The following is a 40,625-nucleotide window of genomic DNA, read 5'->3' as shown; positions in this document are numbered from 1 at the left end:
GATGGACAGGGCACGGAACTCGCTACGTGAATTGATGGAGCTCTCGCCGGACGAGGCCACGGTCCGTCGGGATGGCGATGAGGTGACCGTGCCGGCTGAAGACGTAGAAGTGGGTGAGACCGTCATCGTCCGTCCCGGTGACAAGATTCCGCTCGATGGATCGGTTGTCGAAGGTGAGAGCGCAGTTGATGAATCTCCGATCACCGGCGAGAGCGTCCCCGTCGACAAGTCTCTAGGCGAGGAAGTCTACGCCGGGAGCATCAATGAGGAAGGCTATCTCGAAGTGGAAGTCACTTCGACGGCGGGGGATTCGACGCTCTCGCAGATCATCGAGATGGTGCAGGGCGCTCAGGAGAAGAAAACCGAACAGGAGCGGTTCGTCGACCGATTCTCTGGCTACTACACACCCGCAGTCGTCGTGCTGGCGATCCTCACGGCNGGAGACGTGGTTCATCCGCGGGCTTACCTTGCTCGTCATCGCGTGTCCGTGCGCGTTCGTTATCTCGACACCTGTCTCGGTCGTTTCCGGGATCACGAGCGCTGCGAAAAACGGCGTACTGATCAAAGGCGGCAACCACCTCGAAACGATGGGTGAGGTCGACGTCGTCGCGATGGACAAAACCGGGACTCTCACCAAGGGCGAACTGACGGTCACNGGCGGCAACCACCTCGAAACGATGGGTGAGGTCGACGTCGTCGCGATGGACAAAACCGGGACTCTCACCAAGGGCGAACTGACGGTCACCGACATCGTTCCGCTCGGAGAGCACAGCGAGACGGATGTCCTTCGATATGGCGCAGGGTTGGAACAGCGTAGTGAACATCCGATTGCTGAGGCGATTCTCACTCGCACGGACGAGGCTANGAGCACAGCGAGACGGATGTCCTTCGATATGGCGCAGGGTTGGAACAGCGTAGTGAACATCCGATTGCTGAGGCGATTCTCACTCGCACGGACGAGGCTACCGTGACCGATCTCCCTTCCCCGTCTGATTTCGAAAGTTTGACTGGAAAGGGCATTCGAGCCGAAATCGACGGCGAGACATACTATGCAGGCAAGCCAGCGCTGTTCGAGGAACTCGGCTTCGATCTCTCACAAACTCGTGGTGTGACCGACGGAGGGACTGTCTCAGACGGTGTTTCTCGAAACCCTTCGCCAGAGCAGGAAGAATTCACCGGGAGCGTATTCACCGAGCTTCAACAAGACGGACGAACAGTCGTCCTCGTTGGAACGGAAGCCGAGTTGGTCGGTGGGATCGCAATCGCTGATGAAGTACGTTCGACCTCGCAGCGTGCAGTCGAGCGTCTCCATGACCGTGGTGTCGGCCACGTGGTGATGTTGACTGGCGACAACGAGGGGACAGCGNGTACGTTCGACCTCGCAGCGTGCAGTCGAGCGTCTCCATGACCGTGGTGTCGGCCACGTGGTGATGTTGACTGGCGACAACGAGGGGACAGCGCGGGCTATCGCCGAGCAGGTCGGTGTCGACGAGTACCGTGCAGAACTGCTGCCGGACGAAAAGGTGGATGCCATCGAGGAGTTGCAGGCCGAGCACGGAGATGTCGCAATGGTCGGCGACGGAATCAATGACGCACCTGCACTCGCCACCGCTGACATCGGCATTGCNGAGTTGCAGGCCGAGCACGGAGATGTCGCAATGGTCGGCGACGGAATCAATGACGCACCTGCACTCGCCACCGCTGACATCGGCATTGCAATGGGTGCAGCAGGGACGGATACGGCGCTTGAAACCGCGGATATCGCACTGATGGGCGATGACATCGGGAAACTTCCATACCTATACAGACTGTCGCACACGGCAAATGGAGTGATCCGGCAGAATATCTGGGGGAGTCTCGGTGTGAAGGCGTTGCTCGCTGTNATACGTGAGTGTTGCGCTCGCGGTCGTGGTGGGTGATATGGGGATGAGTCTGGGTGTGACAGGTAACGCGATGCGCCTCTCGCGACTGAGTGCCCCCGAGGACTGAGAGGGTTGACGACCCGGAGGAAACAAGTGTTACTTGGGCGACCACTCGCAGGCGTCGCCGTAGGTCAGTTCGTTCTCGGTGATATACGCCGATAGGCACGCGTAGTTACAGAAGTGGAGAGGTGAGCCACAATCGGCGGTGCAGTCGCGTACACAGATGGGATCGTGGTCGAAGATACGCGAACCACAGTATGCACACGTCTCGTCTGTATCGGGAATCTCGACGGTTGTGGCCATGTTTCGTGGTTCTTCACGACCAACCGAAAGCATTCCGACCGTCTACTGATAGAGCTTCCAGTGATACGCTCCTCCTATGCGTACCGTTCGTCGAAGTATGTGAACTGTTCTGTGACACCCTAACCACGGGAAACTGCTGAAATCAGTCTTCGTAAGGTGCTCCGGCGTCACAAGATTCTACAATGGTACAGCTTACGAAAGACTGGATTCAGCACAATCAGATACNTCGTAAGGTGCTCCGGCGTCACAAGATTCTACAATGGTACAGCTTACGAAAGACTGGATTCAGCACAATCAGATACTCATCTACGCAACTGGCGTCCTTCTCGCAGTTATCGTGAGTTTTGCTCAGCCGGGGCTAAGTTCTCCTCTGGAACAGTTCATCAACCCCGTCTTGGCAGTGCTTCTGTACGTGACGTTCCTTGAAATCCCGTTCGTCAAACTTCGCCGGGCGTTCACGAACGGCCGATTCATGCTGGCTGCGCTCGGGATGAACTTCCTTGTGGTTCCGGTCGTCGTCTTCGCTCTCACCCGATTTCTCTCGCAGGACCCGGTCGTTCTCGTCGGGGTATTCATGGTATTGCTCACGCCGTGTATCGACTACGTGATTTCGTTCACGGAGCTTGCGAACGGCGATGCNCTGGGTGTTCATGGGAGAGCGAGTAGCAGAGTTCATTCAGGCAGGACCCTTCATTGAGGCGTTCGTTCTCATCATCGCACTTCCGCTGACGCTCGCATGGCTTACCGAGGTGGGTGCAGAACGTTCTGAGACTGGAAAGCGATGGAAAGACGCGATGGGGTGGTTGCCAGCCCCAATGATGAGTGTGACGCTGTTCGTGGTTATTGCGTCCCAACTCCCGCGTGTTCAGAACTCAATCGGACAGATCACTGCTGTCATCCCCGTGTATGTCGCGTTCCTCATCATAATGCCACTACTCGGACGGTTCGGGGCCGGACTCTTTGGAATGGATGTGGGCGAGAGCCGTGCTCCAGAGGTTCGGCGTATGGATTGCTACAAACCACCTGTTTGCTGATAAGTTGATTCGGAGAGGGTGCTGTTCCGATCAGCGTACGTGATTGAATTCAGATACTGCTGGGCTGGCAGGAGCCCCTAAGCCTAAGAGACTATATCACTGATTCGCATCTGTTTAGCGTAGTTCCGTCGTAGATGCCTCTGTTCGCGAATCTGGCCGCTCTCCTCCCAGCACTGACGTCAGCTGATCGGGTGGATCGGGTCCCTGACGCTCCCACGTCGCTACCATCGTCGAGAGAATCTCGTGGATGCGGACTCCGGTTTCCGACCGGAGTCCGCCGAAGATCTTCCGCATCACTACCTGCTCGCGCAGAGCGCGCTCTGCGCGATTGTTCGTCGAATCAACGTCCGGCTCCGTGACGAACGTCAGCCAACTTCCCAGCCCGTTCCTGATTTTCTCGGCTAACTGCGTCACTTCATCGGTCTCGTAGTCCGCCCTGATCAACTCCTCCAGACACAATGAGGCCTGCGCCCGCCTCCGCTCACGAGCGGAGGCAGGCGGGTCCTCCTCGTCGAACGTGGTCAGATCATCGTGGAGGTCGTGCAGTACCTCTGAGACCGGTTCAGCCTCTTCGTGACGTTCAGCTACGTACTTCGCTTCTCGGAGCAGATGCGCCCAACACCGCTGAAGCTTCCCGTGATAGCTCGGATACGCCGACCAGCCGTCACAACTCAAAGTGGCGTCCTCGGCGAGTTCGTCGCCGAGGACGTCCTCCAGCACCTGACTCCCGCGGCTTTCGTCGATCGTGTAGAAGACGTCTTCGTCGGTCACGAACGTCCAGACCTAGTGCTGGTCGCCGTCGACCGGAAAGCCGGTTTCGTCGTAGTAGATGACGTCACTGTCACGGACGCTGGCTCGGGCTTCTTCGTACGCGGGTCGCAGTCGGTCTGCGACCCGCTCGGTCATGTTGTAGATCGTTCCCGATGAAACCGGATGATCGAACTCCCAGTCGAATAGTTCGGCCTGTTTCCGGTGCGGAAGTCGTCCATGGTAGCGGAGGAGGGCGGTTTGGGCCAGCAGGTGTGGCCCAAACCGCCCGGTCTCCGGACAGTCAGGATGTTCGGCGACGACCTCGTTGCCACAGGAGCATTCCTGCTTTCCGAGCTCGTATTTCGTGACCTCGGTTGGAACGGGGAGCGGAATATCGACGATGACGCGGGAGACGTACTCGTCGGGATCGGTGAGAACGCGGTCGCACTCGGGACAGTACGCCTCCCCGACCCGGACGGTCCTGTCCGGGTCGGGTGGTGGTCGGGTCGTTCCCTCGTGGCCGGAGTTGCGTCCAGGTCCGGACGAGGAGTCGCTGGCGGCGTCGGAATCGCCGCCAGCTTCGTCGTTTTCCTCGTCTTGTTCCGACTCTTCGTTCTATGGCTGTTGTCCAGCACCGCCCTGCTTGCTGGAGGGTGTGTGGGCGCTTTCGTACTTCTTGAGGCGGTTTTCAAGCTCTTCGATTCGCTCGTTCTGGGCAGCGTTTTGCTGGCGGAGAAACGCGTTCTCAGCAAGATCTCGTTGGGGAAGGATCGTCCGACCCACAGAACGGATCGCCGAGGTCGAACGGCCCGGCAATCCGTCAGGCCCGGAAAGCACGATTAGCGGCTGTTCGTCCTGCTCTTCCCTGAGAGCTACGATTTCGACTTGGCTGTTCCGCTAAACAGATACCCTCCATCTATCGTCTCGGGAGTTCTCAGTATAAACACGTCGTATGTGAGCACAGACAGCCTCGATCAGCACTCGAACGCGACCGGCACCCGGTCGCCGTCGTGTGAGAGCGAGACGTGCCGAGGATTCATCGATGTGCGGGCATCTCCTGATGGGTAGTACATGATGTGTACGGACCCTGCGTCATGTAACGCGGCGAATCGCTGGACGAGCTCCCCATCGGTGAACCCGTCTGGAGCGTCGATATTAATTCGGTCGGTCATCGTGTCACTTTGGAGCTGTGCCCACCCGATGAGCGCGAGGTCGACTTTCGTTCCGCCTACTGTCCTCTCGTCACCAGGAAGTTGTGTCGTCGGGTCATGATTGCCAATGAGAACCCGATGCAGGCGCTCGTGAGCCCCCGATGGGATAACATAGGTCACTCCTTCGGGACTGACCGTCAGGTGCTGGACGTGCGTCCCGCTCCACTCTTCGAACGGAAATTCGGATGCGTCGATCATCGGTCCTCGTCAGCTACCACGCGTTCACGTTCGAGTCCGCGATGATTCGTCGCCAAACCCCGCGGTTGTGGCCGGTGTGGTCAGTTGTTTAGTCGTGCGCGATGCTGATGGTCTTCGTCTGGGTGTAGTGCTCGACCGCTTCGAAGCCGATTTCGCGGCCGATGCCCGACTCCTTGTAGCCACCGAAGGGCATCCCTGCCGGGAAGTCGTTGTACTGGTTGATCCAGACGTTCCCGGCTTCGAGATCCTTCGCCGTGTCGTAGGCCTTGCCGAGGTCGCTCGTGATAACGCCGGCAGCAAGACCGTAGTCGACGTCGTTTGCCTGTTCCATCATCTCGTCGTAGTCGTCCCACTCGAAGCTTTCGAGTACCGGCCCGAAGATTTCTTCCTGCACCGCCGGGTTGTCGTGGTCGATGTCGTCGATGAGCGTCGGGGCGACGAAATTGCCGTCGGCCAACGCCTCATCGTCGGGCGCACCGCCACCGGTGACGAACTCTGCGTCGGCGTCTTGAGCCTCCTGGATGTATTCCATCGTTCGCTGGACCTGTTCGTCAGTGACCTTCGGCCCGAGAGTGGTTTCGTCGAGCAGCGGGTCGTCGATGACGAGGTCTTCTGCGGCGGCCGACAGCCCTTCGAGGAACTCGTCTTTGACGTCGGAGTGGACGAACAGCCGCGATCCGGCGGAACAACACTCGCCGGTGTTGTGGTAGATCGATGTCACCATCACGTCGACCGCCGTCTCGATATCGGCGTCGGGGAAGACGACCACCGGGCTTTTGCCACCGAGTTCGAGCGTGATGTCGTGGATGTTCTCGGCGGCGTTCGCCATAATGGACCGCCCGACTTCGGTTGACCCGGTGAAGGCGATTTTCCGAATGTCCGGGTGTTGACTCAGCGGCTCGCCGGCCTCGCGGCCGAACCCGGTGACGAGGTTGACGACACCATCTGGGAGGATGTCATCGACGCCTTCGAGGAATTTGAGCACGGTGAGTGGTGTCTCCTCGGCTGGTTTCAGTACCGAGCAGTTCCCGGCGGCGAGCGCCGGGCCGAGCTTCCACGCCGACATCAACAGCGGGAAGTTCCACGGAATGATCTGCCCGACGACTCCGTAGGGTTCACGCACGGTCTCGATCTGTGAGGTTTCGTCGCTCGGAATCGTTCTGCCCTCGTGGGTGCGAGCCGCTGCCGCGAAGTAGTGGTAGTGGTCGGCAACAAGCTGCATATCGACACGGGCCTCGCTGATCGGCTTGCCGTTGTCGAGGGTTTCGAGACGTGCGAGATCCTCTGCGTTCTCTTCGACGTAATTTCCCAGTTGTGCGAGAACGCGCTGGCGCTCGGCGGCCGAGTAGTCCGACCACGTTTCGTCGTAGGCGTCCCACGCCGTCTCAACCGCCCGATCGATGTCCTCGCTGTTGCCGGCCTGTGCCTCCCCGAGGACCTCGCCGGTCGTTGGGTCGCGCGTCTCGAAGGTCTCGCCCGAGGCGCTGTCGACCCACTCGCCGCCGATGTAGAGCTTGAGATTGTCGGGAACCAGTTCCTCCGCGGCCTCAGTATGGCGTTGTTCGATGGCGTCCTGCCGTTCTTCCGTGGTCTGGGATTCAGTCGACATACCAATCGGAACGAGGACGCGTCCACACAAAGATTTTTATCAAACAAAACGGTTCAGGTTAACCATATGTGTTTGATCGCCGCCGACGGTGACCCAATTGAGAAGACGACACTGACCGAACGACAGGTACGAATCCTGCGTCTCCGTGAGGGTGGACGGACACAACAAGAGATCGCGGATCAACTCGGCACGACAGCATCGAACATCAGTGCGATCGAGTCGGCAGCGCGGTCCAACATCGAGAAAGCCCAGCGGACACTTGACCTCGCCGACGTGATTCGCGCGCCCGTTCGCGTTCCTATCGCGGAAGGGGCGTCGCTCGAAGAGATGATAGACGCGATTTATGCGAAGGGCAACGAGGCAGGCGTCAGCATCGCTCAACCGAGACCTGAACTCTACGCCCATCTCTTCGCGGACCTTACCGAGCGAGTCGATGACAACCGATTGTTGACCGATATCGAGATCGGTATTACGAACGATGGCGACGTGACCGTGTTTGAAGACCTCGGCTGATGCCACGAATTCGTCAGGAGCTGAAGTCAAGCATATAGTTTCCTCATGCATGATGGGCATTGGAATCAATTGACAGCCTAAATTTCACACGGAACTATGGATGACGGATCTCCCTAGCTGAGTTCAGGTCAGGTGCGCGTCAGTATTAGTCCTGACTGATGTCGGCTAGCTTGATTTGTCATGCACAGACTGGTTGTTCATTCTAATGAACTCTTGCGTGTAGTAAACGAACGGCAGTCTCCGTTATCTCGTCATTTTAATATCAGGATATAACAATACGAAATAAAGTGGCGTGGAACAGCGCCGCCGCTCACGAGGCGGGCGAACACGGGAGAGGTCGGCGTCAGTCGGGTGGGTCAAGACCGTAGAATTGTTCACCACGGTCAGAAATTGGTTTGCGTCCACACGCGACTCGTATGACTTGTTCTCGCCGTCGATGGCGAGCTTTACGAGGAGATCGACGAGTCGCCAGACGTTATATCCACTCGGACCCACTTTGCTCAACATCGTTCAATTTGATGCGATACACGACGGACTACTCCACCGAATTTCCGATGGTGACTATTGAAGAAATCACGTCTGAGTGGATAGAGCACGCACGCGAACGCGAAGTTGAAAAAGCGATAGTCGCTCTCGGTCGAGGTCGTTCTGACCATGAAGTGTTTCTGCTTCTTAAACCCGTTTTCGATACCTCAACGGTGGCGATACCAGCGAATCAGCCGCTCGATCATGTGGATGAATTCCTTCCCGTCCATCTACTGATCGTCGGCATCACGCGCCGTCACATACGGGTGGATCGTCTCGAATACCACTGTCCCGGACGCCCTTGTGACTCGGTGGAAATCTTGCTATCCCTGCGGAGCGTGAGGTAAAAGCATAGGGCGCAAGAGACCGTCGAGGTTATCGTAAAACCTCGATACTCTCCTCACCAATTTTCCTCGGGGACGTACGGATAGCTCCAGAGCGTCACCTGCAATGTGACCGACTTGAACCAAGCGTGGTACATCTTATCGACCTCCTCGTCGGTGTGGTCGCCATTTGCGAGAAACTCTCGAATCGTCGCAGTAATCGGATAGATGAACGCGAGAATGTACCGCAAGTCGATGTGTCCTACCGCATTGGCGTCGTCGGTTTGGTTTTTCTTCGTCCGATGATGACGACGGGCGATCTCGAACTGGTAGTTCAGCCACTCCTTGTCATACGGTGCATCGCAGGTATCACGAATCCATTGCTTAAACCGCTCGCGCACACGATCCAAGTACTCTTCATCTGGATTGCCTTCGCCGTCAGTGAAATAATACACTGAAAAATCTGTGTCGCTGACGAATCCATACTACACATCGAGGATATCGTCAGTTTGTCCGTCAAGCACATCGCCAGCCATCTGGAGATACTCTTCGTCCTCTTCGGTGAACATCACCGTCTGTTTGAGATGGTCGAACTCGTCAGTACTGATCGGCGCTTCAGGTATCGATTCCTCACCCAAGTCGTATCCCGGAATTTGTTCGCTGCTCATTGGTGAACCCTCGTCTCCTCCTTCGGTGCGGGGGATAGTAAAGGTAGTAGTAAAACTGAAGCCAGTAGCTACAAATCTATGAAAGAGAGTCTCATAGAAACGACGTACTCGACCGAATGGAGCGGGATATGGCAAGTACTCGGATGCAAATGGACGTTTCACATCCTGCGATTTCTTGCCGTTCAGGACGCACAGTTCAACCAGATCCAAACCGCCATTGACGGGCTGCCAGCGAGCACGCTCTCGACACGACTGAAAGCACTCGAAGAAGAACGAATCGTCTCGCGCACTGTCGAGGATTCCTCACCGCCCACTGTCGAATACTCGCTCACCGAGAAGGGAACCGAACTCGCCGCAATCATCGAACAGATCGAGGAGTTGGAGAGTCGGTACGCATGAGTACAATTCCCGATTCGAGTATATAAACCCCATCTCTCATCCGCTTGCTGACCGTTCTTGCTGGTGATATGGAAACCTCACCTGATCGCGTCGTCGATGGATTCACCGAGCTGCTCGACGAAGTCGACAGCGAGGAAATCGCCAATGAACACCGTGTTGGTATCCACTCTAACCGCATCGACTTCGAAGAATACGCCAAGATAGGCGCTTTCTTGGGAATTCATGATCCGAAGACCCTCAATGATCTCGACCAACAAACCGACGTTCGTGACGACCTCGAACCAATCAGCCAAAGTCATTTCTCTCGGCTCACCAACCGTCGACCGTGGGGCCATTTCGCGCTGTTCGGGTTTGACCCAGCAGACAAGGAATTCATTGAGGAGACGATTCAGGAACTTCTCGACGAATCAGTGTAGGGGTTCACGTCGTCTGCTGGTGACGGGTTAGCGTCCAAGTGACGTAAGCAGGCGAAATTCGTGCTCTATTGAAAACGACACACGGCGTTGGGATTGTTCGGTACTGGTTTGAGGCGATGGAGGAGACAATCCGGGTCGGGAGATGTTCAAGGTGTCAGAGGTCGGCTAGATGAATTCGTCATGTATGACCACCTATGAAATTTAGACTACCGATATAGATTTCGAGACTGGACGTGCATTAGGAAACCACCTGCCCGACTCAAGTACATGAATATCGCAACATTTCATTAATAAAATCATCCATATCTTACTTATTAGATTATGAGTATTATAACACACTCCAGGCACTGCTAGCGTGATACCATGAAGTCAGTCCAGCAATCCATCGTGCTGCAACAAATTTTTTCAGGAACTGTGCCGGATAAGAACCAAATGTTGAAAATGGAATATTCGAGACATTATGAGCGATGGCTTTATCTCCAATTGAAATAAGTGTTCCTTTATCCTCATACGTCCAGTGTCTCAATGGTTTGTTTTGGAGAGAACGCTCAATATTATTAGCAGCAACATCAGCGGCTTGCCATGCAGCTTGGGCAGTGGGTGGTACCGGATTTTCACCATTTTCAACTAGGGCAGCGTCACCAACAGTGAATATGCGATCGTCACTGGTTTTGAATGTTGTATCCGTTTTAATTCGGTTGTGTTCCTTCTCAACATCAATGGACTCCATGATATCATGACCGGTAATCCCTCCTGTCCAGATTAGGATGTCATAAGATAATTTCTTGTCATTTTTGAGATGTATATATTCATCTCCTGCCTTGGAAAGCGGATTGCCGGTTCGAATATCTATATCGGCTTTGATGAGCTGCTTCCGCACTGATTTCTGAAGATCAGAACTGTGCCCTGGCAAGATTTCATCAAGAGCTTCCAGAAGCGTAATCTCGATAGAAATTCCTGCCTCATCTCGTAGTTTTGCAACTTCACCCGCAACTTGAATACCCGAGAGTCCAGCTCCACCAATAAGGACTTGCGTTGGTTTTTCGCTAGATTCGAGGTTTGTTTCGGTAAAGATTCGTTTATGGATTGTTAACGCATCCTCTAATGATTTCAACGTAACTGAATAATCATTCAAACCAGGAATCCCGTAGTGCGCGGTTTGGCTCCCTATTGCAACCAGTACGTAGTCGTATGGTATAGTGTTTCCATTACTGAGCTCGACTGATCGAGCCTCAGTATCGATATTAGTAACTTCACCTTCAATGAAATTAGTATCTGTTGATTTTATATTCTTCACCGGAATTGTGATTTTCTGTCGGATAGTGGGATCCCGAATGATCCGATGTGATTCATGGAGTACTAAATGATATTGATTCTCGCCAATCCACGTAATGTTGACACCAGAGGTATTCTGTTCCAGTTGTTGCACCGCCTTTGTACCTGCATAACCTGTTCCAATCACCACGAGACTGTCGGCCATGCTTGGCCAATATATTAGAATATACTCTAATCTATCGCTCATAGCAAAATTTGTAATCAGACAATTATTCATCACATATTTCAAACACAACTGGGCTGAATCAGCGAATCGCAGGTGGCCGGATCTTCTGGTCAGTTTCGAAAACTGTGTTTTCGTGTCAATTCGCATTGAATGACATTCAGTCGTCGGCTGGGTTCTCCTCGCCGAAATCATGATCGTGGCTAATAGTGCCGTAGCGCGTTAGTCGGTTTTCTCTTCCCAGGGAGAAATTGTTTGGGGAGAGTTGTCTTCGTGTTCAACTAAAGCAGAGTCACTGTTCTCGCCTTTGTCGCGGGAATTCTGGAGGTATTCACGACCTTCTTCGGTTTCCCACAGCCGCTCGTTGAGAACATCAGCGGAGGTATAGAATTTGTGTATTGAGGGCAGTTTGGTGTTATCAAACTGCGCAATTAGATCGCCGTGATTCTTGAAGAAGTGGTGCATCCATTGCTCGGCTCCGCGGTCGTCGTGAAACTGGGTAATAAGGATCCAGTGGTAGTAATCGTCAGCATTAGTGAACAACACCACATGTGGGTCTTCGCTCAATTCCCAATAACATTCTTCCCACTGTTCCTCGAAATTTGGGTAATGGAACGCAATACGGAAGAGATAATAGTCAAAAAGCTCTACATTAGGCACTACTTGCGTCTGTAATACCTCGTCCGTCTCCATCTCATGGAGTAATTCATTTACACGATTGTGTGATAGCGAGATTCCGTATTCGTCCTCAAGTATATCGCGAATTTTTCGGACTGATACAGTTGGATTTTCAACTCTCGCTTTGAGGAGGACGATATCTCTGGGTGTAAGATCATCATCAAATGAATTCTCTGAAACACCCATCGGTTATCATCCTCATATTGTAAGACCGTACTTAAAAACCTTTCTCAAGATTCGAAGCATAGCGTCTGGCACCTGATGGATTTGTGGTTGACTTAGATAGTCTACACTAGAAGATGACCACCTCAATCGACTTTGAAATTTAGCGTCTTTGTCTGTGTGTATGCCTTGATTGTCTCTTTGCCTATTTCCCGACCGATACCGGATTGTTTGTACCCACCGAATGGCTGGCCAGCTGGGAATTCGTTATATTGATTTACCCAGATGTTCCCAGCCTCAATATCGCGAGCAGCACGCCGAGTAGTGGAAATATTTTCAGAAACGATGCCAGCAGCGAGACCAAAGCTGACATCGTTGACACGATCTATTAGATTACCATAGTCGCTCCATTCGAACACAAGCTCTACTGGGCCGAAAATTTCTTCTTGGGCAACGCGCGTTCTGTGCGGTGTACCCTCAACAACCGTTGGAACAACAAAGTATCCGCCAGCGAGTCGCCCATCCTCAAGTTGTTTGCCACCAGTGACAATTCGACCACCAACCTCTTCGGCAAGACGAATATATCGTTCAGTTCTTTGAACCTGTCTTGGCGATATTTTCGGACCCATCTCAGTTTTTTCAAGCAAAGGATCGCCAAGGACGATATCATCCGCAGCGTCGGCGAATTTTTGAGTGAATTCATCACATAGTGATTCATGGACAAACAACCGTGTCCCCGCACAGCAACACTCCCCAGCGTTGTAGAACATCGCGTCGATGGCGACCTCAACCGCTCGATCGAGAGCCGCGTCTGGGAAAATGATAAGTGGACTTTTGCCACCCAATTCCAAGGATATGTCCTTGAGAGTATTCGCTGCTCCCTTCATTACGCCGCGACCGACCTCCGTTGATCCGGTGAACGCAATCTTGCGCACGCGCGGGTGTTCAACGAGCGATGTACCAGCCTCGGGACCGTAGCCAGTGACAATATTCAGTAGTCCATCTGGAATGAGATCGTCGATTTCGCGGATGAATTCAACTAATGATAATGGGGTTTCTTCGGCAGGTTTCAACACTACAGCGTTTCCTGCTGCCAGAGCTGGCGCAAGCTTCCATGCGGCCATCAATAATGGGAAGTTCCAAGGAATTATTTGGCCGACGACGCCATACGGCTCCCGAACCGTCTCTATGTGTTGGTCATCTTCTGCGGGGATAGTTGTTCCTTCCAACGTCCGGGCCGCACCTGCAAAATACCGAAAATGATCTACAACAAGATCAATGTCATCTCGGGCTTCTACTAACGGTTTGCCGTTATCAAGTGCATCAAGCCTTGCGAACTCTTCCTGTCGGGCTTCGATTCGCCTCGCTATCTCTGAAAGAATGACTTGTCGTTGGGCTACCGATTTATCATCCCAAGTCTCGAAGCCACGCCACGCAGCTGTAACAGCTCGTTCGATGTCAGCATCATTTCCGGCCTGAGCTGTCGCCAGTTTTCTCCCAGTGGTCGGGTCGTAAATGTCTAATAGTTCGCTACCGGTACTGTCTACCCACTCACCTCCGATATATAGTTGAAGCTTTCGGTCTTGAATCAGCTCTCGTGCAGCTTGCTCATGTCTCTCAATGACCTCTTGTGAACTCTCGGCCGACGGCTGAGTGTTAGATGTCACGTGTTATCATCTCATGCCTGTCCTGATGCATAAGATTTTCTAATTCTACATTGACAAAACCGTCTTTCCTGCCTGATCTCCGGTTAGACCCAGAAGTAGTTTGAGATAGTATAGGACCCACACATGACATGATCTATGACATTTAAATCAGATTTTCTCATGAACACCCCTGCTGTGAAGATATTATAATCTCAAACTGGGCCCCAGCATTTCAAAATGATCTTACTGGCCGGAATCATACGTATTTTTCCAAAATCTTTATTATGTGGCCGGATATGGGTGTAACTGCCATGCAGGCAGTAGTACTAGAGGAGTTTCAGGAGCCGTTGACCGTCCAGGACGTCGACCGTCCTGAACCAGAACCCGATGGGGCTGTCGCCAAGCTCATTGGGTGTGGTGTCTGCCGATCAGATTGGCATTGTTGGCAGGGAGATTGGGACTGGTTCGGATACCGGCCTGATCCGCCACACGTTCTTGGCCATGAACCCACTGCCCGTATCGTTTCCGTCGGTGAGGATGTTGAAACCGTCGAAGAGGGTCAAGAAATCGCAATTCCGTTCAGCCTCGCGTGTGGTACTTGTGACCTGTGCCGGAACGGTCGCGAGAACATCTGTGAGAACCACGTTGGGCTTGGGTTCATGAACCAAGCCCCCGGTGCATTCGCTGAGGAAGTTCACATCCCACACGCCGATGTCAACGCCGTGCCGCTCCCAGACAGTATCGACGCCGAAGCGGCTGCGGGGTGTGGTTGCCGGTTCATGACCTCGTTTCACGCGATGGCGCATCGCGCACCCGTGAGCGCCGGTGATGACGTGGTAATCCACGGGTGTGGTGGTATTGGTCTTTCAGCCGTCCACATCGCTGATGCGCTTGGTGGTAATGTTATCGGGGTGGATCTCAAAGACGAGAACCTCGACAAGGCCGAAGAACTTGGTGCGGTCGCTACGGTTAACGCTTCCGAAGTCGACGATCCCGCTGGCGAAGTCCAAGATATCACTAACGGTGGAGCAGATGTTTCTGCCGACGGACTTGGTATCAAAACGACGTGTCAGAACGCAGTCAATAGCCTCCGCAAGGGAGGAACGCACGTTCAGATCGGGTTGACCACTTCCGAAGAAGAGGGAATGGTTCCACTGCCGGTCGATGACTTCGTCTCCAAGGAGATCGATTTCCACGGCTCGCTCGGTCTCCAGCCCTCGCGTTACAGTGAGATGCTGGACATGATCGAGTCAAGCAAGCTTGACCCGACAACGCTCGTCAACAAGACTATCGATATCCACGGAGTTCCAGATGAACTGGCTTCGATGACTGACTTCAACACACTCGGAATCCCAGTCTGTACCGACTTCACTAGCTAACCAATAGGACAATCACGAAACAAACCATTTTACTGGACCTCGCACCTATATGAAGACCCCATTCAGTTCGTCCATGAGGCCGTCTACGCCCTGGTCAGCGTTCCTCAACGTCCACGACAGTAGATTCTGTACGGCTTCCTTCAGCGAGTGCTTGAGATCGTTGCACAACGACGTCGTTTGTGAAAGCACAGTTCCCAGAGCGCTATCGGCAACACCCAGCCGAAGAGCACTGTAGGCCAACATGAGCAGGTGCCAATGCCGATTGGCACCTGCGTCACGCTCGACCTCGCAGTCCTCGAAGCCCAGGTCCTGCTTGCTGTCCCTGAAGAACGTCTCGATGCGCCAGCGCATCGAGTACGTGCGAATCAGCTGCGTCGTCGGTGCGTCGATCTTGTTCGTCACGAGGTACTTCACCGGGTTCTCCTCGTCCTCATCGTCGGTCACCTTCTCCGAGATGAGTACCTTCTTCTCGCCGAGTTTCGAGACGTTCAGCTTCTTCGTCCAGATGTTGTAGGTCTCACCATCGACCTCCCGCTCGGTCGTGTCGATGCGCTTGCCGAGCGCATCGACGCGAATCATCTCGCCGCCGTACTCGACGTGGCGGTTGCTCTTGAGCACGGAAATCCAGTCCTTGTCGTACGATTCGACGTGCTTGACGAGTTCCTGCGAGCAGTACCACGAATCGAAGAGGTAGGTGTCCGCTGGAACACCTACCTCGTGACCTTCATCAACGAGCGCTTTGGCGTGGTCGATCTTCGTCTCGGCTTCCTTCTCGTAGAGACGGAAGCCGAGCGGGTAGGTGGTTTTCTCGTCGGCGTACTGGCTGAACACGAGGTTCTGGCCCCACACAGTGTCGTTTTCCGCGTGGTCGTAGAACCAGCCAGCGTTCGGCAGTTGGTCGCCGGTTCGATGGGTGACGGAGTCGTCGATAATGACGACTCCGTCTTGGGACCACCGCGTTTCGTTGCGCTGTTGGAGCGCGGTCAATCGCTCTCGGTTGAGGCGGTCTTCGTCCCAGTCGTACTGATTGAGGAACTTGTTGAGAGCGCGTTCGCTCTTCGATTGGAGAACGCGTTTCGAGATACCCTCGACGGTCTTATTGCCGGAGGCAATAAGGCCCGTCACGTAGGTTTTGGCGTGGTGTTTCTGCTGATACGAGAAGCACTCGAAGTCATCGATGAGATTCGTGCAGGACAGAAACTCCGTGATCGGCATCATCGGTCGCGTAGCGACCGATTCGCAGTGATCGGTTATAAACGTGCGAGGTCAAGCATTTTAAATGGAATGGTTGATCGGTGATTGATGGCTTGTGGTTACGGACCAAGGACAGTGAGACACTATGAAATTCAGTGGAACATTCAAACTTAACGATACGGCAACGGAGGAGGTATGGCTCGCGCTCTCGGACCCGGTGATGATAGAAAGCGCGCTGCCGGGCTGTCAGTTCCTCGTCGAGGTCGAGGATACCGACGTGGACTTCGACGAACTCCGCGAGGAGTACGCAGACCGAGATGTCGAACCGACCTCTGATAGCCCGTTGCACGGTTTCGAAACCAGCTCGAACGTATCGAACAGTAGCCACTAACGCTAGAAATGGTCACATTCACTAGACTAGAGGTCGGATCAGTGGTATGGGAACCGGTAGATCCGACGCCTACGACAACACCGTCTCATCGCATAAGACCACCGTTCGTGAGTACCTCCGATTCCATGACGAGGTCGCTTCCAAAGACGAACTCCGCGCCGGCACCGACGTGTCGGCGTGGTATATCGAGCAGATCGGCTCCTCCAATACCTTCTACACCTCGTTAAATCACAACCGAGAGTACGTCGCCAGCAAATACATCATCGGACAACGCTCTACTCACGACGGTTTCTGGCGGCCCGAGGTGGATGACGGCTACGCCGTCTTCCACCGCAAGGAGACTGCCAAAGCCACGCTCAAATATCTCGCGTTCAATCGGCCATCCGGACTCACCGCACCCGAAGCTGACGACCTGCTTGATCGGCGCTGTTACCGCCCACTCCGAAAGCTCGCCGATCAACAGGAGGTACACACCGTAGCGGGGCACAATGCCACCGTCTACACCCACAGCTGGCCGTCCCTTCGGGACGACCAGCTGGCCCAGCGTGAAACCGACCAGCCAGCCGATGTCACACCCGACGATCCTGCTGACGACGGCTACCTCTACCGTGACGAACTCGTCGCAACCTTCCTCTCGGTCGCTGTCTCGGAACTTCAGTCAATCTCTCCCGAACGAGCTGCCGCACTTGTCCTGCGGCAGTTCGAGGGCGACTCCTTCGACGCCCTCGAACGCCGTCTTCAGCGCAATCATTCGTTTCGAGAGGCTCTCGACTACACTGAGCCAGAGGACGTCCCGGATGGGACGTCGCTCTGGCGGGCCTTCGACGAACTTCATCCCGATGAACTCCGAGATTGCCTCCAGTCGATGTGTGGCGAGTTGCTTGCCGATCACGAACATGGCGGTGAGTTCGTCGTCATCGATGGAACGCACATCGCGGCGTGGGCAAATACGCGTGATGAAATCGAAAATGGCGAAGTTGAAGGTGCGAGCTGGGGGAAACACGAAGGATCGTTCTACGGGTACAAGGTGTTTCTCGTGGTGGATGCGGCAACAGAGCTGCCGGTCGCCATCACGATGGAGACCGGCAAGAGGAACGACAGTGCGGCGTTCGAACCGCTCGTTGATGAGTTCAACGAGCGGTACGACACTGACGATCTCCAGGCAGCCCTCGCTGATGCTGGCTTTGACAGTCAGGCTAACCGCGACTTCTGTCAGGATCAGCTCGATTGTCCGTTGCTGACGGCGATCAATCCTCGCCGATCGTCGCCGTTAGCGACGATCAAGGACNCGCAAAGAGAACAACGTCGAGACTCACGTCGTTCTCTCGGCAGTAGCGTTGGTTGCGGCGTCTCTCACGGCACAACGGCAGAACAAACCAGGGCTGATACGCTCACCGAGTCGGCTCATCTGACGATCGCGCCACCTGTCCAAAAAACAGGTGTCGCCGCCTGAGAGGCATCGCCCTCAGGCTGCTGTATTTTCTGAAAGGAGCTCGACCAATCGGGCTGATTTATCGGCCGATTCAGCCATTTCTATCAGGAACCATTCCATTGTTTCACCAACTCTACTGATGGAGTCCAGATTCAGGCCTGATCGTTCCGTCTGGTGATTTGATTTTGAACGTGCAACAGGGTATTCGAGCTCGAAGAGCTCGAACGAGTCGGGAAGACACTCATCCAGCAGGATATCCTCAAGCTGCTTCCGGATCGGCCGGTGGAGGTCGTCGCCGACCTCCACCTCCGTCCGTACTACGGAGAGGAGTACGAATCTAAAGAGGAGCTCTACAACTCACTCGCTAAAGCCGGAACGACGACGTTCCACGGCTATGCCACACTCTACGCCCGCGTACGCAACAAACGCTACACGCTGGCGGTGCGCCGTCTGACTGACGGCGACNTGCCACACTCTACGCCCGCGTACGCAACAAACGCTACACGCTGGCGGTGCGCCGTCTGACTGACGGCGACACCGCCAGCTCGATCCTCGCGGAACTGCTCGGCGTGCTCGACGGCCTTGACCTCGCAGTCAAGGCCGTCTACCTCGACCGCGAGTTCTACGATACGTACTGTTTGACGCTACTCGCTGCCCACAACTACGCTTTCGTCATGCCGATCGTGAAGTGGGGCGAGAAGATTCAGAACGAATTGAGCACAGGCTGGAGTCGCGTGATNGCTGCCCACAACTACGCTTTCGTCATGCCGATCGTGAAGTGGGGCGAGAAGATTCAGAACGAATTGAGCACAGGCTGGAGTCGCGTGATCGATCACGACCTCCAAGGCGAAATCGACGGTCACACGTGGACCGTCGATTTCCCGGTCTATATCGACTGTACGTACCAGCAAGGGAAGTACGATGAGGAAGGTGTGGCGCGTCACGGCTACGCCGTCGACGCGCCGTTCATCGANGGTCTATATCGACTGTACGTACCAGCAAGGGAAGTACGATGAGGAAGGTGTGGCGCGTCACGGCTACGCCGTCGACGCGCCGTTCATCGAAACGCCACGCCAAGCCAGGAAACACTACAGCCGTCGATTCGGTATCGAATCAACCTACCGGCTGTCCGAACGAAGCATTGCGAATACGACGACACAGAATCCGGCGGTGCGGTTCCTGTACGTGCTGATTAGCTTCCTGCTCCAGAATGCGTGGCGGTACCTCCACTGGGAGTACGTGGCGTCGCCGCGCCGAGGCGCGCGACGCCTCTGGCCGTGGCGATTCGACGAGTTTCTTGGAATGATACGGAGAGCAGCGGAGACGGCGCTCGCAGTGCGTCGCGCCGTCCCCGCAAACAAGCCTCCGGACGACCGTTTCGAGCGCTAACCCACCGACCGGGAATGCCTGCTCGGTGAGTGGCAACACCGTCGCGTCGGCGGCGTTCCGCCGCCGACTGCGACAGGTTCGATGCTTTCGGTGTTGAACCTCGCCCTCAGCAGTTNCCGTCGCGTCGGCGGCGTTCCGCCGCCGACTGCGACAGGTTCGATGCTTTCGGTGTTGAACCTCGCCCTCAGCAGTTGCTCGATACCGACTTCTCCACCAAATTCACGCCTCAGAAGCAATCAACTGGCGTGCTTTGTGAGGTACTGAGTTTCATTCGATCACCGATAACGATCAGTTCACAGCACTCCGCGAGAAATATGATTTCGACGTCACCAATTTCAACCGCCTCCGCCGGACCCTGACCGAGCAACTCGACGAGCAGGACCTCCACGATGCGGTCTACGGCCTCAATCCCTACCGCGACCCAAGTCTCCCAGATCCGACTATCAGCTCCTCGGCGTGATTGATGAGTCGAGGGTTGCCATCCGTTCTTTAAGTGCTTCTGGCGATAAGACGAAGATACGAGAGAGTACACTCGCGCACAATCGAGTCTTCGCGCATTCTATTTTCGTCCGGCCGTCGAGTCACGACCAATGCGTTTCATCAGCCGGCGGCATTCCGGACAGGACAGCGACGCTCCTTCATTGCCGCTAAGTTGGTGACCGCAGTTGACGCACTCGTAGACGAACGATCCCATTGCTGAGAGGGGAAATATTGCGCCAAACTATATGAACTTGTTTGCCACTCACACACCGAACGAGTCACCACCCTCGATCAATCTATCCTCACTGGATCAGATGGAAATGAACCAAAGATATTCCAGCTGTGGCTACTATCCTGCTGGCATGGAGCGTGAACCATCCGTTCTAGGCTAACTCCGAGATAGCCGAAGAACGCCAGCCGTTAGCGCTCTGAGAAGCCGGTGGAAAGGGAATGCAACTACCACCGGATTCGGTGATAGAGGAACGGTTGGTGAAGACGTTTCCGAACAACCGGCTGCGCGAGCTTGCTCGCGCAACCGGGCTAATCCAACGTGACGGCGGGAAACTGAAGGCTGACGCCCTGTTCTGGTCACTTGCTATCGGATTTCTCTCCGGCAACTACAGAACCCTCGAAGAGTTCCGTCAGGAGTACATCGAAACCTTTGGCGGATCACTCAGCTATTCGTCCTTCCACGAGTGGTTCATGCCTGCTCTCTGTGAATTCCTTCGAGAGGTCCTCAAGCGTGCTCTTGAGGACCTCGAACACGAGAATGACCGTCTTCAGGGCCGCTTCAAGCAGTTCCGCGAGGTCTTCATCGCGGATGCGACCGTCATCACGCTGTACCAGTCGCTGTTCGAGACGTTTCCCGGCTATGGCGACGACCACGCTGGAGCGAAGCTCCACGTGGTCGAAGCCATCAGTAGCGGTCTCCCGGCTGAATTCAGCATCACTGACGCGCGCACGCATGAATTCACGCAACTCTCTACTGGTCCTTGGGTGGAGAACGCGTTGCTGCTGTTCGACCAGGCCTACTTCGATTACCGGACAATGGATCTGATCGACGCCAACGGCGGCTGGTTCCTCACACGACTCAAACCCAACGCAAATCCGGAGATCACGGCTGAACTCAGGAAATGGCGTGGCGACGCCATTTCCCTCGAAGGCAAGCAGGTACAGGACATTCTTGACGATCTTCACCGCGACGTCATCGACGTCGACGGTGAAGTCGAGTTCAAGCGACGCATCTACAACGGTACGCGCAGCCGTGCCGTCGAAACGTTCCGTGTCGTCGGCGTCTGGAACGACGAGGAAGATCGATACCACCTCTACATCACGAATCTGCCCGCTGAGGACTATCGCGCGCCTGATATCGCGAAGCTTTATCAGGCGCGCTGGGAGGTGGAGCTTCTCTTTCGGGAGCTCAAGACCACGTACGGACTCGACGAGATCAACTCGGGAAAGCCAGAGGTTGTGGAGGCGTTGATCCTGATCGGGCTGCTTTCGCTCGTAGTGAGCCGCACGCTCCGAGAACTTTTCATCGAGATCATCGAAGCACAGCAGGACGAGGAGAGCGACGACGTGGAAGCGTCGTCGCTCCTGCCTCGAGAACGATGGGCACGAGCGTTCGGACGGCACAGTGACCGGATTCTCCGCCGAGTCGCCGAGCGACTCGGCTACGAACCGCCGAAGTTGGTCGAATCGCTGATGAACGATGCGCTAGATCCGAACATTCACCGCATCCCGTTGCTTGACGAGGTGCAGTACGAACCGTTCGACGCTGACCTCGCGTAATCCGGCGTGATCGGGCTGGATTCGCGGGACTCCTTAGCTACAGCACTCGCGTTTGTCGAGAATTTCGGAGCGCTCACGCCGGTGAGCGCTCCTCAACGGACTCTGATCCAGCGACCGATTGCATTCCCCGATTGGAAAAGCAGATTCCTGACCAATTCGTCTCGGTCACAACAGGATTAGCCTAGAACGGATGGAGCGTGAACCAGTCTCATCCTCTCTGCTCAGAAGCGTCGGTTACGATTCGGACCAGCAACTCTTAGAGGTCGAGCTTCAGGACGGGAAGATATACCGATATGCTGATGTCCCTGAGCAGACCTACCAGGGATTGATCGAAGCGGACTCACTCGGGCGATACTTCAACCAACACATCCGAGAACTGAGTTATAGCCGGGTAGAGTAGACGACCGGAGAACCCCCTCTCGTATAGCAATCGCAGCGTATCAATGGATTCGAGAAAACGAGCAACGTTAATGCAGGAGGAATGAGAACGTGTCTCGTATGGATGGGTGGCCGGTACTGTCATCGTTCCCGTCTCGTCCGCTCTCACTGACCGAGATTGATGCACTTGAAGATCGTGAGAGTATCCAAAGCATCGTTGCAGATGACATAACTGCTGAAGACTCTCTTAGCCCAGAGCTGTCAAGTATCTCCGTCAGCAGCTGTGTGATTGTCAGGGCTGAAACCGTGGTTGCAGCTGTTTTCGTCGATTCGGAGAAAGCATGGTACCGTGCGTACAGTGCAGCACGTCCCGGCGTTGATTTGACCGAGGCCTACGAGATAGTTCGGTCATTCCGTGGTGAGGAGACACTGTTTGCGTCCGCGCCGCTGTCATCCCGTGAAGCAGTTCACCGAGCGAAATTAGAACAGAAGAAAATGGAAAGTAACGCTGACTACGTGGAAGGCGATACGTTCGAGTGTCCGGTCTGCAGCGAGACCCATACGGTTCGTCGCCGCGACGATGATCCCGAGGTCCAGTTCCCTGAAGAAGACCGCTTGTACGTGAACTGTCCGGACGCTGAATCAGGAACGCTGACGGTGTACTGAGGCTCAGTGAATTGTTTAAGCTAATTCTCTAAATATCTAAATAAATATAGATGGCAGGGGATATCGATCACAGTGATTTTATCCTACCGTGACAGGCGCTATACATGGACACGAACAACCAACATCACTCACTACTCGTGCCGAAGAGAATAGATTACCCATGTATCCCCCGCTGTATTCTCTGAAAGCGCATGCTCGTCTGCCATCTCGCATCCGACAAGCGTGGGCGGGTCGCCCTCTGGGCCGAAGATTCGACGTTACCACCGCAACACTCGCCGAAACCAGGCCGACCACCGAACGTCCCAAATCCACGAGATCATCCGTTCGCAGCGTCGATCGAAGCGCTCCAGAGTGCGTGTGCGGAACTGAACCTCCCGGTCGCAGCCGAGGCGTTTGAGCACACTAGTCTGACGCTCCTGCTCCCGTCGGGTCGGTTCGGACCAGAACCCTCACCGGATGTGGTGCGCGACGAGGAGATGGACGCGCCCGTCGACCGCGTCTCTCCATGGACGGTGCCTGCACTCGAGTGCGATGCCAGCGTCCTCGGGGATGTTCTCGATGCCCTCGGCAACGAAGACGCTGGCATCGTCCCGGGAGACACGGTGGGATACTGGCAGACTGTCGTGTCGCTGGCTGGCGAGTTCGTCCGTGGTGGGCGTGTGGTGCCTCACCTCGAACTGCGCGAGGACTCCGGCGTCGCAGTGTGGCGTGCGCTTCCCTCGACGGCGGAGGATTTCAACCGACTCCAATCACTCCGCGAGTCGATGCCCCCGCTCGCGCGAGCGCTCGTCACCGACGACGTGGCTACCCGTGCCGAAGAGGCCAAGAGCTGGGACGACGCCACTGTCCGGTCGGCACGTGATGTCCTCGTTCGAATGCTCGACGTCTGTGTGGATGCCGCTGTCAAGGATCGACTCACGTCGGCTGAGCTGGACGGCTCTGGCGGAGAACTCGACGATATCCACGAGCAGTGGCTTGCTGCACTCACCCGACCGGATGGGACGATCGATGCCGATCCGGACGCTCTCGAAGACCTGCGCCAGCAACTCGACGAGTGGACACGATCGCTTGAAACCACCGGCGAGCAGGGTGTCCGACTCTGCCTGCGACTCTGGGCACCCGAACCCGAACCCGAACCCGAATCTGAACCTGAACCTGAATCCCATCCCGAGGCCGATGCTGGGGACACACAGGTCAGTACCGGCGATGTCGCCGCTGTCAGTCCTCATGGCTGGGAACTGGAACTGTTACTGCAGGCGGCTGACGATCCGAGCCTTCTGGTCGAGGCCAGCACTGTCTGGAAATCAACCGAAGCGACGACGGAGGTGTTGGAACGTCATCTCGACCGACCACAGGAGACACTACTGGAAGAACTGGGACGGGCCGCCTCACTCTATCCGGCTCTTGAATCGGCACTCGACGAGCCCACGCCGACGACGCTCGAACTCACTGCCACCGAGGCCAACGAATTCCTCCGAGAGAAAGCCGAAGTGCTCGAACAGGCCGGCTTTGGCGTCGTCCTGCCAGCATGGTGGAACGAACCCGAACGCCGGCTTGGCGCACAGCTCACCGCTGAATCAGAGGAGTCGTCCAGCGAATCATCAGTCGGGGGCATCGGTGTCGAGCAACTCTGTGAGTTTCGCTGGGATGTGGTTCTCGGTGACGAACGGCTGTCGAAAGATGACCTCGAAGAATTGGCTGCACTCAAAATGCCACTCGTTCGCGTGCGCGGTCAGTGGGTCTCACTCCAAGAAGGAGACATTGAGAACGCCCTTGAGTTGTACAACGAGACCGGGGACGGTGAGATGACCGTCGCGGAGGCGCTGCAGGCCGATACCGGATTGACTGACGCCGACCATGGACTCCCGGTCGTTGACCGCCAGTTCGAGGGTGCCCTCGCGGACCTGTTCGACACCGATCTCGAAGCGTGGATCGACGACACCGAGACCCCTTATGGATTCGACGGCCAACTGCGGCCTTATCAGAAACGTGGCCTCGGCTGGCTGAGCTATCTCGAAGAGTTCGGCTTCGGTGGCTGTCTCGCTGACGACATGGGTCTCGGCAAGACCATCCAGATACTCGCGCGACTTGTCGAGGAACGAGCTGACGGCCAGTCGCTGGGACCGACGCTGGTCGTCTGTCCGCTCTCGGTCGTTGGCAACTGGAAACACGAAGCCACCGAGTTCGCACCACAGCTCAAAGTGTACGTCCACCACGGGACCGAGCGGGCATCTGGTGACACGCTTGACGCGGCACTCACCAACCACGATATGATCGTGACCACGTACGGCGTCGTGCGAAACGATATCGAGCAGCTCCGAAACATTCAGTTTCACCGTGTCATCCTCGACGAGGCACAGAAGATCAAAAACACCGGTGCCAAGCGCACGCAAGCGATTCGTACCCTCTCGGCATGCCATCGATTCGCTCTCACCGGGACGCCAGTCCAAAATCGACTCAGCGAACTCTGGTCGATCATGGAGTTTTGCAATCCCGGCTTGTTGGATTCGGAGACGGCATTCCGGGAGACGTTCGCCCGTCCCATCGAACGGTACGGTGACGAGCACAAAGCCGACACGTTGCGTCGTCTGATCCGGCCGTTCATTCTGCGCCGCAGCAAGACCGATGAGCGAGTTATCGACGACTTGCCGGCGAAAATCGAGAGCAAAGAGTATTGTAATCTCACAGAGGAACAGGCGACCCTGTACAAGGCTGCCACTGACGAACTGCTAGGACAGATCGAGCAGGCAAGCGACATGGAACGGCGGGGGAAAGTGCTCCAACTCATCAACGCGCTCAAGGCGATTTGTAATCATCCGCGCCAGTACCACGAGGATGGCAGTCAGCTCGTGGAACGATCGGGAAAACTGGCGCGTCTCGAAGATCTCGCGACCGAACTCCTGGCTAGCGGTGACCGAGCGCTCATCTTCACGCAGTACACGTCGATGGCTGAACTGCTACGCCAGTACCTTCAGGACCAACTCGGACGGCGCGTCCTCTATCTCCACGGCGGGACGCCGAAAGCGAAGCGCGACGAGATGGTTGAACAGTTCCAGTCGCCCGATGGTCCACCGTTGTTTTTGTTGTCGCTCCGCGCTGGGGGGACTGGACTGACACTCACTGCCGCCACGCACGTCATCCACTACGATCGGTGGTGGAATCCAGCTGTCGAGGATCAGGCGACCGATCGGACCTATCGTATCGGGCAGACCGACGACGTACAGGTCCACAAACTCATTTGCGAGGGCACTGTAGAGGAGGCCATCGACCAGACTATCGAGCAGAAGCGGGAGCTGGCCGATCAGGTGCTCGCCGAAGGCGACGAGTGGATCACGGAACTATCGACCGATGAACTTCATGACCTCGTGACGCTCTCGGAGGAGACACTGGCATGAGCTGGCGCTACTACGAGAAAAGCACGCCGAAAGAGGTCGAGGACGGCATCGAAGCCCAGAGCAAGCGCGGAGACATCGGCGAACAGTGGTGGTCACGACGGTTCGTGGATGTGGTTGAACCCACTTTCGACACCCCTACAGAATCGACAAAATGTTTTTAAGCTGAAAAGTACCGAGAACTTCTTTGACCCCACAGCAGAACTCACGATACTGTGAGTTCGGCTGTGGAAGTCTTCTCGCCTGGTCCGCTTCCGGTGATTAAAGCCGTCTGTGTGGAATGCGGCCTCATCGAGACTGTCAACGAACAAGTCGACTGGGACGAACAACAGTGTCGGCTCTCCCCCGGTCACCGAGTCATGGGTCTCGTCATGAACTTCCTGACCGAAGGACAGCCGATGTATCGGCTGTCCGAATTCTTCGAGAAAACCGACACAGCCAATCTCTACGGCGAGAATATCTCACCTGAAAATCTCAATGACACCACTTTCGGACGGGCCCTCGACAAGATCGCTGACGCCAACCCACGCATACTCACCGGGAGCGTGGTTGCTAACGCCATCGGACGTGAAGGCGTGACCACGAATGTGGTCCACGCCGACACCACTTCCAAGTCCGTTCAGGGTATCTACGAGGACGAAGACGACGAGTACGACCTCGAAATTACACAAGGGTATAGTCGCGATGGCAATCGTCACCTCAACCAGTTCCAAATCGGCCTCGCAGTCAACCGCAACGGCGTTCCCGTCATCGGAGATATCCTCGACGGGAACGACTCCGATACCACGTGGAACTCCGAACTCATCGGCGAGCTCCGTCAGCGGCTCGCCGCTGACGAGCCTCCTATCTATGTCGCCGATAGCGCGGCAATGAGCGAAGATTCGCTGGATGAAGCCTCTGCTGCTGGCATCGACATTATCAGCCGACTCCCGCGCACCTACAACGCGGTCGATGAGTGCATCGACCGCGCGTGGGAGGTTGACGAGTGGAACGACCTTGGGAAATTTGTCAACGATGAAGATGACGAAGACGCTGCCTCCTATCAGATTCAAACCTTCCAAAAGAACATCTCTGACCACGATTTACGGTGTGTCGTCGTCCATTCATCCACGCTCGATGGACGTACCAACCGACGCATTGACAATAATCTCGACAGTACCGAAGAGGATCTTGAGGACGCGGTCGGCCAGCTGGCCGACCGCTCGTTCGCCTGTGAACCCGACGCTCAGGAAGCGTGGGAGACGTGGCTCGACGATCACGACGATTTCTGTTTCGAATTCGAGGCAGATGTCGTCGAAACCGAACAGAAGAAGAGCCGCGACAAGCCTGGACGACCGCCGAAAGACTGGGACCCCTACGAAACCGTCTACAAGATCGCCGCCAGCGTCCAGCGGGACGCGGCGGCGATCGCCCACCGCAAGAAGAGAGCCAGCTGTTTCGTGGTCGTCACGTCGTTGGAAGATTCTGAAGAGTGGGCTGGTAAGGACGTTCTCCGGGAATACAAAGAACAACAGGCGGTCGAACGCCGGTTTCGAGTAGTCAAAGACCCCAAACGCGTCGGGCCGGTCTTTCTCGACCGGCCCGACCGCGTCGAAGCACTCGGTTACGTGATGTTGATGGCGTTGCTCGTCTATTCTCTCATTGAACGACGCGCACGCGTGGCTCTACAGGATGCGGACGAACCGATGGATCTGGCCGGTGGGCCGACGAGCTTTCGGCCCACCGGCCGGCGAGTGCTTGAACGGTTCGAGAACATGCTCGTATCGCGGGTCGACGGAAAACGGGAGATACCAGACAACGTTGACGTGCCGAATCGAGTGCTTGAGCTGCTCGATCTTGATGTCACCGCGTATGGCATCGAATCGGAAGAGTAAGCGCGGCCAGAGAGGCAGACCTCTCTGGCTCGCGCATATATTTCTCAAAAATATCTGTTTAACTACTGCGAGTCTGATAAGGTATTATTTATTTAGAGATGTTCAATATCACTTGACAAAATATACCTTCAACTTGGCCTTAATCATAGAATTTATTCACAAGAACGCATTTGGGTGTCGAAAGTGGGGTTGAATCCTACAGCAAAAGCACCCGCATCACGCGCGGCAAGCGCTACGCACGCAAAGGCCAGGTCGTGGAACTCACCGTCGAGAACGGTCTCGTCTCGGCGTCAGTCCAAGGCTCGCAATCGACTCCCTACGACATCACGATACGCGGTGATGCACTTGCAGAGGGGACGTGGCGAGAGCTCGAGCAAGTGATGGCAGACCGTGCTGTCTTCGCCGCCCAGTTGTTGACTGAGGAGATGCCTGCAGATATCGAGGAGGTCTTCGAGGCGTGTGACGTCTCGCTATTCCCGGAGTCGTACGGTGATATGGGGACCAACTGTAGCTGTCCGGACAGTGCTGACCCATGCAAACATCTGGCTGCCGTCTTCTACATTCTGGCCGAACGATTCGACGACGACCCGTTTCTCATCTTCAGATGGCGTGGCCGTTCGCGCGACACACTGCTTGACAGATTGCAGGAGCTGCGGAGCGGCGACGGCGAGTCAGCGTCCGAAGCAGTTACGTTTGAGAAAGGCGACGACCGCCCAATCGGGGAGTGTTTCGATGGGTTCTGGACAGCCGAGGAGTCGATCGAGGAGGTTCATATTCGGTCGGGGACGGCCGACGTGGCAGACGCTACGCTCCGACAACTCGGCCAACCACCAGCGGGTCTTAGCCCCGTTCACGAAACAGTAACCGAGTACTACACCGAAATGACGGGAGATTGATCGCGTCGATATCAATATAACCACCAATACTCTCGAAGACGCGAAGAGAGAGGGGAGAGTCTATGTCTCCTCTGAATCTCGGTTCTCTCGTTCCATCTCCAGCTTTTTGAGCCGCTTTCTCACGACATCAGGTTCATCGATATCGTTGGACAGTGCTCTCTGATAGATCTCCTCTGCTTTCCCGTAGTCAAGTGGAATCTCATCGTGATGCCGATTCTGCCAGTACTTATCTCCCCATTTGGTGTAGCCCCAGACGAAATCAGGATACTCGCTCACCAACGCTTCAAATTCCGCCTCACCTTCGTTAACCCGTCCAAGATCAAACAGGGAAACTGCCACCGCACTCCGCATATTCTGAATAATCAAGGTGTACGTTTCAGGAAACAGTTCACAGAACTCCCGGCAGTACTCGATCCGTTTCTCGTGAAATGCGGGGTCATCCTGCCTCCCCGCATTCCCCAGTTCCATCTCCACATCCTGACACCAGTTATAGAGGGACTGAAGCCCCGAAAAGACCTGTTCAGCATCGCGAATAGAGGTCATCTCCTCAGTGAACCGATCCTTCAAATGCTCCCATACCTCCAACCAGAGATTGCATGCCTCCACCGTCTTTCCCTCATCCTGAAGATCGTACCCGTCCTGCATCATCCTGTCTAACTGTTCCGAGCTCACGGCATCCGGTACCAATCGGTCCCACAATACAACCGCCGCCATCCAGATGAAATCCTCGTCATAGCCAACCGCCGTCACAGAGTACACCTCCCACCAATGATCGGTAAGTTCGCTCGCCGAGTAGAACCCTTCTACCTCCTCTTGAAACGTTTCCTTGCTGATCTCAACCCCGAAACCACGCAGTTGCTGGACAAGCTCCTCCGTCGAGAGATCTCTTACAGCGTCCATGGAGAGAGGTTGATCACCAGCAAACTCACCCTCCATGACGGCACTCGACGGCTGGACAGCACGGTCAGTAAACCAATCCTCCGTATCAGCTCTTGTCTCTTCACTGAATGCAGGTGCCTCGGTTTCCTCCGGCTTCTGCTCCGGGACATGAAGATAATCGTTGCGATACATCATTCCTCGATCAACGAGGTCCTCCTTCTTCCTGATCTCCATCTGTTCCCAGCGGATCTCCTGATCGGCATTCATCGACGCAGTATACTGATCCCACTGACTAAACTCGCCGATATATAATGAAAACGAGATGATCTCGTCTCCGGTTTCGATCCAGAACGCATGGATATCATCTTCGAAGTCGTCAGGTATCGTCGAATACCAAGTGGTGAGAGGCTCTCCATGGATAGCATCAACTTCTGGATGCGACACGATCGTCCCGACTTCCGCCTCGGTGAGCGGTCGATCAGGAAGTAATTTCATAAGTTCAAGAGGAGATACATCTTGAGAAACCTCCTCAACCACGCTATCGAAATCCTCATCGTAGAGCTGTGCCCGTAGCAAACACGCACCGGCCGCAGGCATCTCAACATGGTCCTCTACATGCTGTTTGAGACCTGTAACAGAGGTATTGACGCCGTACTCATCCTGAAGGTCGCGTTTGATACTAACAAACGAAGGAAACCCACCGTCACGACCACGGCTTCTCTCGATACGCAAGCAAATCTCCCATCGACTAATGTTCGGGTGTTCACATACCGCGCATGAACGGGGCATAACTGGTATCTTAGTTACCCTGATCTATAGGAATTACCCATCCCACCCCACCAAATCCTTCATCAATTCTGGATTATCAACTATTGTGATATTATGAATCGAGATTATTTTTATCAAATAAAGTAGGAACAGTGGCTGTAACAATTTCCTCGATGCGATCAACAGCCTGTGGTGCGTTCCGGCGTGCCGCTGTGGGTTCGATGATGCGCGAGGTGAAAACCGCCGCGAAGAGCTCCTCATCACCCAGTCGGTAGTCCACGAACGGACCTGTCGCTTCATGGAACGGCCCGTAGAGCCGCAGTGACAAGGATTCTGCCTGCTCCTGTTGGCTTCGAGTTCGAAACGCCTGCTGGCCCTGTTCGAAGCCGGCATCCGGTGTCCACGCGGCGTACACGCTATGGCTCACCTCGTGTGCAAGAGTCGGTCCTGGCGCGTATCCGGGAAAATAGTCCCGTTCCGGAGCAAGTTCGATCACAGCGATACCCGGCCAGAACTTCGGTAGTTCCCAATCGAGTTGAGAGACGGAGCTAAAGCGCCGGTCTGATTGGAGAAGATATCTGGTTGAGTGAATGTGTTAGAGTTACCTCAACCAGACGGCTTCCTTTCGGCGTGGGACGTCAAAGGTGTAGCGACGGACGTGATCGGAGAGCTTCCCCTGCCAGGGATCGAGGGCTCGCCCCTCGATCCTGGCGACATCTGGTCCGTCGTTATCCTTGCCAGCACCAATCAGAGCTCCATTCGAGAGGTCTGCGCCGAGAACCACGAGGCTCCCTGCGACGATACCGTCTTCGAGTGGCTCCACACGCTCGATCGAGGCTGGCTTGAATTCGCCGCTAACCTCCTGTTCATGCAGTTGGCCATGACGATCCTCGACCCCGAGCGGTCGAGGATCGTCTCAATCGATTTCGTCGATAATCCATACCACGGCACCTACAGCGACGAGATAGGCGAACTTTGTCGAATGAGCCCAAAAGACGGTACCACGACCTGCCACCGATACTGCACTGCCTACCTCGTCTCGAACGGCAAACCGATCACGCTCGCGATGACCTACGTCCGCAGCGACGAGAAGCAAGCCGACGCGGTCGAGCGCGTCCTCGACCGCGTCGAGGCTTATCCCTTCGAAATCGAGCTGTTGTTGGCTGATTCGGGCTTCTACAACGAGCGCGTCATCCGCCGCTCACGAGAGATCGCCGCGACAGTCGTGCCGGTCGCCGAGAAAGGCGACCGGCTCGAAGAGAAGCTTGAGACGCACAAATCGTACATGACGACCTACCGGATGTACAAGGACAGCGAGCGGGAACTGCGTTTCCCGCTCGCGGTTTCAGTCTCATATCAGAACGGCGATCGTGACAAGCACGGCGAAGTGGTCCGGGGGTACGCGGCGTGCGATCTGGACGATCGCACGCCTACACAGGTCGAACACTGCTACCGGAAGCGATCGGCGATCGAATCCAGCTATCGGTTGTTTCGGAGCGCACGAGCGGTAACGTCGACGCAGGACCCGATCGTACGGTTTGCGTTCGTGGTGGTGAGCTTCCTCCTTGAGAACTTGTGGCTGGTGCTACGATGGGCGGTCGTCGCCCGCCCGCGTCGGGGCGGGCGCGACCTGCCCGAGGAGTTCACGTTCTCGGTGTTCTGTGACTGGATTCGACATGCGTTGGAAGAAGAGTTGGAGCGGCGGTGGAAGATCGAGATGAATGGTGTCGGCGTGCCGGACGCATACACCGCGGCCGCGGGCTGAGCCAGCCCGCGGCCTCGGGGGTGCCCTTCGTGAGCAGCAGCTGTCAGCTGGGTTCGTGAGGAGTCGATGCTGGGAAGCGTTGAGTACGCAGCGACGCTTCTGACCTCCAGCCAACCGGTCCACTGTGATGTTTACCTCGACAGCTCACCGGTTCAGAGGAGATGGTGAGATTTCAGTTGGGAACTACCGAACTTCCCATGCAGATTCGGATCCTCAAAGCGGACATTACAATGGACCTCCTCGATGAGTCCGTGTTCTTGCACCGCGGCTGCAGCCTGCCATGCTCGATCCAAGTACGTTTCACAGGGAATCGTATCGATGAACGGGAAATCGAGGGTGCGAAGGTTCTGTTTCCACTCCGAGACGTCACGGCTGACTGGTTCATTTGATTGTTCATCATCCGTCCGCTCGTTCGTATCCCGCTGGTGGTGGATCGTCGCTGCTCGGTCGCGCTTCTCCTCACCCCCGCGGAGCGTAAACGGAGTATCGTCAGGCCCGAGTCGTTCGAACCCGTCAGCAAGCGTCTCCACCTGTGAATTCACATCGGTCGCAATGGTCTTCGGAAATCGATAGAGCATAAAAGATGCACCCAATGGGCTACCGTGCTCTCTGGGGATCGTCAATTTCGTTGATGACCTCAACAAGAATCGAGTCGTGGTCATAAGTCGATGACTGCTGGTCTTGTGCCTTCTGTTGATCGAGGCTCAGAAGGTTCTGTGCCTCTCTCCGCTTTCGCTTCGCCACCTGAAGATGAGAGTCGACCGTACTCGGCGAGACATTGAGAATGTCGGCAGTCAGTTGGCGACTGAAGCCAGCGAGTTCTCGGAGTGCATAGACGTGGGCTTCTTTCTGCGCAAGTGAGCTGAGATCGGCGATGTGCCATGCTTTGAGGAGTGCTCGTCCGATGGTCGAGAGTTGTACCTCTGCGTCGAGTGTGGTCAATGCTTGCACTTGGTCAGCCATGATCTGGCTTTCGTGTTCGAACGTACTCGCTGGCGCAAATTCACCATCTTCGTAGACGCCAAGCATGATGTGTCCCCGCCAGTGGATGTAGTAAGCGGCGAGCGTACGTGGTTCACCGATCTCGACGCATCCGATGAGGACACCTTCTTGATCGGGTATCAAGAGCGGAAGACCACCGAGTTCAGTTTCGTCGGTTGGCGTCGAAGTACACGACATATTGCTATTTATAGGTAGCAATACACATAAATCCTTCTTTCATTTCCACTGTTGAACGAGGCGGTTGATCTCGTTGGTAACCATCTCCGGCCGCGTTGGATCGTAATCACTCTGCTCATACTCTGGGAGATATTCCCGAACGTCATCCCAGTTATGGGATGTGGCATACCGACGGTCGGCGGCAACCCGCACGCCTGTTTCCTCCGCCCCACGAATCACCCGCCCAAGCGCCTGTCGTGCTTTCCGGACTGCGGGTACTGTGAACGCGAAATCGAACCCGTTGTGCTTGCCGAACTTGCGCTCGTAGGCGGTTCTGATCGCGGTTGGCACCGGACCATCGATATTCGTGATCGGCACGCCACAGACCACACAGGCATCGAGACGGTCGCCCTCGTAATCGACACCTTCGGTGAGCGTTCCGCGTAGTGATGTCACGAGGGCTTTCGGAGCACCGCCGAAGAACTCGTCTTTCAGTGATTCCGTCATCTCGTTACTCGAACTCCGGTCGACGAGAACTTCCTTTTCGATCTCTGGATCGCTTCGAAGCATCTCTGCAGCCCACTCGCCCTCCGAATACGACGGCATAGCGACGAGGACGTTCCCATTGGTTGTTCGGGCGACATCGCGGATCACACTCGCGTAGTCGTCGCGAACGTCGTCTTGGTCGTCGTCACGCCAGCGTGCATTCGTGGGACCGCGATTCCCGTAAGTGAATTTTTCGAGATCGACAGCGAACGAGCCGCGATTCTCCGGCGGGAACGGCAATCCAGCTACGATCTCCTGGACGGGCCGACCGTTCTCTTCGAGGCGGTCAAGACCGACTGTTCGCCGATAGACATCGAGTGGTGCGAGGGTTGCACTCATCAGGATGCCGCCACCGAAATGGTCGAGCTGAGCGGCGATCTCCTCGGCCGGAAGGCAGTTTTCGATCGTCAAGTGCGCCGAGTAGTGGCCGGCCCACGCGAACTCGCGCTCTTCGGCTCGCTGGCGCTTGTGCAACTCGATGGTCCGAATGTACTGTTCGTGGTCGCAGTCGGCCCAGCGTTGAAGGACCTGTCCGACGGGTTCGGAGTAAGTGTTGAGTCGTGTGTAGCCCTGATGGGTCTGGCTTGCCTGCCGGAGTGCTGCGACGACACCATCGCAGAGCTGCTTGGCGTGGCCGAGCAAATCCGTATACCCCTCGTCGGCGGCCCACTCCGAGAGGTCGTCGGGCTGTGGAGTCCGTGGGTCGCGTAGCGGTTGCTGGATATCCTCGGGCAGGTCAGGGTGGCTTTGCTCTCGCCAATCGGCGACGTCGTCGCTCTCGTCGAGCGCTGTGGCTGCACGCCGTTCGAGTTCGTCCTGGAGGTCACGCAGGAGTTCGACGAACTTTTTGAGGTTGTCGAGAGAGACGAAATGCTCGGTGAGCGTTTCCCGGATCGTGCGGTCGACCCCCTGATGGGATTGATTGAGGATCTCTGATTCGATTTCATCGATCGTTCGCTGGAGCCGCCACCGACTCAGACTCTGGCTCAACACGTCGCGCACTCGCGGCACGAGCATGTGCGCTTCATCGCAGATGAGCAGTGTCTCCTTGTCGATGATCCCGCCGGTAAGCGTATCGACCGTATCCGGGTCGAACGCGTGATAGTAGTTGGCGATGATGACTTCGGCGTTCGCAATCGCGTCGCCCATGACCGCGTGCGGACAGATACCCGCCGTGCTGGCTTGCGCTCGCAGCTCTTCCGGTGTCATGATGCCCTGTGGCGTGTAGCCGCCTCCTTCGGGATCATCGAGCGTTTCGCGCCGGTATTTCGCGTAGAACGGGCAGAACTCGGCACCGCCGCTTCCGTCACCACCGGTTTCAGGAATCCCCTCTGCATAGGGAGCGCTCCAGTCTTCGGTTGTGACGGGTTGCTCGCGACTCCTCGAATCCACCTCGCTGTTGTCTACCAGCGAATCGAGGAAGGTGCGGGCGTCTTCGGAGCCAGTCTGTGCAAGCGTCTTTCGAATCGGTTCGCGGAGTTCCTCGCACCGCGAGTAGATACGGTCGTCGTCAATCTGGCCGGTATCGACGTAGCTGCACAGGTCTGCCTTCCCGACGGCTGTAAGCGCGGATATCGGTGGAACACCTTCATCGAGATTTTGATTGATCGCCTTCAGGTCGTCCTCGAACGCTCTGATCTGCTGTTTGACCGATGTCAGCGCCATCACACGCTTGTAGGGCGTCGTCGGGTCACGGATGAGTTCGATCCCTCGCATGAGCGAGAACAGCGTCTTCCCAGTCCCACAGGCGAGTTCGGCGACCGCGAACCCGCCATCAAGGAGTGTCTCATGCGTCTGTTCGATTGCTTCGCGCTGGGCGTCGTACGGTTCGTCGAACGGGAAGTACGTCTCCCAGTCGGTTGCGGGACTGCCCGGCGATAGCTCTGGCCGGTCGATTGTCTCGTGGACGATTGTTGCTTCGTCGCCATCCTGATCCGTCTGGTCTTGTGAACTCATAGTTCGAAGATCTCTGTCTCGTGGCTCGGGCCAGCGAAAAACTCCCGCATCGTACGCATCTCTTGGGCGATTTGTTCGGCTTCCTCACGCGTCTGCGCGTATTCGATGTCGCCGTCGGTACAGAGAATGATGAATCGGTCATCAATCGCTGCATTCTCCACAGCAGCATTGAAAACGACTGGTGGAATACGTTCTGCGCTGGTGTCAGTTGGTTCGCTCATATGAGTTGGCTTTTGTAGACTTTCCTGATACTTAGTCGATTCCCCGAAAATTGTCGGTTGCTTCTGACGGTGCCGGTAACGATTAAGTGAACGCATCAAGAACGCTGAGAGTATGGGTATGGAGCGCGACGAGCACGGAAAAATTTCCGACCCCGTCGCTGACGACGAACTGCTCGCGGTGTTCGAAACCACCGATTTGCCAGTGCTCACAGCGACGGATATTGCAGCCAACCTTCCGATCCATCGTCGCGCCGTCACCTACCGACTCAAAGGGATGCGTGAAGCTGGTTTTGTGGATTCGCGAACAGTCGGTGGCAGCGCCGTTGTATGGTAGATTCTTGATGAAAATGAATAACTCTCGCCATCACACTGACGGCACGTGGAGACACCGGGTCATGATGACCATCGTGGTCCTCTCAACGGTGATGATTATGCTCTCTCCCGTAGTGTCGGCTGGAGGCGCTGCGGCACCGCTGATGAGCGATACTGCAGCAGAGCAGAACAACACCACCGAAGAGACGACACCGGCACCATCGATATCACCGACGACTTCGGGCAGCACTAACTCAAGCGAGGGGCTGTTCGCTGGCAATTCATCAACGGCCGACACAGGAGATGTTGCTGAAACTCCAAACCAACAGGCTGAGACGCGAAACGCAAGCAAAAGCGTCCTCACCATCAGCGGCACCGGGAGCTACGACTTCCGCGTTGTCGACAATCTCAGTGGGGCTCAAACAGGATCGGAAGATCTCGTCAGCAAATATCGGGCGCGGGGCACGGTAAACGGCTCCGAGCGCGACATCTACGTCTTCGACTACGGTCTGATGGAGTTCAACTCCAACGGTTCGGTGCAGGTGACGCTCAACGGCAACCCAATCGATCAGCAGGTGTTGAACGGGCACCGGTTGGCGGTCTACAAAGACCCACCAGAAACGGAAAACGGGAGTGTCGAGTACGAAATCACTGTTTCCGGGTCGATTGCACCCAGCGCGCTCGGAAACCAGACACAGATCGTCAACAGCAATACAGCGCGTGGATCACTTGACCCGTACGACGGGATCACGGCGTTCTACTACACGGGCGAGATCACGCAATTCGATATCGTCGGCGATGCGCAGGTCACACTCGATAACGAGCGCGTTGAGCCGGACGAGGTTACTGCGGTAGCAACAACAACGGCCACTGCCCAACCCCAGTCTTCAGGAGCAGACGCAGCATCATCGCAGGATTCCGGACCGAATAGCGACTCAGCATCGGAGCCTGGACAGGGAGACACGCGCGCTTCGATGGAGGCTGAAGCTACCACGGCAGGAGAGACGGCGGCGAGCTCGGGGAGCGGTCCGGGCTTCGGTCTTGGCGCTGCTGGTGGAGCGCTCGTCCTCTCGCTTGCGGTCATCGCTGTCAGGAGGCGGTTGTAGTGCTCTATCGTCTCTTTAACCGATCTGTTGCTCGACGACTACTACTGGTGTGTATCGTATGTCTGCTGCTCACTGGTACTGCGGTCATTCCAGTCGCGCCACAAGACACCGACAGCCAGCCAGCACACACGCTGACGATCACGACCCCGGAAGACAAGATCAGCTACAATTTCCGCGTCGGCGGCGACCTCCGCAAGACTGAGAACGTCGACACTGAAGATACTGATAGTATTTCCGGACAGCACGCACAGGGCACTGTCGGCCTCAACGGCAAGGACACCTACCGATTTGATGGCGAAATAACGACGTTCACGACAAACAACAGCGATGGTCTCGTCGTCACCCTCGACGGCAAGCAGATCGACTCGACTAACGTTCTCGATGCTACGGACGGTTTTAGCGGCGGCGAGGACGAGAGCGGAGACGACCAGACAGAGACGCCAACCCCGACGCCGACTGCAACGGCGACACCAACAGCTACGGCGACAGCAACCGCCACGGCAACCCCGACGGTGACGCCTGCCAGTTCGACGGTCCTTTCAATCATAGAATTCGGCCCCATTTCTCAGACAGCGACGGTCGACGAACCAGCGCAGTTCAACCTGACCGTCGCAAGCAACGCAACGAAACAACGAGATGAGACAGTCGTGATACGAGCCAACGGGCGGGTCGTGAACCAAGAGACAGTTTCGCTCGCACCCAACACATCTCAGTCAACGACGTTCACCCAGCAGTTCGAGAGTACAGGCGCAAAAACCATCACCGTGAGCTTTGGTGGAGCGAACGAGTCCGCGACGGTGGCGGTAGTCGCGCCGACGTCGACCCCGAACGACCCACAGACGGCGGCAGCTACACCGACTCCAGCCTCAACACCAACTCCCACACCGACCTCCACAACGACGCCGACAGCAACTGAAACACCCACGACCACCACCGTTTCTCAAACTACGGCGAGTCCTTCCTCGGGAGACTCAGCGGGCATCACCGCTGGATTGGACTTGGCGGGGATTTCCATCGTGATCGGCATCGTTTTGATGGCTCTGTTGGGGATGGCAATACTCGTTACGTGGCGCAGCGAGTAGCACCCTCTCCTCGACCCTGCCTGAATCGCAAGACTGTTCATCAGGATTCATCGTTGGTATCCGCTGTTTGCTCAATCGGCGTGTAGTACTGGCTTCTTCCAGCGCGATCGTGATAGAGGAAAGCGCCGGATGGTAGTTGTGTTACCAGCCAGACTGTGGCGAGATCGGCTACTGAGCCAGCGAGATTGCCGAGCGTCACATATGCTGCTGTCGCAACTGCCCACGAACCGTCAGCCACTATCAGTGTTCCAATGCTCACTGGCGTAATGACGAGCAGCGGCGCAAGCGTCACGACGACCGATTCGAAGCGCGACTCGAACCGGCCATACGTAATGACTTGCGGAGTCCACCCCCCAACCAGATATTTCTCGATACTGAATTCCGTCTTGTAGCCGAGCGCTCGCGCGGTGACTGCGTGTACTAGCTCGTGAAGACCAAGCATCGCGATGAGCGTCGCGGCTATCCAGCCGAAATAGATGACGACTCCGACGAAGCTGGTCGGCAGTAACACTTCCTTGTAGACCGTGAGTGTCGTATCGAGACCCTTTATCACAACGACGAGAAGCGGCACACCAACAACTGCACCAACCGCCCAGATACCGAGCAACACTGTGACATACCACGGCTGAACAAATAGCGGATCATACTGATCATAGCCTTCTGGAGGATCTGGTGCCCAATCGGTATCAGATTGCGTATCGTCCCAGTCCATCTCCCAGATTGTAGTATTCTATCAACTATATACTTCTGGTCGATTAGTTTACTTATTGAAGAAAACAGGAGCCGAGACCTGATGACCCCCTCCCCCTGCGGTCGGGAGTCGCCGTCCTCAACGAACGCGCGAACGGGCGCGAGCAGGACAGAGAGGATGTCAAGCCAAAAAGGGATTTTTACCCTTTAAAATGTTCCCACGCAGCAACCAGAACTGGGATTCCGAACATGGCGAGTATCAGTGCGACAGCAGGGTCGGAGGCCTGAGCACCAGGGAAGGAGCCAGCCATCCCGGTGCAAATGATGCCACCCAACGCAAAGCCCGGCCCGCTGACCCGCGGCCATATGAGCGCGAGCCCCACTCCAATGAGTGTCGCCATGGCACCTAAGACGATCATCCCCGTTGGGAGAGCGGTCGAGGAAACGATCGAGATACTTGCCCCGATGGTAATCGCACCGTACGCCGCGATCACAAGGAGGAGAAGCCCACCGACTGCAAGGGCACGCATCATATCGTCGACGAACTGACTGAGAGTCGATCCACGACTGTCGCTGGCGAAGATATCGTGGTGGTGCTGGTTGTTGTGGCAGACACCACACAACGTCTCGAGGTTGCTGAACTTGTGCGAGCCGCCTTTCGAGAGGGAGATGACATGGTGGGAATGGAGTGACCTGCCTTCATCTCCGGCGTGCGGCCCGCTCATGTGGCCGCAAGATTGGCAGGTCCAGTTATCACGCTTGTAGACGGCCTTCCGGCGCGCGCTCCAGTCCGGCGGATACTTCCCCTTGTGCGAAGAGGGATCGTCCCAGCGATGGTTGACTGTTGGGACGCTTTGGCTCATGGTTGCTCCAGTGATAGATAGGAGACACTCGCATATCACTTTTCGGGAGAAACGACCCTACCAAGTCTTGTGTCCCACTTTCAGTACCTCGTCTAGATTGACGACGTTATTTTCTGCTGATGATTAGGGTGAGCTTCTTGAGGCACACAGACAAACTCACGG

33 protein-coding genes and 7 pseudogenes are annotated in these 40,625 nt (G+C 55.9%); 20 read left to right on the top strand and 20 right to left on the bottom strand.

Features of this window, described 5'->3' with window-relative positions; genetic code table 11:
• A pseudogene (locus C451_RS23390) lies at positions 1-1,989 on the top strand (heavy metal translocating P-type ATPase); the annotation flags it as partial.
• A 29-nt stretch (positions 1,990-2,018) separates the two neighbouring features.
• Here C451_RS23390 and C451_RS00990 read toward each other — a convergent pair.
• Positions 2,019-2,225, bottom strand: coding sequence for a hypothetical protein (locus C451_RS00990; RefSeq protein WP_007736674.1), 207 nt, complete (start codon positions 2,223-2,225; stop codon positions 2,019-2,021).
• Positions 2,226-2,484: 259 nt separating this feature from the next.
• Here C451_RS00990 and C451_RS24220 point away from each other — a divergent pair.
• A pseudogene (locus C451_RS24220) lies at positions 2,485-3,214 on the top strand (arsenic resistance protein); the annotation flags it as partial.
• A gap of 159 nt (positions 3,215-3,373) precedes the next feature.
• Here C451_RS24220 and tnpC read toward each other — a convergent pair.
• The 3 genes and pseudogenes from tnpC to C451_RS00965 all read right to left on the bottom strand — a co-directional run bounded on the left by tnpC (position 3,374) and on the right by C451_RS00965 (position 7,027).
• Positions 3,374-4,846 (bottom strand): annotated as a pseudogene (gene tnpC / locus C451_RS20355) (IS66 family transposase).
• 137 nt (positions 4,847-4,983) lie between these two features.
• Positions 4,984-5,418 (bottom strand): hypothetical protein, encoded by a 435-nt coding sequence (locus tag C451_RS00970; protein ID WP_007736666.1) that lies wholly within the window; start codon positions 5,416-5,418, stop codon positions 4,984-4,986.
• An 88-nt stretch (positions 5,419-5,506) separates the two neighbouring features.
• Positions 5,507-7,027 carry an aldehyde dehydrogenase family protein gene (locus C451_RS00965; RefSeq protein WP_007736664.1) on the bottom strand — a complete coding sequence of 507 codons (1,521 nt, stop codon included), beginning with the start codon at positions 7,025-7,027 and terminating at the stop codon, positions 5,507-5,509.
• Between the two features lie 66 nt (positions 7,028-7,093).
• Here C451_RS00965 and C451_RS00960 point away from each other — a divergent pair, with 66 nt between their 5' ends.
• Positions 7,094-7,540, top strand: coding sequence for a Tfx family DNA-binding protein (locus C451_RS00960; RefSeq protein ID WP_007736662.1), 447 nt, complete (start codon positions 7,094-7,096; stop codon positions 7,538-7,540).
• A 343-nt stretch (positions 7,541-7,883) separates the two neighbouring features.
• On the opposite strand, the pseudogene C451_RS24215 reads toward C451_RS00960, so the two are convergent.
• The 3 genes and pseudogenes from C451_RS24215 to C451_RS23370 all read right to left on the bottom strand — a co-directional run.
• A pseudogene (locus C451_RS24215) lies at positions 7,884-8,361 on the bottom strand (hypothetical protein); the annotation flags it as partial.
• A 104-nt stretch (positions 8,362-8,465) separates the two neighbouring features.
• A pseudogene (locus tag C451_RS23375) lies at positions 8,466-8,861 on the bottom strand (protoglobin domain-containing protein); the annotation flags it as partial.
• Between the two features lie 12 nt (positions 8,862-8,873).
• The gene (locus C451_RS23370; RefSeq protein WP_007736656.1) at positions 8,874-9,056 is read right to left on the bottom strand and encodes a hypothetical protein; all 183 of its coding nucleotides are present in this window, start codon (positions 9,054-9,056) and stop codon (positions 8,874-8,876) included.
• A gap of 78 nt (positions 9,057-9,134) precedes the next feature.
• Between C451_RS23370 and C451_RS00945 the strand changes: the two genes are divergently transcribed.
• Positions 9,135-9,455 carry a winged helix-turn-helix transcriptional regulator gene (locus tag C451_RS00945; RefSeq protein ID WP_007736654.1) on the top strand — a complete coding sequence of 107 codons (321 nt, stop codon included), beginning with the start codon at positions 9,135-9,137 and terminating at the stop codon, positions 9,453-9,455.
• A 68-nt stretch (positions 9,456-9,523) separates the two neighbouring features.
• Positions 9,524-9,871 (top strand): hypothetical protein, encoded by a 348-nt coding sequence (locus tag C451_RS22725; protein ID WP_007736652.1) that lies wholly within the window; start codon positions 9,524-9,526, stop codon positions 9,869-9,871.
• Between the two features lie 328 nt (positions 9,872-10,199).
• Here C451_RS22725 and C451_RS20340 read toward each other — a convergent pair whose 3' ends face one another.
• The 3 genes from C451_RS20340 to C451_RS00930 form a co-directional block, all read right to left on the bottom strand.
• On the bottom strand, positions 10,200-11,351 hold the full coding sequence (locus C451_RS20340; RefSeq protein WP_007736650.1) for an NAD(P)/FAD-dependent oxidoreductase: 1,152 nt from the start codon (positions 11,349-11,351) through the stop codon (positions 10,200-10,202).
• Positions 11,352-11,591: 240 nt separating this feature from the next.
• Complete coding sequence (locus C451_RS00935) at positions 11,592-12,233, bottom strand: helix-turn-helix domain-containing protein (protein WP_241431129.1); 642 nt, start codon at positions 12,231-12,233, stop codon at positions 11,592-11,594.
• A gap of 122 nt (positions 12,234-12,355) precedes the next feature.
• A complete protein-coding gene (locus C451_RS00930; protein ID WP_007736644.1) occupies positions 12,356-13,876 on the bottom strand; it encodes an aldehyde dehydrogenase family protein in 1,521 nt (506 codons plus the stop codon).
• A gap of 290 nt (positions 13,877-14,166) precedes the next feature.
• Between C451_RS00930 and C451_RS00925 the strand changes: the two genes are divergently transcribed.
• Complete coding sequence (locus C451_RS00925) at positions 14,167-15,234, top strand: zinc-dependent alcohol dehydrogenase family protein (protein ID WP_049912623.1); 1,068 nt, start codon at positions 14,167-14,169, stop codon at positions 15,232-15,234.
• Positions 15,235-15,279: 45 nt separating this feature from the next.
• Here the strand turns inward: C451_RS00925 and C451_RS00920 are convergent, their stop codons facing one another.
• Entirely contained in the window at positions 15,280-16,452 is a 1,173-nt protein-coding gene (locus C451_RS00920; protein ID WP_007736640.1) for an IS701 family transposase, read from the bottom strand.
• A gap of 121 nt (positions 16,453-16,573) precedes the next feature.
• Between C451_RS00920 and C451_RS00915 the strand changes: the two are divergent.
• Both C451_RS00915 and C451_RS00910 read left to right on the top strand, forming a co-directional pair.
• Positions 16,574-16,765 (top strand): annotated as a pseudogene (locus tag C451_RS00915) (CoxG family protein); the annotation flags it as partial.
• 100 nt (positions 16,766-16,865) lie between these two features.
• A complete protein-coding gene (locus C451_RS00910; RefSeq protein ID WP_007736636.1) occupies positions 16,866-18,272 on the top strand; it encodes a transposase in 1,407 nt (468 codons plus the stop codon).
• Between the two features lie 12 nt (positions 18,273-18,284).
• Here the strand turns inward: C451_RS00910 and C451_RS00905 are convergent, their stop codons facing one another.
• A complete protein-coding gene (locus C451_RS00905; RefSeq protein ID WP_007736635.1) occupies positions 18,285-18,557 on the bottom strand; it encodes a hypothetical protein in 273 nt (90 codons plus the stop codon).
• Between C451_RS00905 and C451_RS00900 the strand changes: the two are divergent.
• The 8 genes and pseudogenes from C451_RS00900 (at position 18,495) to C451_RS00870 (ending at position 29,117) form a co-directional block, all read left to right on the top strand.
• Positions 18,495-19,640, top strand: a pseudogene (locus C451_RS00900) (ISH3 family transposase). The gene C451_RS00905 and the pseudogene C451_RS00900 sit on opposite strands and share 63 nt — an antisense overlap.
• Positions 19,641-20,570: 930 nt before the next feature.
• The gene (locus tag C451_RS00890) at positions 20,571-21,911 is read left to right on the top strand and encodes an IS4 family transposase (protein WP_239640528.1); all 1,341 of its coding nucleotides are present in this window, start codon (positions 20,571-20,573) and stop codon (positions 21,909-21,911) included.
• Positions 21,912-22,101: 190 nt separating this feature from the next.
• On the top strand, positions 22,102-22,311 hold the full coding sequence (locus C451_RS24210) for a KTSC domain-containing protein (RefSeq protein WP_007736630.1): 210 nt from the start codon (positions 22,102-22,104) through the stop codon (positions 22,309-22,311).
• Positions 22,312-22,409: 98 nt separating this feature from the next.
• Positions 22,410-22,955 carry a hypothetical protein gene (locus C451_RS21495; RefSeq protein ID WP_152420314.1) on the top strand — a complete coding sequence of 182 codons (546 nt, stop codon included), beginning with the start codon at positions 22,410-22,412 and terminating at the stop codon, positions 22,953-22,955.
• 191 nt (positions 22,956-23,146) lie between these two features.
• The gene (locus C451_RS00880; protein ID WP_007736628.1) at positions 23,147-26,350 is read left to right on the top strand and encodes a DEAD/DEAH box helicase; all 3,204 of its coding nucleotides are present in this window, start codon (positions 23,147-23,149) and stop codon (positions 26,348-26,350) included.
• Positions 26,347-26,511, top strand: a complete 165-nt coding sequence (locus C451_RS22385) for a hypothetical protein (RefSeq protein ID WP_007736627.1) — start codon at positions 26,347-26,349, stop codon at positions 26,509-26,511. Before C451_RS00880 ends, C451_RS22385 begins: the two co-directional genes overlap by 4 nt.
• 51 nt (positions 26,512-26,562) lie before the next feature.
• Positions 26,563-28,221, top strand: a complete 1,659-nt coding sequence (locus C451_RS00875; RefSeq protein ID WP_241431128.1) for an IS1634 family transposase — start codon at positions 26,563-26,565, stop codon at positions 28,219-28,221.
• Between the two features lie 170 nt (positions 28,222-28,391).
• Positions 28,392-29,117, top strand: coding sequence for an SWIM zinc finger family protein (locus C451_RS00870; RefSeq protein WP_007736624.1), 726 nt, complete (start codon positions 28,392-28,394; stop codon positions 29,115-29,117).
• A 60-nt stretch (positions 29,118-29,177) separates the two neighbouring features.
• On the opposite strand, the gene C451_RS00865 is transcribed toward C451_RS00870, so the two are convergent.
• Both C451_RS00865 and C451_RS00860 read right to left on the bottom strand, forming a co-directional pair.
• Positions 29,178-30,728 (bottom strand): tetratricopeptide repeat protein, encoded by a 1,551-nt coding sequence (locus C451_RS00865; RefSeq protein ID WP_007736623.1) that lies wholly within the window; start codon positions 30,726-30,728, stop codon positions 29,178-29,180.
• A gap of 148 nt (positions 30,729-30,876) precedes the next feature.
• The gene (locus tag C451_RS00860; RefSeq protein ID WP_152420313.1) at positions 30,877-31,179 is read right to left on the bottom strand and encodes a hypothetical protein; all 303 of its coding nucleotides are present in this window, start codon (positions 31,177-31,179) and stop codon (positions 30,877-30,879) included.
• A 177-nt stretch (positions 31,180-31,356) separates the two neighbouring features.
• Between C451_RS00860 and C451_RS00855 the strand changes: the two genes are divergently transcribed.
• The gene (locus C451_RS00855) at positions 31,357-32,529 is read left to right on the top strand and encodes an ISH3 family transposase (RefSeq protein ID WP_007736621.1); all 1,173 of its coding nucleotides are present in this window, start codon (positions 31,357-31,359) and stop codon (positions 32,527-32,529) included.
• Between the two features lie 152 nt (positions 32,530-32,681).
• On the opposite strand, the gene C451_RS00850 is transcribed toward C451_RS00855, so the two are convergent.
• The 4 genes from C451_RS00850 to C451_RS21490 all read right to left on the bottom strand — a co-directional run bounded on the left by C451_RS00850 (position 32,682) and on the right by C451_RS21490 (position 36,410).
• Positions 32,682-33,071, bottom strand: a complete 390-nt coding sequence (locus C451_RS00850; RefSeq protein ID WP_152420312.1) for a hypothetical protein — start codon at positions 33,069-33,071, stop codon at positions 32,682-32,684.
• A 55-nt stretch (positions 33,072-33,126) separates the two neighbouring features.
• Complete coding sequence (locus C451_RS00845) at positions 33,127-33,558, bottom strand: sigma factor-like helix-turn-helix DNA-binding protein (protein WP_161605807.1); 432 nt, start codon at positions 33,556-33,558, stop codon at positions 33,127-33,129.
• A 189-nt stretch (positions 33,559-33,747) separates the two neighbouring features.
• The gene (locus C451_RS00840; RefSeq protein WP_007736618.1) at positions 33,748-36,189 is read right to left on the bottom strand and encodes an ATP-dependent DNA helicase; all 2,442 of its coding nucleotides are present in this window, start codon (positions 36,187-36,189) and stop codon (positions 33,748-33,750) included.
• On the bottom strand, positions 36,186-36,410 hold the full coding sequence (locus C451_RS21490; RefSeq protein WP_152420311.1) for a hypothetical protein: 225 nt from the start codon (positions 36,408-36,410) through the stop codon (positions 36,186-36,188). The genes C451_RS00840 and C451_RS21490 overlap by 4 nt, the downstream gene beginning before the upstream one ends.
• Positions 36,411-36,528: 118 nt before the next feature.
• On the opposite strand from C451_RS21490, the gene C451_RS00835 reads away from it, so the two are divergent.
• Genes C451_RS00835 through C451_RS22380 form a run of 3 tightly spaced genes read left to right on the top strand, consistent with a single transcriptional unit; the run spans position 36,529 to position 38,910 of the window.
• The gene (locus tag C451_RS00835; RefSeq protein WP_007736617.1) at positions 36,529-36,744 is read left to right on the top strand and encodes a helix-turn-helix domain-containing protein; all 216 of its coding nucleotides are present in this window, start codon (positions 36,529-36,531) and stop codon (positions 36,742-36,744) included.
• A complete protein-coding gene (locus tag C451_RS00830) occupies positions 36,722-37,828 on the top strand; it encodes a hypothetical protein (protein WP_152420310.1) in 1,107 nt (368 codons plus the stop codon). The genes C451_RS00835 and C451_RS00830 overlap by 23 nt, the downstream gene beginning before the upstream one ends.
• Positions 37,829-37,875: 47 nt before the next feature.
• Positions 37,876-38,910, top strand: coding sequence for a hypothetical protein (locus tag C451_RS22380; RefSeq protein ID WP_007736615.1), 1,035 nt, complete (start codon positions 37,876-37,878; stop codon positions 38,908-38,910).
• Between the two features lie 40 nt (positions 38,911-38,950).
• On the opposite strand, the gene C451_RS00820 is transcribed toward C451_RS22380, so the two are convergent.
• Together C451_RS00820 and C451_RS00815 are read right to left on the bottom strand one after the other, a co-directional pair.
• A complete protein-coding gene (locus C451_RS00820; RefSeq protein WP_007736614.1) occupies positions 38,951-39,622 on the bottom strand; it encodes a DUF3267 domain-containing protein in 672 nt (223 codons plus the stop codon).
• A 178-nt stretch (positions 39,623-39,800) separates the two neighbouring features.
• A complete protein-coding gene (locus tag C451_RS00815) occupies positions 39,801-40,463 on the bottom strand; it encodes an HNH endonuclease (RefSeq protein ID WP_007736613.1) in 663 nt (220 codons plus the stop codon).
• Positions 40,464-40,625 lie beyond the last annotated feature (162 nt).

Source organism: Halococcus thailandensis JCM 13552 (assembly GCF_000336715.1).
Classification (GTDB): Archaea; Halobacteriota; Halobacteria; order Halobacteriales; family Halococcaceae; genus Halococcus; species Halococcus thailandensis.
The sequence above is the reverse complement of the archived record's forward strand: the minus strand, read 5'-3'. Positions and strand labels throughout refer to the sequence as shown.

Excerpts from the sequence above, each read along its gene's own strand:
- C451_RS00990 (WP_007736674.1), bottom strand. The coding sequence starts at position 2,225 with ATGGCCACAACCGTCGAGATTCCCGATACAGACGAGACGTGTGCATAC.
- C451_RS00970 (WP_007736666.1), bottom strand. The coding sequence starts at position 5,418 with ATGATCGACGCATCCGAATTTCCGTTCGAAGAGTGGAGCGGGACGCAC.
- C451_RS00965 (WP_007736664.1), bottom strand. The coding sequence starts at position 7,027 with ATGTCGACTGAATCCCAGACCACGGAAGAACGGCAGGACGCCATCGAA.
- C451_RS00960 (WP_007736662.1), top strand. The coding sequence starts at position 7,094 with ATGTGTTTGATCGCCGCCGACGGTGACCCAATTGAGAAGACGACACTG.
- C451_RS23370 (WP_007736656.1), bottom strand. The coding sequence starts at position 9,056 with ATGAGCAGCGAACAAATTCCGGGATACGACTTGGGTGAGGAATCGATA.
- C451_RS00945 (WP_007736654.1), top strand. The coding sequence starts at position 9,135 with ATGAAAGAGAGTCTCATAGAAACGACGTACTCGACCGAATGGAGCGGG.
- C451_RS22725 (WP_007736652.1), top strand. The coding sequence starts at position 9,524 with ATGGAAACCTCACCTGATCGCGTCGTCGATGGATTCACCGAGCTGCTC.
- C451_RS20340 (WP_007736650.1), bottom strand. The coding sequence starts at position 11,351 with ATGGCCGACAGTCTCGTGGTGATTGGAACAGGTTATGCAGGTACAAAG.
- C451_RS00935 (WP_241431129.1), bottom strand. The coding sequence starts at position 12,233 with ATGGGTGTTTCAGAGAATTCATTTGATGATGATCTTACACCCAGAGAT.
- C451_RS00925 (WP_049912623.1), top strand. The coding sequence starts at position 14,167 with ATGCAGGCAGTAGTACTAGAGGAGTTTCAGGAGCCGTTGACCGTCCAG.
- C451_RS00920 (WP_007736640.1), bottom strand. The coding sequence starts at position 16,452 with ATGATGCCGATCACGGAGTTTCTGTCCTGCACGAATCTCATCGATGAC.
- C451_RS00890 (WP_239640528.1), top strand. The coding sequence starts at position 20,571 with ATGCAACTACCACCGGATTCGGTGATAGAGGAACGGTTGGTGAAGACG.
- C451_RS24210 (WP_007736630.1), top strand. The coding sequence starts at position 22,102 with ATGGAGCGTGAACCAGTCTCATCCTCTCTGCTCAGAAGCGTCGGTTAC.
- C451_RS21495 (WP_152420314.1), top strand. The coding sequence starts at position 22,410 with ATGGATGGGTGGCCGGTACTGTCATCGTTCCCGTCTCGTCCGCTCTCA.
- C451_RS00880 (WP_007736628.1), top strand. The coding sequence starts at position 23,147 with ATGCTCGTCTGCCATCTCGCATCCGACAAGCGTGGGCGGGTCGCCCTC.
- C451_RS22385 (WP_007736627.1), top strand. The coding sequence starts at position 26,347 with ATGAGCTGGCGCTACTACGAGAAAAGCACGCCGAAAGAGGTCGAGGAC.
- C451_RS00845 (WP_161605807.1), bottom strand. The coding sequence starts at position 33,558 with ATGCTTGGCGTCTACGAAGATGGTGAATTTGCGCCAGCGAGTACGTTC.
- C451_RS00840 (WP_007736618.1), bottom strand. The coding sequence starts at position 36,189 with ATGAGTTCACAAGACCAGACGGATCAGGATGGCGACGAAGCAACAATC.
- C451_RS21490 (WP_152420311.1), bottom strand. The coding sequence starts at position 36,410 with ATGAGCGAACCAACTGACACCAGCGCAGAACGTATTCCACCAGTCGTT.
- C451_RS00835 (WP_007736617.1), top strand. The coding sequence starts at position 36,529 with ATGGAGCGCGACGAGCACGGAAAAATTTCCGACCCCGTCGCTGACGAC.
- C451_RS00820 (WP_007736614.1), bottom strand. The coding sequence starts at position 39,622 with ATGGACTGGGACGATACGCAATCTGATACCGATTGGGCACCAGATCCT.
- C451_RS00815 (WP_007736613.1), bottom strand. The coding sequence starts at position 40,463 with ATGAGCCAAAGCGTCCCAACAGTCAACCATCGCTGGGACGATCCCTCT.